Annotated in this window: 51 protein-coding genes and 1 tRNA gene (2 of these 52 cut by a window edge); 22 read left to right on the forward strand and 30 right to left on the reverse strand. The window is 59.5% G+C overall.

Going from position 1 to position 57,457, the window contains the following annotated elements; genetic code table 11:
• From pqqC to AC30D7_RS18835, 7 genes are all read right to left on the reverse strand, one after another.
• Positions 1-133, reverse strand: the start of a protein-coding gene (gene pqqC / locus AC30D7_RS18805; RefSeq protein WP_490135067.1) for a pyrroloquinoline-quinone synthase PqqC. It extends 620 nt beyond the left edge of the window; only the first 133 of its 753 coding nucleotides appear in the window; the start codon lies at positions 131-133; its stop codon lies beyond the left edge, outside the window.
• Positions 134-260: 127 nt separating this feature from the next.
• Positions 261-1,172, reverse strand: coding sequence for a pyrroloquinoline quinone biosynthesis protein PqqB (gene pqqB, locus AC30D7_RS18810; RefSeq protein WP_490135068.1), 912 nt, complete (start codon positions 1,170-1,172; stop codon positions 261-263).
• An 84-nt stretch (positions 1,173-1,256) separates the two neighbouring features.
• Positions 1,257-1,331 carry a pyrroloquinoline quinone precursor peptide PqqA gene (gene pqqA, locus AC30D7_RS18815; protein ID WP_009045898.1) on the reverse strand — a complete coding sequence of 25 codons (75 nt, stop codon included), beginning with the start codon at positions 1,329-1,331 and terminating at the stop codon, positions 1,257-1,259.
• 156 nt (positions 1,332-1,487) lie between these two features.
• A complete protein-coding gene (gene pqqF / locus AC30D7_RS18820; protein ID WP_490135069.1) occupies positions 1,488-3,926 on the reverse strand; it encodes a pyrroloquinoline quinone biosynthesis protein PqqF in 2,439 nt (812 codons plus the stop codon).
• 107 nt (positions 3,927-4,033) lie between these two features.
• Positions 4,034-4,828 carry a carbon-nitrogen hydrolase family protein gene (locus tag AC30D7_RS18825; protein ID WP_490135070.1) on the reverse strand — a complete coding sequence of 265 codons (795 nt, stop codon included), beginning with the start codon at positions 4,826-4,828 and terminating at the stop codon, positions 4,034-4,036.
• A 12-nt stretch (positions 4,829-4,840) separates the two neighbouring features.
• A complete protein-coding gene (locus tag AC30D7_RS18830) occupies positions 4,841-6,523 on the reverse strand; it encodes a flavin monoamine oxidase family protein (protein ID WP_490135071.1) in 1,683 nt (560 codons plus the stop codon).
• A 217-nt stretch (positions 6,524-6,740) separates the two neighbouring features.
• Complete coding sequence (locus AC30D7_RS18835; RefSeq protein ID WP_007980298.1) at positions 6,741-7,202, reverse strand: Lrp/AsnC family transcriptional regulator; 462 nt, start codon at positions 7,200-7,202, stop codon at positions 6,741-6,743.
• 137 nt (positions 7,203-7,339) lie between these two features.
• Between AC30D7_RS18835 and AC30D7_RS18840 the strand changes: the two genes are divergently transcribed.
• Positions 7,340-8,002: a peptidase M41 gene (locus AC30D7_RS18840; RefSeq protein ID WP_490135072.1), complete on the forward strand. Its 663-nt coding sequence runs from the start codon at positions 7,340-7,342 to the stop codon at positions 8,000-8,002.
• Between the two features lie 97 nt (positions 8,003-8,099).
• Here AC30D7_RS18840 and AC30D7_RS18845 read toward each other — a convergent pair whose 3' ends face one another.
• A complete protein-coding gene (locus AC30D7_RS18845) occupies positions 8,100-8,408 on the reverse strand; it encodes a DUF3077 domain-containing protein (RefSeq protein ID WP_019580722.1) in 309 nt (102 codons plus the stop codon).
• 450 nt (positions 8,409-8,858) lie between these two features.
• Here AC30D7_RS18845 and AC30D7_RS18850 point away from each other — a divergent pair, with 450 nt between their 5' ends.
• Together AC30D7_RS18850 and AC30D7_RS18855 are read left to right on the forward strand one after the other, a co-directional pair.
• The gene (locus tag AC30D7_RS18850) at positions 8,859-9,053 is read left to right on the forward strand and encodes a hypothetical protein (RefSeq protein ID WP_019580723.1); all 195 of its coding nucleotides are present in this window, start codon (positions 8,859-8,861) and stop codon (positions 9,051-9,053) included.
• 125 nt (positions 9,054-9,178) lie between these two features.
• Positions 9,179-9,364, forward strand: a complete 186-nt coding sequence (locus AC30D7_RS18855) for a hypothetical protein (protein WP_007936539.1) — start codon at positions 9,179-9,181, stop codon at positions 9,362-9,364.
• 388 nt (positions 9,365-9,752) lie between these two features.
• Here AC30D7_RS18855 and AC30D7_RS18860 read toward each other — a convergent pair whose 3' ends face one another.
• The 8 genes from AC30D7_RS18860 to rpsU form a co-directional block, all read right to left on the reverse strand.
• A complete protein-coding gene (locus AC30D7_RS18860; protein WP_054594326.1) occupies positions 9,753-9,995 on the reverse strand; it encodes a hypothetical protein in 243 nt (80 codons plus the stop codon).
• 10 nt (positions 9,996-10,005) lie between these two features.
• The gene (locus AC30D7_RS18865) at positions 10,006-10,146 is read right to left on the reverse strand and encodes a hypothetical protein (protein WP_310660899.1); all 141 of its coding nucleotides are present in this window, start codon (positions 10,144-10,146) and stop codon (positions 10,006-10,008) included.
• Entirely contained in the window at positions 10,143-10,505 is a 363-nt protein-coding gene (locus tag AC30D7_RS18870) for a hypothetical protein (protein ID WP_490135073.1), read from the reverse strand. Before AC30D7_RS18870 ends, AC30D7_RS18865 begins: the two co-directional genes overlap by 4 nt.
• Before the next feature lie 346 nt (positions 10,506-10,851).
• Positions 10,852-10,928 (reverse strand) — tRNA-Ile (locus AC30D7_RS18875).
• 15 nt (positions 10,929-10,943) lie between these two features.
• Positions 10,944-14,690 (reverse strand): bifunctional diguanylate cyclase/phosphodiesterase, encoded by a 3,747-nt coding sequence (locus AC30D7_RS18880; protein WP_490135074.1) that lies wholly within the window; start codon positions 14,688-14,690, stop codon positions 10,944-10,946.
• 123 nt (positions 14,691-14,813) lie between these two features.
• Entirely contained in the window at positions 14,814-16,661 is a 1,848-nt protein-coding gene (gene rpoD, locus AC30D7_RS18885) for an RNA polymerase sigma factor RpoD (protein ID WP_490135075.1), read from the reverse strand.
• A 67-nt stretch (positions 16,662-16,728) separates the two neighbouring features.
• Complete coding sequence (gene dnaG, locus AC30D7_RS18890; protein ID WP_018928839.1) at positions 16,729-18,696, reverse strand: DNA primase; 1,968 nt, start codon at positions 18,694-18,696, stop codon at positions 16,729-16,731.
• A gap of 482 nt (positions 18,697-19,178) precedes the next feature.
• Positions 19,179-19,394, reverse strand: a complete 216-nt coding sequence (rpsU, locus tag AC30D7_RS18895; protein WP_002551877.1) for a 30S ribosomal protein S21 — start codon at positions 19,392-19,394, stop codon at positions 19,179-19,181.
• 199 nt (positions 19,395-19,593) lie between these two features.
• Here rpsU and tsaD point away from each other — a divergent pair, with 199 nt between their 5' ends.
• Positions 19,594-20,619 (forward strand): tRNA (adenosine(37)-N6)-threonylcarbamoyltransferase complex transferase subunit TsaD, encoded by a 1,026-nt coding sequence (gene tsaD, locus AC30D7_RS18900; protein WP_490135076.1) that lies wholly within the window; start codon positions 19,594-19,596, stop codon positions 20,617-20,619.
• Positions 20,620-20,642: 23 nt separating this feature from the next.
• Here the strand turns inward: tsaD and plsY are convergent, their stop codons facing one another.
• The gene (plsY, locus tag AC30D7_RS18905) at positions 20,643-21,212 is read right to left on the reverse strand and encodes a glycerol-3-phosphate 1-O-acyltransferase PlsY (RefSeq protein WP_490135077.1); all 570 of its coding nucleotides are present in this window, start codon (positions 21,210-21,212) and stop codon (positions 20,643-20,645) included.
• A 74-nt stretch (positions 21,213-21,286) separates the two neighbouring features.
• On the opposite strand from plsY, the gene folB reads away from it, so the two are divergent.
• Both folB and folK read left to right on the forward strand, forming a co-directional pair.
• The gene (gene folB / locus AC30D7_RS18910) at positions 21,287-21,640 is read left to right on the forward strand and encodes a dihydroneopterin aldolase (RefSeq protein WP_490135078.1); all 354 of its coding nucleotides are present in this window, start codon (positions 21,287-21,289) and stop codon (positions 21,638-21,640) included.
• Entirely contained in the window at positions 21,631-22,149 is a 519-nt protein-coding gene (gene folK, locus AC30D7_RS18915) for a 2-amino-4-hydroxy-6-hydroxymethyldihydropteridine diphosphokinase (protein WP_490135079.1), read from the forward strand. The genes folB and folK overlap by 10 nt, the downstream gene beginning before the upstream one ends.
• A gap of 101 nt (positions 22,150-22,250) precedes the next feature.
• On the opposite strand, the gene AC30D7_RS18920 is transcribed toward folK, so the two are convergent.
• From AC30D7_RS18920 to AC30D7_RS18970, 11 genes are all read right to left on the reverse strand, one after another.
• Positions 22,251-23,480 carry a multifunctional CCA addition/repair protein gene (locus tag AC30D7_RS18920; RefSeq protein WP_490135080.1) on the reverse strand — a complete coding sequence of 410 codons (1,230 nt, stop codon included), beginning with the start codon at positions 23,478-23,480 and terminating at the stop codon, positions 22,251-22,253.
• Positions 23,481-23,543: 63 nt separating this feature from the next.
• Positions 23,544-25,106 carry a SpoVR family protein gene (locus tag AC30D7_RS18925; RefSeq protein ID WP_490135081.1) on the reverse strand — a complete coding sequence of 521 codons (1,563 nt, stop codon included), beginning with the start codon at positions 25,104-25,106 and terminating at the stop codon, positions 23,544-23,546.
• Positions 25,103-26,374, reverse strand: coding sequence for a YeaH/YhbH family protein (locus AC30D7_RS18930; protein WP_490135082.1), 1,272 nt, complete (start codon positions 26,372-26,374; stop codon positions 25,103-25,105). The genes AC30D7_RS18925 and AC30D7_RS18930 overlap by 4 nt, the downstream gene beginning before the upstream one ends.
• A 203-nt stretch (positions 26,375-26,577) precedes the next feature.
• On the reverse strand, positions 26,578-28,500 hold the full coding sequence (locus tag AC30D7_RS18935; RefSeq protein ID WP_105340959.1) for a PrkA family serine protein kinase: 1,923 nt from the start codon (positions 28,498-28,500) through the stop codon (positions 26,578-26,580).
• 296 nt (positions 28,501-28,796) lie between these two features.
• Positions 28,797-29,126 (reverse strand): thiosulfate sulfurtransferase GlpE, encoded by a 330-nt coding sequence (gene glpE, locus AC30D7_RS18940; RefSeq protein WP_490135083.1) that lies wholly within the window; start codon positions 29,124-29,126, stop codon positions 28,797-28,799.
• Between the two features lie 33 nt (positions 29,127-29,159).
• Complete coding sequence (locus AC30D7_RS18945) at positions 29,160-30,041, reverse strand: symmetrical bis(5'-nucleosyl)-tetraphosphatase (protein ID WP_490135084.1); 882 nt, start codon at positions 30,039-30,041, stop codon at positions 29,160-29,162.
• Entirely contained in the window at positions 30,041-30,421 is a 381-nt protein-coding gene (gene apaG, locus AC30D7_RS18950) for a Co2+/Mg2+ efflux protein ApaG (RefSeq protein WP_490135085.1), read from the reverse strand. The genes AC30D7_RS18945 and apaG overlap by 1 nt, the downstream gene beginning before the upstream one ends.
• 115 nt (positions 30,422-30,536) lie before the next feature.
• Positions 30,537-31,355, reverse strand: coding sequence for a 16S rRNA (adenine(1518)-N(6)/adenine(1519)-N(6))-dimethyltransferase RsmA (rsmA, locus tag AC30D7_RS18955; RefSeq protein WP_490135086.1), 819 nt, complete (start codon positions 31,353-31,355; stop codon positions 30,537-30,539).
• Positions 31,352-32,341, reverse strand: a complete 990-nt coding sequence (pdxA, locus tag AC30D7_RS18960) for a 4-hydroxythreonine-4-phosphate dehydrogenase PdxA (protein WP_490135087.1) — start codon at positions 32,339-32,341, stop codon at positions 31,352-31,354. The genes rsmA and pdxA overlap by 4 nt, the downstream gene beginning before the upstream one ends.
• Entirely contained in the window at positions 32,338-33,654 is a 1,317-nt protein-coding gene (gene surA, locus AC30D7_RS18965) for a peptidylprolyl isomerase SurA (RefSeq protein ID WP_490135088.1), read from the reverse strand. Before surA ends, pdxA begins: the two co-directional genes overlap by 4 nt.
• Positions 33,635-36,436 (reverse strand): LPS-assembly protein LptD, encoded by a 2,802-nt coding sequence (locus AC30D7_RS18970; RefSeq protein ID WP_490135089.1) that lies wholly within the window; start codon positions 36,434-36,436, stop codon positions 33,635-33,637. Before AC30D7_RS18970 ends, surA begins: the two co-directional genes overlap by 20 nt.
• A gap of 130 nt (positions 36,437-36,566) precedes the next feature.
• Here AC30D7_RS18970 and AC30D7_RS18975 point away from each other — a divergent pair, with 130 nt between their 5' ends.
• The 3 genes from AC30D7_RS18975 to AC30D7_RS18985 are packed head-to-tail and all read left to right on the forward strand — an operon-like array spanning position 36,567 to position 39,020.
• A complete protein-coding gene (locus tag AC30D7_RS18975) occupies positions 36,567-37,586 on the forward strand; it encodes an aminoglycoside phosphotransferase family protein (RefSeq protein ID WP_490135090.1) in 1,020 nt (339 codons plus the stop codon).
• Positions 37,583-38,254 carry an N-acetylmuramate alpha-1-phosphate uridylyltransferase MurU gene (gene murU, locus AC30D7_RS18980; protein ID WP_490135091.1) on the forward strand — a complete coding sequence of 224 codons (672 nt, stop codon included), beginning with the start codon at positions 37,583-37,585 and terminating at the stop codon, positions 38,252-38,254. Before AC30D7_RS18975 ends, murU begins: the two co-directional genes overlap by 4 nt.
• A gap of 1 nt (position 38,255) precedes the next feature.
• Positions 38,256-39,020: a TerB family tellurite resistance protein gene (locus AC30D7_RS18985; protein WP_490135092.1), complete on the forward strand. Its 765-nt coding sequence runs from the start codon at positions 38,256-38,258 to the stop codon at positions 39,018-39,020.
• Between the two features lie 122 nt (positions 39,021-39,142).
• Here AC30D7_RS18985 and AC30D7_RS18990 read toward each other — a convergent pair whose 3' ends face one another.
• Positions 39,143-40,135: an alpha/beta hydrolase family protein gene (locus AC30D7_RS18990; protein WP_490135093.1), complete on the reverse strand. Its 993-nt coding sequence runs from the start codon at positions 40,133-40,135 to the stop codon at positions 39,143-39,145.
• 73 nt (positions 40,136-40,208) lie between these two features.
• On the opposite strand from AC30D7_RS18990, the gene AC30D7_RS18995 reads away from it, so the two are divergent.
• The 10 genes from AC30D7_RS18995 to trpE all read left to right on the forward strand — a co-directional run bounded on the left by AC30D7_RS18995 (position 40,209) and on the right by trpE (position 52,578).
• Positions 40,209-42,605: a PAS domain-containing sensor histidine kinase gene (locus AC30D7_RS18995; RefSeq protein WP_490135094.1), complete on the forward strand. Its 2,397-nt coding sequence runs from the start codon at positions 40,209-40,211 to the stop codon at positions 42,603-42,605.
• Positions 42,606-42,677: 72 nt separating this feature from the next.
• On the forward strand, positions 42,678-43,319 hold the full coding sequence (locus tag AC30D7_RS19000; RefSeq protein WP_490135095.1) for a response regulator: 642 nt from the start codon (positions 42,678-42,680) through the stop codon (positions 43,317-43,319).
• A gap of 339 nt (positions 43,320-43,658) precedes the next feature.
• Complete coding sequence (locus tag AC30D7_RS19005) at positions 43,659-44,783, forward strand: ABC transporter ATP-binding protein (RefSeq protein ID WP_086944459.1); 1,125 nt, start codon at positions 43,659-43,661, stop codon at positions 44,781-44,783.
• A 49-nt stretch (positions 44,784-44,832) separates the two neighbouring features.
• The gene (locus tag AC30D7_RS19010; RefSeq protein WP_018928862.1) at positions 44,833-45,876 is read left to right on the forward strand and encodes an ABC transporter substrate-binding protein; all 1,044 of its coding nucleotides are present in this window, start codon (positions 44,833-44,835) and stop codon (positions 45,874-45,876) included.
• 208 nt (positions 45,877-46,084) lie between these two features.
• Entirely contained in the window at positions 46,085-47,332 is a 1,248-nt protein-coding gene (locus AC30D7_RS19015) for an ABC transporter permease (protein ID WP_490135096.1), read from the forward strand.
• 12 nt (positions 47,333-47,344) lie between these two features.
• The gene (locus AC30D7_RS19020; RefSeq protein ID WP_253418073.1) at positions 47,345-48,169 is read left to right on the forward strand and encodes an ABC transporter permease; all 825 of its coding nucleotides are present in this window, start codon (positions 47,345-47,347) and stop codon (positions 48,167-48,169) included.
• A 138-nt stretch (positions 48,170-48,307) separates the two neighbouring features.
• Positions 48,308-49,456: an iron-containing alcohol dehydrogenase gene (locus AC30D7_RS19025; RefSeq protein ID WP_490135097.1), complete on the forward strand. Its 1,149-nt coding sequence runs from the start codon at positions 48,308-48,310 to the stop codon at positions 49,454-49,456.
• Between the two features lie 79 nt (positions 49,457-49,535).
• Positions 49,536-50,210: a ribulose-phosphate 3-epimerase gene (rpe, locus tag AC30D7_RS19030; RefSeq protein WP_007941649.1), complete on the forward strand. Its 675-nt coding sequence runs from the start codon at positions 49,536-49,538 to the stop codon at positions 50,208-50,210.
• Positions 50,207-51,025, forward strand: coding sequence for a phosphoglycolate phosphatase (locus AC30D7_RS19035; RefSeq protein WP_490135098.1), 819 nt, complete (start codon positions 50,207-50,209; stop codon positions 51,023-51,025). The genes rpe and AC30D7_RS19035 overlap by 4 nt, the downstream gene beginning before the upstream one ends.
• 71 nt (positions 51,026-51,096) lie before the next feature.
• Positions 51,097-52,578 carry an anthranilate synthase component I gene (gene trpE / locus AC30D7_RS19040; protein ID WP_413696749.1) on the forward strand — a complete coding sequence of 494 codons (1,482 nt, stop codon included), beginning with the start codon at positions 51,097-51,099 and terminating at the stop codon, positions 52,576-52,578.
• A 78-nt stretch (positions 52,579-52,656) separates the two neighbouring features.
• Here trpE and estP read toward each other — a convergent pair whose 3' ends face one another.
• Entirely contained in the window at positions 52,657-54,567 is a 1,911-nt protein-coding gene (gene estP / locus AC30D7_RS19045) for an esterase EstP (protein WP_490135099.1), read from the reverse strand.
• A gap of 411 nt (positions 54,568-54,978) precedes the next feature.
• Here estP and AC30D7_RS19050 point away from each other — a divergent pair, with 411 nt between their 5' ends.
• The 3 genes in view from AC30D7_RS19050 to trpC are tightly spaced (at most 9 nt apart) and all read left to right on the forward strand, a layout consistent with a single transcriptional unit that may run on beyond the window.
• A complete protein-coding gene (locus AC30D7_RS19050) occupies positions 54,979-55,572 on the forward strand; it encodes an aminodeoxychorismate/anthranilate synthase component II (RefSeq protein ID WP_019650349.1) in 594 nt (197 codons plus the stop codon).
• A gap of 9 nt (positions 55,573-55,581) precedes the next feature.
• A complete protein-coding gene (gene trpD, locus AC30D7_RS19055; protein WP_490135100.1) occupies positions 55,582-56,631 on the forward strand; it encodes an anthranilate phosphoribosyltransferase in 1,050 nt (349 codons plus the stop codon).
• On the forward strand, positions 56,628-57,457 hold the 5' portion of the coding sequence (gene trpC / locus AC30D7_RS19060) for an indole-3-glycerol phosphate synthase TrpC (RefSeq protein ID WP_490135101.1). It continues 7 nt past the right edge of the window; only the first 830 of its 837 coding nucleotides appear in the window; its start codon is at positions 56,628-56,630; its stop codon lies off the right edge, out of view. Before trpD ends, trpC begins: the two co-directional genes overlap by 4 nt.

Raw genomic sequence — 57,457 nt, forward strand, 5'->3', positions numbered from 1 at the left:
AGCCCTGGATCTGCTCGCGCGTCGCCCGGCCTTCATACATCGCCACGTGATAGGGGTGATAGATGTGGTAGTAGGCGCCCTTGGCGCGCAGGGCCGCTTCGAATTCGGCGGGGGACATTGGAATGTCAGTCATTGCGGTTCTCCGGGAACAACCGGTGGATTCTTTGGTGTCTGGTCGGGCGCCTTCGCGGGCAAGCCCGCTCCCACAGGATTACGCGATCTATTGTGGGAGCGTGGCTTGCCCGCGATGGGGCCATCCGCTACAGCACAATACTCATGCCGTCATAAGCCACTTCAACTTCACGACGGGCCAGCTCCGCACGCTCTGGCGAATCCTCATCGAGAATCGGGTTGGTGTTGTTGATGTGGATAAGCACTTTGCGCTGCTTGGGCAGTTGTTCCAGCACTTCGAGCATGCCGCCGGGGCCGTTCTGCGCCAAGTGGCCCATTTCCCGCCCCGTGCGCGTGCCGACACCACGGCGCTGCATCTCGTCGTCGTCCCACATCGTACCGTCCACCAACAGGCAATCGCTGCTGGCCATGATTTTCAACAGCGGAGCATCGACCCTGCCCAGGCCCGGTGCATAGAACAATTTACCGCCGGTGCTCAGGTCTTCGACGATCAGGCCGATGTTGTCGCCCGGATGCGGGTCGAAGCGGTGCGGCGAGTAGGGTGGGGCGGCGCTGCGCAGGGGCAGTGGGGTGAAACGCAGGTTCGGGCAGGCCGGGACGGTGAAGCTCTGATCGAGCTCGATACGGTTCCAGTTCAACCCGCCATTCCAGTGGGTCAGCATGGTGAACAACGGGAACCCGGTGCTCAGGTCTTCGTGGACCATGTCAGTGCACCAGACCTGATGCGGGCAACCTTCGCGCAGGCTGAGCAGGCCGGTGGTGTGGTCGATCTGGCTGTCCATCAGGATGATTGCGCTGATGCCGGTATCACGCAGCGCGCGTCCCGGTTGCATCGGCGCGAAACTCTGGAGCTGGGCGCGGATGTCCGGCGAAGCATTGCACAGCACCCAGTTCACGCCGTCATCGGAAATCGCGATGGACGACTGGGTACGCGCCTCGGCCCGCAGGCTGCCGTCGCGAAAACCTGCGCAGTTCGCGCAGTTGCAGTTCCACTGGGGGAAACCGCCGCCGGCGGCGGAACCTAGAATCTGGACAAACATGGCCGCTCCATCATTGAAAACTGAAAATAAAAACGCCCCGGCAAGCCGAGGCGTAGCACTGCATTCTCTACCAAACGGCAGAGCTTAGCGGCTTGCGAAGTACATGGTGACTTCGAAGCCGATACGCAGGTCGGTGTAAGCAGGTTTGGACCAGGACATAAGAGCGCTCCTTCGGGTGGATGGGACAGTTGAGACCTATACATATAGTCCACCTCCAGTCGGAGATGTTCAGATAGTTAGGTGGCTATGTTACTCAAAATTACAGAGCGATTGGCTGCGAATCTTTGAGAAAGCTAATTGCAGCGCCGGTAATGATCATTTTGCCACTTGCCAACGCGTAGTCGGGCAAGGTCCGCTGGCCAGACAGCGCCAGCCGCCTTCGGCCCTATTCAGTCGCTGTGCCGCGGCCAGTAAGGCTTTGCGGTCGATCATCAGAATCGCTTGAGGTAAAAGGCCCAGATAATCCGACGAGTGGCCGGCCAGTTTCCCTTGCCAGAGCAGTTCGGCGGCCTGGGCGTTGGGCAGGGCGGTGCTGTCGAATTGGTTGGCCAGGGCTTGGCGTTGGGCGATGAAGGTCAGCTCATCGATGCTTTCGATCATCCCTTCCAGTTCGCCGAGGAATTGTTCGATGTGCTGCAACAAGTCCAGAGGCGCGACGCTCGGCGATTGCACGCCGAACAACAGCCCGGTCTGACCGTTGATCTGGCGCAGGCCGCTGAACACCGCGTAACCGAGCTGCAGCTCCACCCGCAAGCGTTGATAGAACGGTGTCTGGCACACATGTGCGAGCAAGCGCCAGGCAGCTTCGTCGGCGATGTTATGGGTTGCCGTCGGACAAAAGAGTAACAGCGCGTGTTCGCTGGAGCCGGTATCGATGGCGTTCCAGAGATGCTGTGAGCCGATCGACAAAGGCAACGTCGATTGATGGTCAGGCGTTCCCGGCACACGACTCAACGCCAACCCCATCGCCGCTTGCGTCTGGGCCGACAGTCCGGTCGCCAGGCCATCCCAGCGCGCACTCGACCAGAGTTGCTGCAAGTCATCCGAGGCTGCGGTGTGCTCAGTGCATAGATCGGGCAACGCCTTGAGCAGCTGTCGAATCGGCATCAATGGGGTGGCCGTCGGTGCTTCCTGTAAGAAACGGGCATCAGGTTTTGTCAGCGCTTTCAGCACATGTTCGAGGACTGTTGGCATCGGCTCCTGCAGGCCCGTCAGTTTCAGCAGCCACTCATTGCCCGATGCGCTGAAGGAAACGTCGACACCGGCCTGACGTGCATCCTCGCGCAACGGCCCCAGGTTGTTTTCCAGATTGGTCTGAAGACGGCCATGAGGCGCCGACTCCAGGCGCCAGCGCAGATAAACCGCGCCTTCATCCGTGTTATCCGGCAACGCCTGACTGAACTGCATCGGCGAACGTTCGCGGCGACTGCGCGAGCGATCCTGGGCAAAGGTCCGCAGGCCACGGTGGGCGCTGGTCTGGCCGCGAATCAAGCCGGCATTCGGGGCTGGAGTATCGGTACGCAAAAACGGGTTGGGGGTCGGCAGTTGCCACTGGCCGGTGAAGTTATCCACAGCGCCGATTTGTTGCAGGATTGCCTTGAGGGCGACAACGCCCTGTTCGGACAACCCCGGTTCAAGTTGCTCACTGTCCCGTTGGACCAGTTGCAAGGCGCTGCTGACTTGTTGTTGGCGCTGCTGCAGGGCTGCGTATTCTTCGCGCAATTGGGCCCAATCCTGACGGGAGGCAAAAAAGCCCAGCCAATCCAGAAGCCGTTCGCAGATCACGTTGCCCGATTGCGTGGCGTTTGCGGGCTGCGTGAATTCGATGTGCAGCAAGGCTTGCCCGGCGTAGCAGTAGAGCGGCGCGGCTTTCAGGTTGTCTGCCAGCCCGCTGTCTCGCAGCTGCGCGACCAGGCCGCCGGGTTTTGCGGCGGTCAGCCAATGGCACAGGAATGCCAGCGCTTCGGGCGATGAGTCGGGCAGCCCTTCGAAGGTGAACAGCAGATCCAGTCGACGTTCTCCAGCCTGTTGATAACTATTGGCCGATGAATCCATCAACAGGTTGGGCTTTGCCTGGGGGACTTTTTCTCCGGCGGGAATGGCAAGGGCAAACGCCTGCGCCGCCCCTTTCAATGCTTCGAGGCTCTGCGGGCCGGCCAGGCTCAGCGTCATCTGCCCGGTCTGATAAAACTGCTGATAAAAGTCCTTCAACGCTTGCTGAAACTCGGGCTGTGGAATCGGCAGGCTGTAACGGTTGCCAGCATGAAACGCCCGTAACGGGTGAGCCGCCGAGAGCCCATCGAACAGCGCGAATTGCTGCTGGGCTGTGGCATCCCGCGACCAGGCGACAAATTCAGCGTGTAGCACTTCCCGTTCGCGCCGCTGATCATCCGGATTCATACGCGGATGGGCGAGCATGTCTGACAGACGCTCCAGCCCAGCGCTGAACGCCTGGGGCGGCAGTTCGAAAAAGAAGTCCGTCGTCCGTTCGCTGGTGCGCGCATTCACCTGCCCGCCATGACCTTGTACGTAGGCCATCAGCCCTTGCTCTGCAGGAAAGCGCTCCGTACCCAGGAACAGCAAATGCTCAAGAAAGTGCGCCAGCCCCGGCCAGGCCGGTGGCACGTCGTGACTGCCGGCAGCGACCCGCAACGCCGCGGCGCAGCGCTTCAAACCGGGAGCATGACGCAGCGTCACCCGCAGACCGTTGGCCAGGGTTTCAGTGTGAAGGTGGGGGTGATTCAGCGCAGGCATGAGCACTTCCAGAACAGGGAAGCGCTAATGCTAGCGGATTAGGGGGCGTTCTCAATGAGTTTCCACACTGCGCCGGGGAAACTGATTGAGAACGCCCCCTAAGTGGATCAGCGCTTGTTCAGCGCGCCGTAAAGCTCGGGACGGCGATCGAGGAAGTAGCGATTGGCAGCGCGGGAATCGATCATCAGCTGGCGATCCAGCTCACCGACAATCAGTGCTTCATCAAGGCCGGCCTGGGCGATACGGCTTCCATCCGGCGCGGCGATGCTGCTCTGGCCGCAATACTGGATCTCGCCCTCGCTCCCGCAGTAGTTGGCGTAAGCCACATAACACTGGTTTTCGAAGGCCCGGGCGCGGACGGTGACGTCGGCGATGAAATCGTAGGGAATCATGTTCGCCGTCGGCACCAGGATCAACTCGGCTCCGGCCAACGCCAAACGCCGGGCGTTCTCCGGGAATTCCAGGTCGTAGCAGATCAAAAAGCCAAGCTTCCAGCCGTTGAGTTCAACCAACGGAAACTCATCCGGCCCGGGGCTGAACATCGAGTGATCGAGGTCACCGAACAGATGAGTCTTGCGGTAGTTGCACAGCCGCTCGCCATTGGCGTCGATCAACTGCACGGCGTTGTAGATCTGCCCGTCCTCGGTACGCTCGGGGTAGCCATACAAAATGGCGATCCCGGCTGCCTTGGCGATGCGCGCGATGTGCTGCGCCGATTCACCGTTGTGCACCTCCGCCAGCACGCTGACGGCGTCTATGCCGATGTTGTAGCCGGTCAGGAACATCTCCGGTACCACCAGCAAGTCCGCGCCCTTGGCCTCCAGCGCCAGTTGATGCAGGCGTTGCAGGTTGCCTGGGACATCCAGGGGCAGCGGTGGACATTGGTAAAGGGCTACGCGCATTTCGGATTCCTCTTACTCGGGCAGGGCGATCGGACCGATTTCGTTGAACACATCTCCTGGACCCGGGTTTTCGGCGTGAGTTTCACCGCCGAAGTGTTTCATGATGCCCCACACCGCGTTGAGCGAGGTCTGCACCGCGCCTTCAACCCACGCCGGCGTCCACGAAACGTCATCGCCGGCGATGAAAATCCCGCGTTGCTCGGGCGGCATGTCGTCCTGCATGAAGTGCGCGTACATGCGCTGGTTGTAGCGGTAGTGACCGGGCAGGGCGCCTTTGAAGGCTCCGAGGAAATGTGGGTCGGCTTCCCACGACACGGTGATCGGATCGCCGATGATCCGCGCGGCGATGTCGACTTTCGGGTAGATCTTCTTCAGCGCATCCAGCGCCAGCTTCACGCGCTTTTCCACTGGCTGTGGAAGCATTTTCAGGGCGTCGCTCATCCACGAGTACGACAGGCAAATCACCCCAGGCTTGTCGTCGCCGTTATCGAACAAGTACGTGCCACGGGTCAGGCGATCAGTGAGGGTCATGCTCATCAGGTCGCGGCCGGTTTCCGGGTCTTTGTCCTTCCAGAACGGGCGGTCGACCATCACAAAAGTTTTCGACGACTGCATGTAGCGAGTGCGGTCCAGGGCCATCCACATCTTTTGCGAGAACAGGCTCTCGTCGCATTCGATTTGGGTGGTCAGCAGCCAGCTCTGGCAAGTGGTCAGCACCGCTGCGTATTCGCGCGTATCGCCCCAGTTGTCGGTGACCGCAAAACGGCCGCCTGCCGCATGGGCAATTTTCTTCACGCCGGTACGTGGCGCGCCGTTGTGCAGCGAGCTAAGGCTGGTGCCTTCCGGCCAGTGCACGCAACGCTCCGGCACATGGCGCCAGATACCCTGCGGCACTTGTTCCACGCCGCCGACCACCAGGTGTTGGTGATCGTCGCAGTTGGTCATTACCACGCGGAAGATTTCCAGCATCGAGTTGGGGAAGTCCGAGTCCCAGCCACCGGTGCCGAAACCGACCTGGCCGAACACTTCGCGATGATGGAACGATAGCTTGGCGAAGGCTTTGGAGGTGGCGACGAAATCGTAGAACGTGCGGTCGTCCCACAACGGCACGAGGGTGTTCCACAATTCCTTGAGGCGCGGCACGTCGCGATCACGGATCGCTTGCTGGATCTCGCCGAAGCGCGAACCGTCTTCCAGGGCATCGGCCCAGGCGTCAGCGACTTCCTGGAACAGTGCAGGAAGATCCGCCAGTTTCTGTGCGTAATGGGTTTTGCCTTCCAGATCGATCACCGTGCTGCCAGACGCGGGTGTCAATGGGTTCGGGAAGGGCTTTGTCTCGAGGCCGAGCTTGTCGACGTAGTGGTAAAACGCAGTAGAAGACACCGGGAAACGCATGCCGCCGAGCTCGGCGATGATGCCTTCGGCACCGTTGAACGCCTGGGAGCGCAGACGACCGCCCATTTTCGAGGCTTCGTAGACGACCGGTTTGAGGCCCAGTTTCATCAGTTCATAGGCGGCCACCAGACCGGCAATGCCAGCCCCGACAATCGCCACTTCGGCGCCGTGATTGTGCGTTGGAATGCTCCCCAGGCCGGCCGGGTGCTCGATCCAGTCGTCGAAGGCGAAAGGAAAATCCGGGCCGAAAATAGTGACTGGTTTTTTACCGTCTGCAGGATGGCGATTGTTCTTGTTCATGGCTGACCTTGCTGGCGACCCGACGCAGGATGCGCGTCTGAGTATAGGAAAAGATGGCAGCCATTCTAGAGAGCGTAGAACACGTTAATAAGACGCAATGTGTCGTCGTTTTGCTAATTGTTTTATCAATATGACGATATATCACTACATATTGTAGGTGTGAGCAGTGCGGCGATCCGACTTGCCCGCGATGAGGCCCGACCAGACACCGAAGGCCTCAAACCGGCTGCCCTCGATCAATCTTGCTGCTCAGGATGATCGAAGTCGTCGTCTTCTCCACCCCATCTACACTTCCAATCTGATCCAGCAACTGATCCAGCTGCTCCGGCGAATCGGTGCGCAACCACGCCACATAATCAAACTCGCCACTCACCGCACACAGCTGCTGCACCTGAGCCATGGCGCTAAGTCGTCGCAGCACTTCCTTGCCAGACCTCGGTTGCACCGTAATCCCGACGTAAGCCTGCAATCCGCCATCCACCACACGCTGACCCAGTCGCACACCGTAACCGGTGATCACCTTGGCCTTTTCCAACCGTGCCAGGCGCGAAGTGACGGTGGTGCGGGCGATGCCCAGCTGCCGGGCGAGCATGGCCACACTTTCACGGGCATTGATCTGCAGGGCGGCGATCAATTGGCGGTCGATTTCGTCGAGAACGGGCGGGCGAGTGTCAGGCAAAGGGGTATCTCCAGCGGTACAGAGCAATGGGCAGGCATATTACAGGCAGTCCATGCCCTCAACGGGTTAATTGGATGGACACAAATTCTCACTCGTAGTCGAATGCGTAACCAGGAGCTGCGAAGCGAGGGGATGAAATGAAGGGTATGCCTGCGGCTCTGCGCGACTATGCATTGCAAATTGCCAATCACGAAATGGGGCATTACGTCGTAGCCCGAGCCCTGGGTTTTGAAACGGGTGATGTGACCCTGAAAGTGACCATGGGCCTGACGCATCATGGCGGGGCCTCCATTACCTTGACGCGGTCCATTTCGTCGCTCGAAGCCATGAAGGAACATTTGGAAGCCCGCATAATGGTCCTCTGCGCCGGCGCCATGGCGCAGACCTTGCCTGCAAAGCACTCGCCCGAGAAACGCGTCCATAAGTCGAAAGCGGCAGCCATCCTGAACGGAGAGTTTGGAGCGGAACAGGATCACGCAAAAATAAGAGAGTTGCGGTACTTGCTTCGAAACATCGCCTATCCCGATACGGATCCAGCGTCGTCTGATCGCATCATTGCTGAGCTGACAGAAATTAATGATCGCTTGTGGTTGCGCACTCAAGAAATCGTCGAAGAATTGGCCGAGACGATTACTGGATTGGCAGGACTTTTGGTGGAGCGCATGGTCATTGTTGAGCAGTGGGGGCGGCCGGCGGATACGTATGAGGTTGTGTTGACCGGTGAAGTGCTTGAGCGGCTGGGCCCCGTGCAGGCCATTCCAATGTTGAGTGTTTGGCCCGCCGCGCCGCACTCCCTGTAGCAGCAGGCTTCGCCAGCTGCTACAGATTGCATTAAGGCTTAACTGACGGGCATTACCCCTAGTTCCTACTCGGGGCTGATCCCACGGTTTTCGGCCGCTATTCTTCGGACTCCGTCGCGGTCCGGGCAGGTCGCGGTGTCAGCACTTTCACCACATCATCAATCACCGCTTTGCTCATCGCCGTCAGATAGTGCGCGGCCCAGGCGTGGCGGTCGGTGTCTTTTGCGTAGGCTGCGTCCTCGGCAAATGATTTGGCGAGGGATAGCAGGTCGGAGGTTTGAGTCAATGCGTCGAGGATGGGGACGCCAGCGCTGACGTGGAACAGTGGCTGATCCGAGCAATAGGTGAAGGGCGTGAGGCCGATGGTTTTCAGTTCGGAAGCTGCGGGCGGAATTGTTTTGGTCATGGTTCTACTCCTGGGTTCGAGGAGCTGCCCTTTTCGTTACCACACGAAAAGGTGGCAGCTGTACGCAGGGTGGTAAACCGGGAACCAAGGAAACCGGCACGCCCGAGGGCGTCCCACGCACAGCCGCCATATCAAGATCACAGGCATAAAAACTGCCTGTATTCGTAATGAGTGCACTGTTGTGCTGGTTTCACCGGGTTACCACACCCGATCGCTGCATTGGCAGCGACGTCTGGAGAGTATCCCGTCGAAGAAAAGCCCAACAAGGCGGCAAAGTGCCCAAATGCGCCCATTACGCAATTCTCGGAGTTTGCCTACAACGTTAGCGGACGTCATCCGATAACCCACCATCTGCGCAAAATATAACCTAGACGGCAGACAGGAAAAATGACGCACGACCCGCCTCGGAGCAGCGCACATGGTGCGACCCGAGCTCCGACAGGATGACTGATGCTACAGAATGACCGCGATAATCTGGAACTCGATAAGCTCCAAGTCGAAATCCGGAAATTCATGGCCGAGACCCGCAAGTTTATGGCCGAAGAAAGCAAGCTTAGACAGGAAGCTTTTTGGTATCCGTTTGCGGTGGGCGTCGGTCTGGTCACCGCCTTCGTCGCCGCTGTCGGGCTGTGGTCCAAGCTCTAATACCGAGCCCGTCAGAGCGCAGCCAATCATCGGCGGCACTTGAGTTTTGCCACGGAGCAGCTCACCGTATCCAACTAGGGTAAGCGCATTAGGCAGAGCCCGTGATCCACACAGGAAGAAGCAGTATGTCCACACCCCCCACGACTCAAGCCAGCATTGAGCAGTTGCACCGAGACGTGGCCGCCTTGGCTGAAGACATGCGTAGCCCGGCCCCCACCGCGACCCGAGCGATACTACTGCCGTTCGGGCTCGGCGCCGCTCTGGCCCTGGTGACCTTTGCTGTCGTCGCCTTGGTGGCTCGGCTGGTCTGAACCCTAAAATCAAACCTCAATCTCAGAAAGCCAAAAGCCGCGCATTAGCGCGGCTTTCTTGTTTGGTGGGCCCACACAGACTTGAACCGTGGACCAAAGGATTATGAGTTGCTGGGCGAGCTGGTATGCCTAGAGAAAGCGTTCGTAGGTGAACGTAGGTTGGCATAGCTGGAGGCCCCGTAATACGTGGCGTTAAGCGTAATTTTGAGAAGGCTGCTCAAGCTGAGTACTGTACCGTGGTTGTACTGATTTTGCGGCCTATGTTCAAAGTAACCCCCAATCCGCCGGCAAGGTCCAACGCTAAGATCATCGATCAACGCGCTGTTGATCGACTGTTGTCCCATATGATTTTGGGTCAGAGACGGCACCGAGAAATCGTGCCAGGGCTTCAGTCCCCCTCCGTGAACCGCCGCCGCGTCAGGAAAAGCACCACGCCCAGCGGCACGGCCAGCAGTGCTAGCAGCTCCAGGTCAAAGCCCAGCACCTGCTGCTCACCAACCTTGAAGATGCTGACCAAGCCCGTTGCCAGCAGCGCCAAACCCAGCCACTTGCGCAGCGGGTATGGTTTCAGAAACTGAACGAGGATCGCGCCCAGCACCAGAAGGACGACAGTTTGCATGATGTAGGGCATGTGCAGTTCCTCAGACCTTGATGACCAGCGTCACGACAGAGCGCTGTGGGCCAATCCCGCCATGGACCTCTCCCTCGATGCTGACCAGCACGTCACCTGCATGCAGGTTCGGCAGGGCCCCTTTGAGGTACCAGTTGACACCTGTCGTCACGACTGCACCTGAAGCCCAGCCAATGAGCGGCCCGCCAACGCACCTACCCTCCCGGCAACGCCACCTGAGACCGCAGCAATTCCCTTGGCGACGTTGCCGCGCATAGTGCTGATAGCATCGGCCTGCTGCCGGGTCAGGGGATTGGAAATGCAGACTGTCAGCAGGCATGGCAGGTTTCGAGTCTGCATTCGGTCGTACATATAGACGACCATGCTGTTGACTTGGTAATGGGCGCGTTTCGCTTCGCCAAAGTGCAGCTCGCGCAGGCGACCTCGGTCGCTTTCCATGAGGGTGATTTGAGACAGATTGAAGACGATCCCTTCCTCGGACCTGTACTGCGTGGTCTTCTCGAACTTCATGCGCGTATCCATTCGTGCAAAAAGACGATGATTTTCAACAAGCGGTGACTAAGATGCAAACGGTCTTTGATGTGAGGCCCCGGGGAATTTGACGTCTGCACGGGTCTCATCGCCAGCGAGCCAACTCCCCGGCAGATAGCACCTCAAACTGGTGTCATGTATCTGTGGAGATCGATGGTGAGGATGTTGAGGGGTGGGTATACCGTCCATTCACGCTCGGTATCTGATAGAGCCAGCGGTCTCTGTAGACGTTTTGTGGACACTGATAGTGAATTGAACGGAAATGATCCATCGAGAGTGAATGTCTCAGATGCACAAAAGCCGCGCAATGCGCGGCTTTTGAGTTTGGTGGGCCCACACGGACTTGAACCGTGGACCAAAGGATTATGAGTCCTCTGCTCTAACCAACTGAGCTATAGGCCCTCAGTAGGCCGCGGATTATAGCGATGGTTTCTCGGCTGTGCTATCCGAAAAATCCGATACGGCTATACGAAGAAACGTCGCGGCGAATTCGTCGGGGGAAAGTGGCAGGCTGACGATGTAGCCCTGGATCTGTTCGCAGCCTTCGGTGGTGAGGAATTGTTGCTGGGCATGGGTTTCGACGCCTTCGGCGATGACGGTGAATTGCATGCTGCGGCCCAGGGCGATGATTGCGCGGACAATCGCCGCGTCGTGCGGGTCGTCCGGCAAGCCGCGGACGAAGGACTGGTCGATTTTGAGGATGTCCAGCGGCAGGCGCTTGAGGTAGCTCAGGGACGAATAGCCGGTGCCGAAATCATCGATCGCCAGCTGCACACCCAGGCGTTTGAGTTGGTGCAGCACCGCCAGCGCTTCCTCAGCCTGGCTCATGATGAAGTTTTCGGTAATTTCCAGTTGCAGAAAATCAGGTTTGAGGCGGTTGTCCTTGAGCAGCTGCTCGATCCGACCGAGCAGGTTCGGCTGGCGTAACTGAGCACCTGCGAGGTTGACCGAGAGTGGGCCGAGGCACTCATAGACCTGACTCCACTCGTACATCTGCCGGCAGGCGGTCTCCAGTACCCAGTCACCGATTTGCAGGATCATGCCGTTTTCTTCGGCCAGGGGAATGAAGTGCTCGGGGGGCACATCGCCGAAGGTCGGGTGATGCCAGCGAATCAGCGCTTCGGCACCGACCAGCCGATGATCCTTGAGGCTGATTTTGGGCTGGTAGTACAAAAACAGCTCATTGCGCTCGATGGCGCGTCGCAATTCATGCTCCAGCGCCACGCGCTCGCTGGCCTGGGCGGTGAGGTCGCGGGTGTAGCTTTCGACCCGGTTACGGCCCTTGGCCTTGGAACGATACATCGCGGCATCGGCGTTCTTGACCAGCGTGGCAACGTCGCAGCCGTCCTTGGGATACAGGCTGGTGCCGATACTGGCGCTGATGAAAAACTCGTGCTCGCCGGCCTGGAAAGGGGCGCTGAAGCAATTGAGCAGCTTGGTGGCAATGTTGTCGGCATCGCTGGCCTGTTGCAGGCCGGGGAGCAGGATGATGAATTCGTCGCCACCCAGCCGCGCCACGGTGTCGATATCGCGCAACTGCTCCTTGAGGCGTACGGCGATGCCTTTGAGCAGCAGGTCACCGACCGGGTGACCGAGGCTGTCGTTGATGTGTTTGAAGCGGTCCAGGTCCAGGAATAGCACGGCGCCTTGGCCACCGTTTTCCTGCTGGTTGTTCAGCGCGGTCAGCAGGCGGCTTTCGAACAGTGTGCGATTCGGCAGGCCGGTCAGCGGATCGTGGTGCGCCTGGTAGTCGAGTTTGGCTTGCGCATGCTTGAGGCTGGAAATGTCCGCGAACACCGCGACAAAGTGGGTGATGAGTTTGTCCCGGTTGCGCACGGCGCTGATGGTCAGCCAGCTCGGGTAGAGCTCGCCGTTCTTGCGCCGGTTGGAAATCTCGCCTTGCCAATGACCTTCGGCGGTCAGTTGATGCCACATCGCCGCATAGAAGGCGCTGTCGTGCAGGCCTGAGGCGAGCAGGCGAGGGGTGTGGCCCAGTGCTTCGGTCTCGCTGTAGCCGGTGATTTCGGTGAAGGCCCGATTGACTGCGCTGATGTGCTGTTGGGTGTCGGTGATCAAGACACCCTCGGCGGTGCTTTCGAACACGGTGGCGGCCTGTTGCAGTTTTTCCTGCATCAGGTGCCGCTCGGTGATGTCCCGGGCGATGGTCAGCATGCAGTCTTCATCGCCGATAGGCAGCGGCCGGCTTGAAACTTCGCAGAGCCGGATCTGCCCGTCCTTGCGGCGGATGTGGCAACTGAAGTCGCGGACGAAACCATCCCGGTGCAGCAATTCGAGCATCTGTTTGCGCTCGTTGAGATTGACCCAGATCCCCAGATCCAGCGCCGACCGATCCACAGACATCGCGCTGTTGAATCCGGTAATGCGGCTGAAACCTTCATTGACTTCCAATAGCAGGCCGTCGCTCTGCCGGGACAGCAGCAAGCCGTCAGGGGAGGCGTGGAAAGCCTTGGCGAATTTCTCTTCGGAGGTTTGCAGTTGCTGCTGGGTTTCCTTGAGCTGACTGATATCTCGTACGACGACCACTAGGGCCGGGGTTGTATCGAGGTCGAAAGGCTCGGCGGAGATCAGGCCGGTGAACACCTGGCCATTGCTGCGGCGAAAGGGCATCTCCAGGTTGCGGATGCTGCCGGCCTGCAACCGCTGTAGCAAACCCGGTCCTACGCCAGGAACGCCCCAGATATTCAGGTCGGTGGCGGTCTGGCCGATGACGTCTTCGGCCTTGAGGCCGATCTGCTCCTCGAACGCTTCGTTGACTTCCAGCAGGCAGCCATCGGAAAGCCGTGCGATCACCAGAATATCCGGGCATTGCTGGAACACTGAGGCGAACTTCTGCTCCGACAGGCGCAGCGCCTCTTCGGTGCGCTTGGCTTCGCTGATGTCGATCATCAGCCCGCGCAGGACCGGTTCATGGCCGTGTTCGATCAGGCTGACGATATCGCGGACCCACAGACAGCGGCCGTCAGCGGTGATGACCCGGTAATCGACGCTGTGATCGCGCCCGGCCGCCACTTCGCGGTCGCAGAAGGCCTGAGCGCGGGTGAGGTCCGCGGGGTGGATGATGTTGCGCCAGAAGCCCGGAATCAGCCAATGGGACAGGGGGTAACCGAGGAGATCCTGGGCGTGGGGTGACACGTAGCTGTAGGTGTAATCGCTGATCTGCGCTTCCCAGGCGATGGCTGAAAGACTCTCCACCAGCCCGCGGTAATGGTATTCGCTGCTGCGCAGTTCCTGTTCCAGGTCGACCCTGCGGGCAATTTCCGAACTCAGTCGGCGATTGATCCGGATCACCACTGCCAGCACGGTCATCAGAGCCAATAGTCCTGGCAGGCCGTAAACCAGCACGTCGGACCAGAAGGTCCGATGGTCCAGGACGTTACCGACCCAATGCTCCTGGATGGCGCTGATTTCACTCGGACTCATGTCTGCCAGGACTTTGTCCAGGATGCTGACCAACAGCTTGTCGTTCGGGGGGACGGCCATCGCCAATTGGTAGCGGTAGGGCGTCTCACCGCTGACGTAGAGCCCGTCGAGCTTGAGCTGGCGCAGACTCCAGACGCTGGAGGCTAGGTCGCCCACGACGGCGTCCACGGCGTCGGTGGCAAGCGCCTGCAGCGCCGAGCTGACGTTGGGCATCGCCACCAGATTCAGATCGGGATGGTGGGTGCGCAACAGTTCATGGGGAGCGTAGTTTTCCACCACGGCGATCTTCAGCCCGTACAGGTCTTCGAGTTTGCGTGGTTGGGGGCCGCCGACGTGGGCCAGAATGACAATCGGAAAATCGAGGTAGGGGCGGGTGAAAGACAGATAGGTCTGGCGTTCCGGGGTCGACATGATGCCCGGCAAGATGTCTAGCTTGCCTTGTTTGGCCTGCTGCAGCACTTCAGTCCAACTGACCGGTTCGATGGGCGTGAGTTTGATCGCCAGCCGTTGCCGGATGACGTTGATATAGTCCGCTGCCAGGCCCTGATAACGCCCATGATCGTCGCGAAATTCAAACGGCGGCCAGGACGCATCCACGCCCAGGCGCAATTCCGGATGAGCCGCCAGCCAACTACGTTCTTCATCGGTCAGAGTCAGCGCGCCAGCCGTTGCGGTCCAGGTCATCAGCGACAGCAAAAAAAGCACGGTCGACCATCTGGGCATAACGCTCTCGTTATGGCTTGGGGGGAATGTTTCGAGTGTAGACGGGCTATTCGGAGGGGGGGACGTGCGGGGCATTTAATCTGCATAAAGCAAAACCCCCGGCCTGGGCCGGGGGTTTTGTGATCACTCGTCGAGGAAGGAGCGCAAATGCTCGCTTCTCGTCGGGTGGCGCAGCTTGCGCAGCGCCTTGGCTTCGATCTGACGAATCCGTTCACGGGTCACGTCGAACTGCTTACCAACCTCCTCAAGGGTGTGGTCGGTATTCATATCGATACCGAAGCGCATGCGCAGAACCTTGGCTTCACGGGCAGTGAGGCCGGACAGGACTTCGCGAGTCGCTTCTTTAAGGCTCTCAACGGTAGCGACATCGATTGGCGACTGCATGGTCGAGTCTTCGATGAAGTCACCCAGATGGGAGTCTTCGTCATCACCGATCGGGGTTTCCATGGAGATCGGCTCTTTAGCGATCTTCAATACCTTGCGGATCTTGTCCTCAGGCATTTCCATGCGTTCGCCCAGCTCTTCCGGGGTCGGTTCGCGACCCATTTCCTGCAACATCTGCCGGGAAATACGGTTGAGCTTGTTGATCGTCTCGATCATGTGCACCGGAATACGGATGGTGCGGGCCTGGTCGGCGATCGAGCGAGTGATCGCCTGACGGATCCACCAGGTGGCATAAGTCGAGAATTTGTAGCCACGGCGGTATTCGAACTTGTCTACCGCTTTCATCAAGCCAATGTTGCCTTCCTGGATCAGATCGAGGAACTGCAGGCCACGGTTGGTGTACTTCTTGGCGATGGAGATCACCAGACGCAAGTTCGCTTCGACCATCTCTTTCTTCGCGCGGCGGGCCTTGGCCTCACCGATCGACATGCGACGGTTGATGTCCTTGATCTCGGCGATCGTCAAACCGGTTTCGGTTTCCAGCGCGGTCAGCTTCTGCTGGCAACGAATGATGTCCGGTTGCAGGCGACCAATGGCTTCAGCGTATTTGCTTTTGCCTTTGGCCAGTGCATCGCTCCAGCTCTCGTCGACTTCGTTGCCCGGGAACTGGCGCAGGAAGTCGGCACGCGGCATGCGGGCGTCACGAACGCACAGTTGCATGATCGCGCGCTCTTGCTGACGCAGACGATCCAGGGCACTGCGAACACGCTCGACCAGGCCTTCGAATTGCTTCGGCACCAGTTTGATCGGCATGAACAGCTCGGCCAGGGCCAACAGCTCGGCAATCGCTGCCTTGTTGTGGCGACCGTGCTTTTTCAGCGCCTTGCGGGTGATTTCCATCTGATCAGCAACAGCGCCAAAGCGCTGTGCGGCGATGATCGGATCCGGACCGCTTTCGGCTTCTTCTTCGTCATCGCTCGCTTCGGCGTCATCGTCGTCGGTGTCGTCGTCCGCTTTAACGGCTTTCGAATCGACAGGCGGCGGCACTTCGGCTGCAGGCGGCGCAATGCCGTCGTCCGGGTCGATATAACCGCTCAGGACGTCGGACAGGCGGCCACCTTCGGTGGTGACGCGAGTGTACTCGGAGAGAATATGGTCAACCGTGCCAGGGAAGTGCGCGATTGCGCCCATCACTTCGCGGATGCCCTCTTCAATACGCTTGGCGATTTCGATTTCGCCTTCACGTGTGAGGAGCTCTACCGTACCCATTTCACGCATGTACATGCGCACTGGGTCGGTGGTGCGACCAATGTCGGTCTCGACCGCTGCCAACGCTGCTGCTGCCTCTTCGGCCGCGGCTTCGTCGGTATCGGCGTCGGCCAGCATAAGGGAATCCTTATCTGGCGCAACCTCGAATACGTTGATCCCCATGTCATTGATCATGCGGATGATGTCTTCCACCTGTTCCGGATCTGAAATATCCTCCGGCAGGTGGTCGTTGACCTCCGCGTAAGTCAGGTAGCCCTGCTCACGACCAAGTGTGATCAACTCTTTGATACGAGACTGCTGTTGCGCTTTTCCGGACATAACACCCTATCCACTGAAGGTCTTGGCGGGCAAAAAACAAGCCGAGGATTATACCTGAGCTATGACCTCACGCGCCAGTTGAGGTCGGGTTTGATGCGCAAACATTGCGGCTTAAAAGGTCGCGCAGTTGATTTTTCTCTTCGGCACTCAACTCACTTTGACGCGCTTTTCGAAGAAGTTGTTCCAGATTTCGCTCGCGTTGGCGGGCTGACAAGCTAGTAATGGTGTCGAAAAACTGTTGTTCAAGGTTATCTCCATCAATCAGCCATTCCTTTTCTGCCAGCGCTTTCAGCAGTCGGCCCTGTTCAGTGCCGTGCCAGCGCGCAATCAGTTGAAATGAGTTTAGCTTGGGATTCTTCTGTACGGCTTCGAGCAGGGCGACCAGCAGTTGCGTGTTAGTGTGGTCTTCGGCCGCAAAGTGCCCGGCATCCTCGACTTTTTCGGCCAATTGCGGGTGATGCAGCAACGTGCGCAAGGCGGCCAGGGTGGGTGGCTCTACAGCAGCCGGTACTCGTGGCGCGCGTGGTTGATCGCGATCGCCGCCACGTTTGCCGTTCTTGTCCCACGGCTTCTTGTCCCATTTTTTGCCGCCGGCTCCCGGTTTCTTCGGCGTCCACTCCTGCTGCGGCACATACATCTCCTGCGCCTGCGGCTGATGGTAGTCGCTGTAATCCGGCATGGCGTCGTAATCAATGCCCGGGTCGTACGCCGGTGGTGCTTCTTGAGGTGCGCTTTGCACCAGTTGGCTCACGGCTTCACCGCTGAGCCCGGTAATTTCGGTCAGGCGCTGGCGCATCAGAATGCGCAGGTTGGCGCCCGGGACTTTGTCGATCAGTGGCGCGGCGAGGGTGGCCATGTGGGCCTTGCCTTCCAGCGAGCGCGGGTCCGATTCCTCGGTCAGCTGTTGGAAAAAATAATCGGCCAATGGCTGTGCATGCTGATTGATCCGCGCGCGGAAGGCGTCAGTGCCTTCGGAGCGGACCAGCGTGTCCGGGTCTTCGCCTTCGGGCAGGAATAGAAAGCGTGCGCGCCGTCCGTCCTGCAGGCTCGGCAACGTCGCTTCCAGTGCACGCCAGGCAGCGTTGCGGCCGGCCTGGTCGCCGTCGAAGCAGAACAGTACGTTGGGTACGACGCGAAACAGTCGCTTCAAGTGCTCTTCGCTGGTGGCGGTGCCCAGGGTTGCCACAGCATTGCGCAGGCCTTGCTGGGCGAGGGCGATGACGTCCATGTAGCCTTCGACGACGATGATTTCGTCGAGGTTGCGGTTGTTCTTGCGCGCTTCGTAAAGGCCATAGAGTTCCTGGCCCTTATGGAAAACCGGGGTTTCCGGTGAGTTCAGGTATTTCGGCTTGTCGTCGCCCAGTACCCGGCCGCCGAAGGCGATGATGCGCCCGCGACTGTCGCGGATCGGGAACATCACGCGATCGCGGAAGCGGTCATAGCGCTTGCCGGTTTCGGCGTTCTCCACCAGCAGGCCGGCATCGATCATGGCCTTTTGCTGCAGGGTGTCGCTGCTCAGATGCTTGAACAGATTATCCCAGCCGGGCGGAGCGAATCCGAGGCCGAAATCCCGAGCAATTTCGCCGGTCAATCCACGACCTTTCAAGTAATCCACGGCCGCTTTGCGCGCCGGGTGGCTTTTCAGGGCCTGGCGGTAAAAATCGGCGGCAGCGGTGAGCAGCGGATACAGCGGCGAATCGGTGGGCTGCCGCGGTTTGTGCGGGCGGCCGCTTTCTTCGCGGGGAATTTCCATGCCGGCGGCTTTGGCCAGTTCTTCGACAGCCTGGGGGAAGTCCAGATTGTCGTGGTCCATGATGAAGCCGAGGGCGTTGCCGCCAGCGCCGCAGCCGAAGCAGTAATAGAACTGTTTGTCGGGGCTGACGCTGAAGGAGGGGGTTTTCTCTTTATGAAACGGGCAGCAGGCGGTGTAGTTCTTGCCGGCCTTTTTCATTTGCAGGCGCGAGCTGACCACGTCGACGATGTCGGTGCGGTTCAGAAGGTCGTCAATGAAGCTCTGGGGAATTAGCCCGGCCATGGCGTTCTCGTCATCTGCGCTGAAATGGACCCGAAACGAAGGGCGGCCGAACGCGGGTCATTGTTTGAGGCGCGCAGTGTGTGCGGCTCGACCGGTGTCGCGTGCGTAATCGCTGTCGGGAAGTGTATCTGCCGAAAATCCACTGACGTTAGTACCAATCAGCATTCGACTATATGAAAGTGTTTCGCTGAGTCCGGCGACGGCCAGTCAATGGCCTCGGATAGCTCATAAGCGGGCACGCAAGAAGGCGCCTTGGGCTGATCGTCGTGAGAGGAATCAGTGGGTGTGCTCGTCAGTAGCCTTGAAAGGCTCGTCAGAAAAGACGTGCACCGCTGGCAAAAGAGCCAGGTCTGACGCTGTGAAGCAGGTTTGTCTCGGTCGCGTCTGCGGCTTTGACGGTGAAGCATCAAGCGTTTTCCGCAAATGCCATTAGCCCGGCTGAGGGCCGGGCTTGGCAGAAGCTTGCTACGATCGTCTGTGTATTAGTACAGACGAACGGCGCGGCGCTGTTCGCGCTGTACTTTCTTGGCGTGACGCTTAACAGCGGCTGCTGCTTTGCGCTTACGCTCAGAAGTAGGCTTCTCGTAAAATTCGCGGCTACGAACTTCAGCCAGTACACCGGCTTTTTCGCAGGAGCGCTTGAAACGACGCAGAGCTACGTCGAAGGGTTCGTTCTCTTTAACTTTGACGGCTGGCATCCAGAGCTACCTTCATTCATTACCGGGGTCAACATCCTCGCGGCAAAAGAGCACTTGAAGACGTCGGTTTTTAAGGGTTGCGGATGTTAACCCCTCATCGCTCGGAATGCAAAGCCTCTGATCGAAAACCGCTGGTCGGGGCATCACGCGACGACTATTATGCGCGCCTTCGAATTCAGCCTCTACAAGGCGCAAACCCATGCTAGTACTGGGATTAGAAACCTCTTGCGACGAAACCGGCGTCGCGCTTTACGACAGTGAACGCGGGTTGTTGGCCGATGCGCTGTTCAGTCAGATCGACCTGCATCGCGCCTATGGCGGCGTGGTACCGGAGCTGGCTTCGCGCGATCACGTCAAACGCATGCTGCCCTTGATCCGTCAGGTGCTGGCGGAGGCCGACTGCGTGCCGACCGAGATCGACGCCATTGCTTATACCGCCGGCCCCGGCCTGGTCGGAGCCTTGCTGGTAGGGGCTTCCTGCGCGCAGGCGCTGGCATTTGCCTGGGGTATCCCGGCGTTGGGCGTGCACCACATGGAAGGTCACTTGCTGGCGCCGATGCTGGAGCCGCAACCACCGGAGTTCCCGTTCGTCGCTTTATTGGTCTCGGGAGGTCATACGCAGCTGGTTCAGGTCGACGGGATCGGTCAGTACACGCTCTTGGGTGAGACCCTCGACGATGCCGCCGGCGAAGCGTTCGACAAAACCGCAAAAATGATGGGCCTCAATTATCCGGGCGGTCCGGAGATCGCTCGTCTGGCGGCGCAAGGCGTTGACGGACGTTTCATCTTTCCGCGCCCGATGTGTGATCGTCCGGGCCTGGCGTTCAGCTTCAGCGGTTTGAAAACCTTCGCCTTGAACACCTGGCAGCAATGCATCAGCGCCGGGGACGACGGCGAGCAAGCCCGTTGCGACATCTCGCTGGCGTTCCAGCAGGCCGTGGTGGAGACTTTGACCATCAAGTGCAAGCGTGCCCTGAAACAGGCCGGCATGAAGCGTCTGGTGATCGCTGGCGGCGTCAGCGCCAACAAGGCGCTGCGCACTTCACTGGAAAAAATGCTCGGCGACATGAAGGGCGACGTGTTTTATGCCCGTCCGGAGTTCTGCACCGACAATGGCGCGATGATTGCGTTTGCCGGCTGCCAGCGCTTGCAGGCCGGTCAGCATGAAAGCCTGGCGATCAGCGTGCAGGCGCGTTGGCCAATGGAACAGTTGTCGGCGCTGTGATGAACGGCTCTCACATGTGGCATTTAAAAATGCCGTTCGCGTCCGGCAAACAGGTCGCGTAGATTGCCGCGATGACGCCAGACGATCAGCCCCGTGAGTGCGCTCATGGGCAGCAGTGCCGCCGGTTCTTGCCAGGCGAGCAACGGCAGGGTCAGTGGTGTGGCGATCAGGGCGGCGAGTGAGCTGGTGCGGGTCAGGTAGAACGTCAGCAGCCAGGCACAGATCGCCAGCAGCGCAGCGGGTGGATAGAGCCCCAGCAGCATGCCGGCCGCGGTGGCGACACCTTTGCCGCCGCGAAAGCGAAAGTACAGCGGAAACAGGTGGCCGATGACGGCGCAGACGCCGATCCAGGCTTGCTCCTGCAGTGAAAGGCCCATTGCACCTGCGACCAGCACGGGCAGCAGGCCTTTGCAGAGGTCGCCGAGCAAGGTCAGGGTGGCGAGTTTCTTGCCGGCGAGGCGAAACATATTGGTGGCACCGGCATTACCCGAGCCACTCATTCGCGGATCGGGGTTACCGGTCAGGCGGCTGAGCAAAATGGCGAAGGACAGAGAGCCGAGCAGGTAGGCGAAAATCGCCATTGACCAAAACATGCTAACTATTCCGGGCGAGGACGCCCTGATTCTAACGGCGCATTGCGCCCTTGTCGTGCAGCGGAGAGAAGTGCTTGGACAGAGTGTTTATCGAGGGCCTGGAAGTCGACACCGTGATTGGTGCCTACGACTGGGAACGAGGCATCCGACAGTGTCTGCGACTTGATCTGAGCTTCGCCTGGGACAATCGTCCGGCTGCTGCGGGTGATGACCTGACCCTGGCGCTCGACTACGCGAGCGTTTCGTCACGCATCCAGGCTTTTGCCGAGCAGGCGCAGTTCCAGCTGGTCGAGACGTTTGCCGAGCGTCTGACGCAAGTGCTGATGAGTGAGTTCAATATCACCTGGATGCACCTCAAACTGACCAAGCCAGGTGCCGTTCCGGCGGCCAAGGGCGTGGGTGTGGAGATCGAGCGCGGATGTCGCTGACTCAGGTGTATCTCGGGCTCGGTAGCAATATCGAGCGCGAATCCCATTTGCAGGCAGGCCTGGACGCCCTGGCGGGTTTCCTGGTGGATATGCGCTGCTCGGCGGTGTTCGAAAGCCAGCCGGTGGGGATCAAGAGCGGGCCGTTTTTTAACTTTGTGGTCTCGGCCTATACCGATCTGCCGCTGATGGAGCTGGATCGGCGGCTGAAATTCATCGAAGCGGATAACGGCCGTTACGCGCCGGACCGCAAGGGCTTGCCGCTGGATATCGACGTGTTGTTGTACGGCGATCTGGTGGGTAACTTCGATGGCTTGATCTTGCCCAGGGCAGAGATTCTGAAAAATGCCTTCGTGCTGTGGCCGTTGTCGCTGATTGCGCCGGACAGAGTGCATCCGGGCGTAGGCAAAAGCTTTGCGGCCTTGTGGAGTGAGGCGCAGATCGACCAGGTGTTGGCGCCAGTGGCGTTTGAGTGGCGTGGTCAGCAGTTGACCCCCTTGAATCTGCTGTGATCTTGCTGACGCCTTCGCGGGCAAGCCTCGCTCCTACAAGTTTGACGTCGATTGTATGAACGGCACCAACCTGTAGGAGCGAGGCTTGCCCGCGAAGTTTTTCAGGCTGACGCCGCGTCTTTGTAAGACTTCAACGCCTTGAGCCGCTCGCGCTTGATCGCTTCACCCAATTCCGGCCCCTTGAATCCCTTCTCCAGCAACGGCTGAACCGCCACGCTTCGCGCTGCAGTCGCCGCCCCGCGCAAATAATCCGCCTGTGGATAACTTCGCTGCTCCAGGCCTTTGCGCCCTCGAGCGTCCATCTCGCACGCCGCAATAAACTCCTCAAAGCGCTGAGGACGACGGTAGACGTCGAAACTCTGCAGCAACTCCAGCAAGGTCGACGGTTTCAGCTCCAGAGCCCGGTGGCCATGGGTGTGATACTCACCCACCAGCAATGCCAGTTCCTGACAATCCTTCGGTGCCTTGAAGCGCTCGTTGACCGCTTTGATCAGCTTCAGGCCTTTGTGCTCGTGGGCGATGTGGCGGGGCCATTCCTCCTCGGGCGTCAGTCCTTTGCCCAAGTCATGCAGCAGGCAGGCCCAGCGTACGGTCAGCGGTTGTTTGTGTTGTGCCGCTTGCTCCAGCACGCTCAGGGTATGCACGCCTGTGTCGATTTCCGGGTGATGGGCTTCGGGTTGCGGTACACCGAACAGTGCATCGACTTCCGGCATCAGCACCTTGAGCGCACCGCACTCGCGCAGCACCTGGATGAACACCTGGGGTTGGTCTTCCATCAGCGCGCGGGCGATTTCTTTCCAGCTGCGTTCCGCGGTCAGTGCCTCCAGTTCACCCGATTCGCTGAGTTGCCGCATCAGCGCCAGTGTCTCGGGGGCGACGGTGAAGCCCAGTCCCGCATAACGCGCGGCGAAGCGGGCAACGCGCAGAACACGGAGAGGATCTTCGGCGAACGCGGGGGAAACGTGACGAAGCAGGCGTGCTTCGAGATCTCGCTGGCCATGGTAGGGGTCGGTCAGGTTCTGCTGATCGTCTTCGGCCATGGCGTTGATCGTCAGGTCGCGACGAATCAGGTCTTCCTCGAGCGTAACTTCGGGGCTGGCGTGAAAGGTGAAGCCGCCGTAACCGCGACCGCTTTTGCGTTCAGTGCGGGCGAGGGCGTATTCCTCACCACTTTTTGGGTGAAGAAACACCGGAAAATCCGCACCCACCGGGCGAAAGCCTTTGGCGAGCATTTCTTCAGTGGTGGCGCCTACCACGACCCAGTCGATATCGGTGACAGGTTTGCCCAGCAGGCGATCGCGTACCGCACCACCGACTTTATAAATCTGCATAAAAAACCTCCGTTAGCTCGACAGAATAACCTTTGCGTCGAACTTCCGGAGGCCGAAACAGGATCAAAGATGAATGACAGCCAGGTCTAGCCGGCCGTAGTCCCCCTCACCGTGCTCGCTTCTGGGGGGAACGTGGTGGGTTTTCACCACCTGATCCCCTTGCAGGGTTTCCAGGTGAATGTCGAAGCCCCAGAGCCGGTGCAGGTGCTTGAGCACTTCCTCGGTGGAATCGCCCAGCGGCTTGCGGTCGTGCTGCTGGTGACGCAGGGTCAGCGAGCGGTCGCCGCGCCGGTCGATGCTGTAGATCTGGATGTTGGGTTCACGATTGCCCAGGTTGTATTGCGCCGCCAGGGTTTCGCGGATGGTTCGATAGCCCTCTTCGTCGTGGATCGCCGGAACCAGCAGATCATCCTTTTGGTCGTCATCGAGGATGCTGAACAGCTTCAGGTCGCGGATCACCTTGGGTGACAGGTACTGCAGGATGAAGCTCTCGTCCTTGAAGCTGCTCATGGCGAATTTGATGCTGGACAGCCAGTCGGTGCCGGCAATTTCCGGGAACCAGCGGTAGTCCTCTTCGGTAGGGTGTTCGCATATCCGCCGGATATCGCGATACATGGCAAAACCCAGGGTGTAGGGGTTGATTCCGCTGTAGTAGGGGCTGTCGAAGCCGGGCTGAAAGACCACGCTGGTGTGGGACGTCAGAAACTCCATCATGAAGCCATCGGTGACCAGGCCTTCGTCATAAAGGTCGTTCATCAAGGTGTAGTGCCAGAAGGTGGCCCAGCCTTCGTTCATCACCTGGGTCTGGCGCTGTGGATAAAAATACTGGGCGATCTTGCGCACGATCCGCACGATTTCGCGCTGCCAGGGTTCCAGCAGCGGGGCGTGTTTTTCGATGAAGTACAGGATGTTTTCCTGTGGCTCGGCGGGGAAGCGCGCGTTGTCCTTGTCGCTGAACTTGTCTGCGCCTTTGGGAATGGTCCGCCACAAATCATTGATCTGCTTCTGCAGATGCTCTTCCCGATCCTTCTGCCGGCGGCGTTCTTCTTCGGCGGAAATCGGATAAGGGCGTTTGTAACGGTCGACCCCGTAGTTCATCAGTGCGTGGCAGGAATCGAGCAAGTCCTCTACCGCGTCGATGCCGTGGCGTTCTTCGCACTGCATGATGTACTGCTTGGCGAACACCAGGTAATCGATGATCGAGCTGGCGTCGGTCCAGGTACGAAACAGGTAATTGCCCTTGAAGAAGCTGTTATGGCCATAGCAGGCGTGAGCCACCACCAGAGCCTGCATGCAGATGGTGTTTTCCTCCATCAGATAGGCGATGCAAGGGTCCGAGTTGATCACAATCTCATAGGCCAGCCCCATTTGGCCGCGGCTGTAGGATTTCTCGGTGCTGAGGAAGTGTTTGCCGTAGGACCAATGGTGATAACCCAGGGGCATGCCCACAGAGGCGTAGGCGTCCATCATTTGTTCGGCGGTGATCACTTCGATCTGGTTGGGGTAGGTATCGAGCGCGTAGCGGGCCGCGAGACGACTGATTTCGCGGTCGTAGGCCTGGATCAGCTCGAATGTCCATTCGGAGCCGGTGGAAATGGGTTGGCGCTTTTGCTCTTTGGCGGTCATGTCACTAACCTGCGCTGGAAGAGTTCACGGAAGACCGGATAGATATCCCCGGCCGAAACCAGTTGCTGTTGGGCAAAAGTGTCAGAGAAGGCTTCGGCGATGCGTTCGTATTCGAACCACAGAGCCTGGTGTTCGCGCGGGGTAATCTCAACATAAGTGTAGTACTGCACGAACGGCATGATCTGGTTGATCAGGATGTCACGGCAGATCGGCGAGTCGTCGTTCCAGTTATCGCCGTCGGACGCCTGGGCGGCATAGATATTCCACTCATTGCTCGGATAACGCTCGGCCATGATCTCCTGCATCAGTTTCAGGGCGCTGGAAACGATGGTGCCGCCGGTTTCCCGGGAGTAGAAAAACTCCTCCTCATCCACTTCGCGGGCACTGGTGTGGTGGCGGATGAACACGACGTCGATCTTGTCGTAGTTCCGCTTGAGGAACAGGTACAGCAGGATGAAGAAGCGCTTGGCGATGTCCTTGGTCGCCTGGGTCATGGAGCCGGACACGTCCATCAGGCAGAACATTACTGCTTTGGAGCTGGGGTTCGGCTGCTTGATCAGCAGGTTGTACTTGAGGTCAAAGGTGTCGAGGAATGGCACTCGGTGAATGCGCGCACTGAGTTTCTCGATTTCCGCTTCGAGTTCCTGGATGTCGCCGAAGTTGTCCGGCTCCTCTCGTCTAAGCCGTTCCAGCTCTTCTTTGACTTCGCGCAGTTTGGCCCGGCTGCTGCCAGACAGGGCGATTCGCCGGGCATGGGCCGAACGCAACGTGCGGATAATGTTGATCCGTGAAGGGTTGCCTTCGTTGCTGATGCCCGCGCGTACGGTCTTGAAGGTGTCGGTACCGGTCAGGTGACGCTTGACCAGGTTAGGCAGTTCAAGGTCTTCGAACATGAATTCGAGGAATTCTTCCTGGGTGATCTGGAAGACGAACTCATCCATCCCTTCGCCCGAGTTACCGGCCTTGCCGGGGCCTCTGCCGCCGCCACCTCCGGGCGGACGAGCAATGTGCTCGCCGCTGGTGAACTCCTTGTTGCCGGGGTGCACGATGGTCTGCTTGCCGCCCCGGCCGTGGTGAAGCACTGGCTCGTCGATGTCGCGGCCGGGAATGCTGATCTGCTCGCCGTGCTCCATATCGGTAATGGAACGCCGGCTGACCGCCTCTTCGACGGCCTTTTTGATGTGATCACGGTAGCGCCGCAGAAACCGCTGGCGGTTTACCGTGCTCTTGTTTTTGCCATTGAGACGTCGGTCGATCACATAGCTCATGACTGCTCCTTAGAAGCTGTCCTGAAAGGGGCGAGCGGTTATGCAGCATCGAACTGTGCCAAGGGATGTTCACGCTCCCCCAAGCGCTTGTGGATGCTGCCTGAACCTCGTTACCGACTTTCGAACACCTCCCAGAGGTCTGTGTAACAGAAAAATCGTACACAGACCTCTGGCTAACGACAACCGGTCTGACCGGCAGCGGGTTACTGTGATTTTCTGACCCGCAGGTACCACTCGGACAGCAGTCGTACCTGTTTGTCGGTGTAACCCCGCTCGACCATCCGTGTGACGAAGTCGTTGTGCTTCTGCTGGTCCTCTTTGCTGGCCTTGGCGTTGAAGCTGATGACCGGCAGCAGGTCCTCGGTGTTGGAGAACATTTTCTTCTCGATGACCACCCGCAGTTTTTCGTAGCTGAGCCAGGTTGGGTTCTTGCCGTTGTTGTTGGCACGGGCGCGCAGTACGAAGTTGACGATCTCGTTGCGGAAATCCTTCGGATTGCTGATGCCGGCCGGTTTCTCGATTTTCTCCAGTTCTTCGTTCAGTGCCACGCGGTTGAGAATCTCGCCGGTTTCCGGATCGCGGTATTCCTGATCCTGAATCCAGAAGTCGGCGTACAGCACGTAGCGATCGAAGATGTTCTGGCCGTACTCGCTGTAAGACTCGAGGTAGGCAGTCTGGATCTCCTTGCCGATGAATTCGATATAACGCGGCGCCAGGTACTCTTTCAGGAAGCGCAGATAGCGTTCGCGTGTCTCGGCCTGGAATTGTTCCTGTTCGATCTGCTGTTCCAGCACGTAGAGCAGATGCACCGGGTTGGCGGCGATTTCGTGCGGATCGAAGTTGAAGACCTTCGACAGGATCTTGAAGGCGAAGCGGGTCGACAGACCGTTCATGCCTTCGTCGACACCTGCTGCGTCGCGGTATTCCTGGATCGACTTGGCCTTCGGATCGGTGTCCTTGAGGTTTTCACCGTCATACACGCGCATCTTGGAGTAGATGTTGGAGTTTTCCGGCTCTTTAAGGCGCGAGAGCACGGTGAACTGAGCGAGCATTTTCAGCGTGTCGGGTGCGCAATGGGCCTTGGCCAGCGAACTGTTGAACAACAGCTTGTCGTAGATCTTCACCTCGTCGCTGACGCGCAGGCAATACGGCACTTTGACGATATAGATCCGGTCGATGAAGGCTTCGTTGTTCTTGTTGTTGCGGAAGGTGTGCCATTCCGATTCGTTGGAGTGGGCCAGCAGGATCCCGGTGAACGGAATCGCCCCCAGGCCTTCGGTACTGTTGTAGTTGCCTTCCTGGGTGGCCGTCAGCAATGGGTGCAGCACCTTGATCGGTGCCTTGAACATTTCGACGAACTCCATCAGGCCCTGGTTGGCCCGGCACAGTGCCCCCGAATAGCTGTAGGCATCGGCGTCGTTCTGCGGAAACTCTTCCAGTTTACGAATATCGACCTTGCCCACCAGTGCCGAGATGTCCTGGTTGTTTTCATCGCCCGGCTCGGTTTTCGCGACCGCAATCTGGTTGAGGATCGACGGATAGAGTTTCACCACGCGGAATTGGCTTATGTCGCCGCCGAATTCGGCCAGGCGCTTGGTCGCCCATGGCGACATGATGGTGTTGAGGTAGCGCCGGGGAATACCGAAGTCTTCCTCGAGGATCGCGCCATCTTCAGTGGCGTTGAACAGACCCAGGGGCGACTCGAATACCGGCGAGCCCTTGATTGCATAGAAGGGTACTTTCTCGATCAGCTGTTTAAGCTTTTCGGCCAAAGATGACTTACCGCCACCGACAGGGCCAAGCAGGTAGAGGATCTGTTTCTTTTCTTCCAGACCCTGAGCGGCATGGCGGAAATACGACACGATCTGGTCGATGCATTCTTCCATCCCGTGGAAGTCTTCAAAGGCCGGATAGCGACGGATCACCTTGTTGGAAAAGATGCGCGACAGCCTCGAATTGGTCGAGGTGTCGAGCAGCTCCGGCTCCCCGATGGCCAGCAGTAGACGCTCGGCGGCGGAGGCGTAGGCGCTGCGGTCCTTTTTGCACAGTTCCAGATACTCCTGCAGGGAGAATTCTTCCTGGCGTGTGGACTCGAAGCGTTGTTGGAAGTGGCTAAAGATACTCATGACGTCACCTCGCTCGATACGTGGAGCCGACGCCGGATCACTCAGTCGATGCTGGCAGCAACCGAACAGGCAGTTGCTGTTTACCCCCCAGAACTCTCCCGGAGCTGACTACTCCGAAAGCTACTCCCGATGACCCGTGCGCCGGTGTACCGGCTCTCCCCTGTTTTGGATGGCCTGCGCTTAAGGATAGTTGGGAATTCGGGAGGTAAAGGCAAGATCCGCAATAAGTTATGGCAGACCGTTCGTCTGTAATCGCGCGAGCCCACGGGGGCCGGGGCTTGCGCGTTACAAAAAAATTATTCGGACGTGCCTTGCGCCGTTTCCGAAGGATAGGTCGTACGCCACAGCTCAAAACCGCCGTCCATGCTGTAGACATCAGTGAAGCCCTGGCTGATCAGGTAAGCAGCGGCGCCCTGGCTGGAGTTTCCGTGATAACAGACCACTACCGTTGGCGCATCCAGATCGGCACCCTGAATGAAAGCATGCAGGGAATGGTTATCCAGATGCTTCGAGCCGGTGATGTGCAGTGCGGTAAAAGTAGCCGGGTCGCGGACATCGACCACCACTGCGCCTTGTTCGCGCAGGGTCTGGGCTTGTTCTGGGGGAATGCGTTTGAATTCGCTCATGGCGGGCTCCTGTGGCTCGGCTGAAAGCGCAGTCTAGCGCGGGGCGCTGGCTGACGTTTGTTCGGAAATAGAGGTGGCGACTGCCGGTTGAAGATGGCCATGGGCGTCGCATTTGCATTGCAGGCGCTCGAAGGTGTCGACGTTCATCAGGGTCATGGCGCCACCCCAGACGCAACCGCTGTCGAGTGCAAACAGTCCAGGCTCGTTGCACTGGCCCTCAAGCGCTGCCCAATGGCCGAAGATGATCTTCAGGCCTTTGGTCTTGCGTTCCTTGTGCGCGAACCACGGCGCATAACCCGGCGGTGCGGTGTCGATGCCTTCCTTGCCCTTGAGGTCGAGTTTGCCGTCGCTGGTGCAAAAGCGCATTCGGGTGAAATAGTTGGTGATGACTCGCAGGCGGGCGGCGCCTTTGAGGTCGCTGTTCCATTTCACCGGCTCGTTGCCGTACATGCCGTCAAGGTAAGGCGCGAAGCGGTTGTCATCGTGCAGGGCTTCTTCGACTTCGGCGGCGCACTTCAAGGCTTTGCGCAGCGACCATTGCGGCGGGATGCCGGCATGGACCAGGGCGATATCGCGCTGTTCGTCGTAGTGCATGAGCTTTTGCTGGCGAACCCACTCCAGCAGATCCGCGCGATCGGGTGCTTCGAGGATCTCACGCAAGGTATCGGCTTTCTTCAGGCGCTCGATGTTTTGCCCGACGGCCAGCAAGTGCAGGTCGTGGTTGCCGAGTACGCACACCAGCGCTTCGCGGATGCTATAGAGGAAGCGCAGGGTTTCCAGCGACTGTGGGCCACGGTTGACGAGATCGCCCACCAGCCACAGACGGTCTCGGGCAGGGTCGAAGGCGACTTGCTTGAGCAGGCATTGCAACGGCTCAAGGCAACCCTGCACGTCACCGACGGCATACGTCGCCATCAGTGCAACGCTCCGGGGACCGCCAGACGGAACGGCGCGATGATGGCGTCGAAGTGTTTGCCGTCTTCGGCGAGCATCTGGTAAGTGCCCTGCATCGTGCCGACCTTGGACGTCATGACGGTGCCGCTGCTGTAAGTGTGGCTCTTGCCCACCTCGATCAACGGCTGCTGGCCGACGACGCCCGCACCGCGAACCTCCTCGACATGCCCGTCACCGTCGGTGATGACCCAATGCCGTGAAAGCAGTTTGGCGGGTAGCAGGCCATTGTTTTGCACGGTGATGGTGTAGGCGAAGGCAAAGCGGTTGTGCTCGGGTTGCGATTGTTCTGCCAGATAGCGGGTGACGACGCTGACGTCGACCTGATAACGAGGATCGGACATGCAAAAGGCCTTAGAAACGAAGCGGAACGCGGGGCGTAGCTGATAGAGCTCAGTCTAGGCCAAGTATCGGGTAGTAAACCAGAGTGGCGTCCTACCCGATAGCGTTCATCGCCTGTCAGTCGGTGGCAGGCTTTTGCAAGGCTTGTTCGCTGAGCTTGTCGGCCAGGCGTACGAAGGCGGCCAGGTCGAGCTGCTCGGGGCGCAGGCTGCCATCGACGCCGGCGGCTTCGATTTCGGCATTGCTCAGCAATAGTTTCAGTGTGTTGCGCAGGGTCTTGCGACGCTGGTTGAAAGCTTCGCGAACGACGCGCTCCAGCAGGCGATGATCCTTGGCCGGGTGCGGCAGCATCGCGTGGGGCACCAGGCGCACAATTGCGGAGTCGACTTTCGGCGGCGGATTGAACGCGCCCGGACCGACGTTGAACAGATGCTCGACCCGGCAATGGTACTGAACCATGATCGACAGCCGACCCCAGTCACCGCCACCAGGACCCGCCGCCAGGCGCTCGACCACTTCTTTTTGCAACATGAAGTGCATGTCGCGAATCAGGTTGGCGTTGTTCAGCAGGTGAAAAATCAGCGGCGTAGAGATGTTGTACGGCAGGTTGCCGACCACTCGCAGGCTGCTTGGTGCGGCGTTCAGGCTGTTGAAGTCGAACTTGAGCGCGTCGCCCTGATGCAGATTGAAGTTGCTCTTGCCGGCGAACTGCTGGTTGAGGATCGGGATCAGGTCCTTGTCCAGCTCCACGACGTCCAGTTGGGCGCCGCTGTTGAGCAAGCCTGCGGTCAATGCACCCTGGCCCGGACCGATTTCCAGCAGACGGTCTTCAGGTTTGGCGTGAATGGAGCGCAGGATGCGGTCGATAACGCCGGCATCGTGCAGGAAGTTCTGGCCGAAGCGCTTGCGCGCCCGGTGTTGGTAATGCTCGGTCATAAACGGGTCTCGGCCATCTGGTAGGCGGTTTCCAGGGCGACTTGCAGGCTGCCGGTGTCGATGTTGCCGCTGCCAGCCAGGTCCAGGGCGGTGCCGTGGTCGACCGACGTGCGGATGATCGGCAAGCCGAGGGTCACGTTGACTGCCGCGCCGAAGCCTTTGTATTTCAGCACAGGCAAGCCCTGGTCGTGGTACATCGCCAGCACTGCGTCGCAGTGCTCCAGATATTTGGGGGTAAACAGAGTGTCGGCGGGCAGGGGGCCGCGAAGGTCCATGCCCTCGCCGCGCAGGCGCTCTAACGTGGGTTCGATGATGTCGATTTCTTCATGGCCCAGATGGCCGCCTTCACCGGCATGCGGGTTAAGCCCGCAAACCAGGATGCGTGGCTGGGCGATGCCGAATTTTTCTTTCAGGTCGGTGTGCAGGATCCGTGTGACCCGCTCCAGCCGCTCCGGTGTGATCGCGTCGGCAATTTCGCGAAGGGGCAGGTGAGTGGTGACCAGCGCCACGCGCAAGCCGCGGGTGGCGAGCATCATCACCACTTGCGCGGTGTGGGTCAGGTCAGCGAGAAACTCCGTGTGCCCGGAAAAGGCGATCCCTGATTCATTGATCACACCCTTATGCACCGGGGCGGTGATCATGCCGGCGAAATGCCCATCCAGACAGCCCTGGCCAGCACGGGTCAGGGTTTCCAGAACGAAAGCCGCATTGGCCTTGTCCAGTTGCCCGGCGGTGACCTTGGCGTTGAGAGGCGTATCCCACACATACAGGCTGTTGGCCGGTGCGGGATCGTTCGGCCAGTTGTCCGGCGTTACCGGCAGCAGGTCGACAGTCACGCCCAGTTGCGCGGCCCGCTCGGTGAGCAGGTCGCGGCTGGTAATGGCAATCAGGGGGTGTGGCTGGGCTTGCGAGGCGAGCAGCAGGCACAGGTCTGGACCTATGCCGGCTGGTTCGCCGGGAGTCAGCGCGAAACGCTTGGGTTTCACTGCGCTGCCTGGTCTGCACCAGGGAGTTTGATTTCTACGTACGCTTCGTCACGGATCTGACGCAGCCAGGTTTGCAGCTCTTCGTCGTATTTGCGGTTACGCAGTACGGTCATCGCTTGCTGCTCACGGGCCTGCGCGGTGCTGTCGGTGGCGCGGCGGCCAAGCACTTCCAGAACGTGCCAGCCATATTGGGTCTTGAACGGCTTGGACAGCTGACCTTGCGGGGTCTTGGCCATCACTTCGCGGAATTCAGGTACCAGCGCGTTCGGGTCGATCCAGTTCAGGTCGCCACCGTTGAGGGCCGAACCCGGGTCCTCCGAGAAGCTTTTCGCCAGTTCGCCAAAGTCTTCGCCCGCTTGAATACGGCTGTAGAGCGATTGAGCCAGGGCCTTGGTTTTTTCTTCGTCGCGGATCGGGCTCGGTTTGACCAGGATGTGCCGTACGTGCACTTCGTCACGCACCTGGGCTTCGCCGCCACGCTTGTCGAGGATCTTCAGGATAATGAAGCCGCCCGGCGTGCGCATTGGCTGGGTTACGTCGCCAACGGCCATGGTGCCCAGCAGGCGATCGAACGGAGGTGGCAGTTGAGCCGCTTTACGCCAGCCCATGTCGCCGCCTTCCAGTGCGGTTTCGCTGGCGGATTTGGCAATTGCCAACTGACCGAAGTCAGCGCCTTGCTTGAGTTGCTGGTAAACCGCGTCGGCTTGTTTGGCGGCATTCTGAATCGCTTCGGAGTTGGCGCTTTCCGGCGTAGGAATCAGGATGTTGGCCAAACGGAACTCTTCGGACAGCTGCATCTTGCCCAGGTCGGACGCCAGGAAGTTCTTCACTTCCTGCTCGGACACCTGAATGCGCTCGGCCACACGGCGCTGACGCACACGGCTGATGATCATTTCGCGGCGGATCTGGTCGCGGGCGTCGTCATAAGACAGGCCGTCGCGAGCCAAAGCGGCGCGGAATTGTTCGATCGACATGTTGTTGCGCTGGGCAATGGTGCCGACAGCCTGGTTCAGTTCTTCATCGGTAATGCGGATGCCGGAACGCTCGCCGATCTGCAATTGCAGGTTTTCGACGATCAGACGCTCGAGCACCTGCTGATCCAGTACGCCGGCAGGCGGTACGGCAGCACCGCGTTTGGCGATGGTTTGCTGAACTTCGTGAACGCGCCGGTCCAGTTGGCTCTGCATGACCACGTCGTTGTCGACGATGGCCACTACTTTGTCGATGGACTCTACCGCGGCGTTGGCCGCGGTACCCAGGAACAGCGCGCCCAGCATCAGCGGGCGCAGACAATCAGAAAGCTTGGTCTTCACGTTCACGATAACCTTGGATGCCTTTGTCGAGGAAGCTCTCTACTTTGGCGCCGGTGAGGCCGCCGAGTCCCTTCAGAACAATTTGGAGGAAGACGCCGTGGTCGCCTTTTTCGTTTTGTGGAGCTTCCTGACTGAATTCGTCATAGGAAACCCAGTAACGGTTGATCAGGCGTAGTTTCCAGCAGCAGTTGTCGTACTCGAAACCACCAAAGGCTTCCAGGGTACGGTTGCGGTTGTAGTCATACTGCCAGCGGCTGATGGCGTTCCATTGTGGCACGATCGGCCAGATCACCGAGAAGTCGTGCTGTTTGATCTTGTAGTAGTCCTTCACGTAGCCAGGTGTGCCCGGGGTGCCGTAATCGCCACCGCCCACCGACCATTTACCGGTGTTCTGGTCATAACGGACCTGGTCATTGCGATAGCGATAACCGGCGTTGATGACCTTGTTCGGGTTGTCTTCAGGCTGGTAGTGGAACATCGCGCTGCCCGAGCGGGGGCTGCGGCTGTCCGGGTCCCAGTTGTAGTCGGCGGTGGTGCGCCAGTCGCGGTTCCAGCGGTATTCGTATTCCAGCGCATACGGTGAAACATTGGCTTGAGCATCGGCGCGGGTTTTTGCGTCGATACCTGGCAACTGGACTTCGCGGTCCTTGAAGTACATGGCTTGGCCGACGCTGATACGTTGACGCTCGAAACCATTGTCTTCGATCCAGCGGCTGGTCACGCCCAGGGACAGTTTGTTCTCGTCGCCGACACGGTCGGAACCGGAGAAGCGGTTGTCACGGAACAGCGAGGCGTAGTTGAAGGTGTATTCGCTGGTGTCGAATACCGGAATATCCTTCTGGTCTTCCTCAGGTACATAGAGGTAGAACAGACGCGGTTCCAGGGTCTGACGGTAGTTTTTTCCGAACCAGGAAGTGTTGCGGTCAAAGTAAAGACCGCTGTCGATGCTGGCGATCGGTACCCCACGGTTCTGGTTGCTGCTGAACGTGCCGTTAAGCCTGTCCTGTTCCGCGCTTTGCGAAGCGATGTCGCTCTTGCCTCGGCCGTCCAGATCCAGTTGATACTGCGTGTACTGGTACTTGAGCGATGGCTTGAAGAAACCATAGGTCCAGTTCAGCGGCAGGCTGACACCTGGTTTGAGATTCAAACGGTCGCCGTTGGCGCGTGCCAGACCAAAGATGTTGTTATCCAGACGTGGCTCGGTGGTAATTCCGTCCTGCTGGACGAATGTTCCACTCTTCAGATCCCGGTCAAATCGAACGATCTCTGTCTCGTAATCGAAGTTCAAACCTTCCGGATGATACGGCAGCTGACCATTAAAGGTGATCTGCGGCAAACGGTCGTACGGCGTGATGTTCGAAACAGTCGCCAGCTGATAAGCCTGGGCGTTCAAGCGAGCGGTGTAGCTGTCGCCACGATAGGTAACAGAACCCTGCTGGTTCACATAGTCAGCGCTTTTCACGCCAATCTGGTCAGTCTGCAGATCCTGGAAGTAATAAGGATCGCTGATTTTGGTGTAGTCGACTTGCGTAAAGACGCGCGAGTCGAGGCCACCCTTGTGCTGCCAGTTGTACATGTAGCGGTTTTTTTCGTAGTCGGTCTGCTTGCTGCGATCGGTATCTTCGTCGTTGAGGTACGCGGCGCCGAACTGACCTTCACTGGACTTGGTCAGGTAACGGAATTCGCCTTCCATCAACAGGCCGTGCTTGGCCATGTAGCGTGGGTACAACGTGGCGTCGTAGTTCGGCGCCAGGTTGAAGTAGTACGGGGTCACCAGCATGAAGCCGGTATCGCTGCCGGTGCCAATGGTCGGCGGCAGGAAGCCGGACTGGCGACGGTCATCGATCGGGAAATAGATGTACGGCGTGTACAGAACCGGAATGTCCTTGACCCGCAGCGTCACGTTGGTCGCGGTACCGAAACCGGTGGCCGGGTTCAAGGTGATGTTGTTGCCCTTGAGCTGCCAGGCATTGCTGTTCGGTTCGCACGTGGTGTACGTGCCGTCCTTGAGGCGGATGATCGCGTTCTCGGCACGTTTGGCGTACAGCGCGTTACCGCGGATACGCGATTTGTGCATCACGTACTCGGCGTTGTCGACCTTGGCTTCACCGGTGTCGAGCTGCACATCGGCGTGGTCGCCGACGATCAGTGCGCCATTGTCGCGAATGCGCACGTTGCCGGCCAGTTCGCCACGGCTCTCGGCCTGGTACAGGTTCGCTTCGTCGGCTTCGACTTGCATGCTGCCCTGACGCATGACCACGTCACCGGCGAGGGTCGCGACCTGCTCTTCCTGCTTATAGCGGGAGGCCTTGGCGCCGATAAAGGTCGGAGCGTCACTTTTATTCGTCTTGTCATTCATGCCAGGACGAATCGGTTCGATATAGGAACCAGAGCAGTAAGGACCGGTTTCGGCCAATTGCGCAGCAGTGAGCTTCTCGCGCGGAACCCAGTCGAGGTGGCTGTAGTCTTCACTACGCGACTTCAGGCCGCGGCCCTTGGACTCGGTAACCAGCACAGGCTTGGCGCCGGTGTCTTCGCTGGAGGCGGTGCCTGCCGGGGCTTCGCCAGTGGCGGAGACTGCGCTGCCCTCATGCACGGGGCGCGGCGGCAATGCAGCGGCCGGTGATTTTGGCGCACAGTCCCAGGCACCCGAAGCAGAGACTGAGCAGTCATACTGTTCCGCGGCGACCACGAACGACGTGGCCAGGGGTTGCAGGGCCAGCAGACTGCCGGTAACCAACAACGGAAATTTTTTACGAAACGCGGGGGATTTCAATGCCATCTTATTAGTCCGGGCTTCCTGCGTGCCATCTGCCCGCGGTGTGGGCCGCACGCCTCTCGATGGTCTGAAAAAGATGTCGGATAATAAAGCATGACCCGCTTGACGGCTAGCGCCGTCGGAGACCCTTGTAATGCCTGACCAAGATGTACGCTTGCAACACCTGAAAGTTTGGCTCGATGAACAGTTGGCTATCCTCTTTGCAGAACAAGGCTGGGGCGCCGTACCCCCGGCCACGTTGACCGCGGCCAGTAGCGACGCGAGTTTTCGGCGCTATTTCCGCTGGGAAGGCGCAGGCAGAAGTTTCGTCGTGATGGATGCGCCACCGCCCCAGGAAAACTGCAAACCCTTCGTGGATATCGCTTTTCTGCTGGCGAAATCCGGCATAAACGTGCCGAAAATTTATGCTGAAGACCTTGAACGCGGTTTTCTTTTGCTCAATGACCTGGGCAACAAGACGTACCTGGACGTGATCAACAGCGAAAACGCCGATGATTTGTTCAAGGATGCCCTGCAAGCGTTGTTGGCTTTCCAGCAGTTGCCGATGGTGGCGCCGCTACCGAGTTATGACGTCGCGTTGCTGCGTCGCGAGCTCGAACTGTTCCCGGAGTGGTACGTGAAGCGCGAACTGGGCATCGAGTTCGATGCGGCGCAGCAAGTGCTCTGGCAGCAGGTCAGTGACCTGCTGATCGACAGTGCTCTGGCTCAGCCCAACGTCTTGGTGCATCGCGACTACATGCCGCGCAACCTGATGATCAGTGAGCCGAATCCCGGCGTGCTGGATTTCCAGGACGCGGTCTACGGGCCGGTGACCTATGACGTCACCTGCCTGTTCAAGGACGCCTTCCTCAGTTGGCCTGAAGAGCGCGTGCGCGGCTGGCTGCAAGATTACTGGCAGCAAGCCGCTGCGCTCGACATCCCGGTTCAGCCTGACTTTGAAGATTTTCTGCGCGCCAGCGACCTGATGGGGGTGCAGCGTCACTTGAAAGTGATCGGCATCTTCGCCCGCATCTGCCATCGCGACGGCAAGCCACGCTACCTGGGCGATGTGCCGCGTTTCTTTGCTTATATAGATGCAGTCATCGCCCGTCGCCCTGAACTGGCGGAGCTGGATGTGTTGCTGGCCAGTCTGCGTGCTGGAGTGAAGGCATGAAGGCAATGATTCTGGCGGCGGGTAAAGGCGAGCGCATGCGTCCGCTGACCCTGACCACGCCAAAACCGCTGGTTCGCGCCGGCGGAGCACCCTTGATCGAGTATCACCTGCACGCGCTGGCGGCGGCAGGGTTTACCGAGATCGTGATCAACCATGCCTGGCTCGGTCAGCAGATCGAAGATTATCTGGGCGATGGCTCGAAATATGGCGTGAGCATTCAGTATTCGCCGGAAGGTGAACCGCTGGAAACCGGTGGTGGTATTTTCCGCGCGTTGCCGTTGTTGGGTGATGAGGCTTTTGTGGTGGTCAATGGCGACATCTGGACCGACTACGACTTCAGCGTGTTGCACCAGCCCATCGTCGGGCTCGCCCATTTGATCCTGGCGGACAACCCGGCGCATCACCCGAACGGGGATTTCACCCTGGTCGATGGCCATGTGCAGGATGGTCAGCCGGATACCTCAACCCTGACCTACAGTGGCATCGCCGTGCTGCACCCGCAGCTGTTTGACGGTTGCTCGGCCGGGGCCTTCAAGCTTGCGCCATTGTTGCGCAAAGCCATGGCCGATGGACAAGTGACGGGCGAGCGCCTGAATGGGCATTGGGTGGATGTCGGCACCCACGAGCGCCTGGCAGAAGTAGAAACCTTGATAGAAGCGAGACGCTGACATGTTGTGGCCAGGGACTCTGATTGGAGCCGGAGCGGGCTTTGCCATAGCCAGCATTCCGGGGGCCATGCTCGGCGCTTTATTGGGGCAGGCGCTGGATCGGCGCTTGCACCTGCAGAGCTGGGCGCATTTATGGGAAAAATTCGGTGGCCGCTCGGTGCTGCGCAACGATGAACTGCTGTTCGTGCTGCTGGGCCGATTGGCCAAGAGTGATGGGCGGGTAGTGGATGGCCATATCCAGCAGGCACGCCAGGAAATGCGCGCGCTGGAAATGACCGAGTCCGCACAACGTCGGGCGATAGCAGCATTCAACCGAGGCAAGTCGGGGCATGATCGGTTGCGCGGTTATCTGCGACGCTTGAGTGCTCAACCCTATGCGGCGGAAGGCGTGTTGCGTGCCTGTTGGCGGATGGTCTGGGCCGATGGCCGCGCCGGTAGCAGTGAGCGCGAGCTGATTGCCCAGTGGGGCAAATGGTTGGGCTGGACGCCACAACAGGTGCAGGCACTGGCGAGTGACTATGAGCCGAAGCGCCCATTGGCCACAAGCGCGATTACGTATCAGGATGCCTTGCGGCTATTGGGCGTGTCGGCGACCAGCGAGCCGGCACAGATCAAACGCGCCTATCGGCGCCTGCTCAGTCGCCATCATCCGGACAAGATTGCCGGCAGCGGTGCGACGGCGTTGCAGGTTCGTGAGGCAACGGACAAGACTCGTGAACTGCACCATGCCTACACGTTGATTCGTGAGCGGCGGGATTTTCGATAGCAGGGCAGAGTTGTGTCGCCCCATTCGCGGGCAAGCCTCGCTCCTACAGGTTTTATGATCGCCGGGCGCGACACGTAATCTGTAGGAGCGAGGCTTGCCCGCGAATGGGGCGACGCGATCCATCAGTCCGCCGCAGGCTGCGGATTCAACCAACCCCGAACCCGGCGCACCAACTGCTCTTGCTCAGCCTTGGCATTCCCCGGCAACGCCTTGAGCGAAACCTGGCTGAACGCCGATGTCTTCAAGCGTTTATTGGCCTGCAAGCGTGCCAGCGCTGCGTTGCGGTCCAGCGGCTTGTCGATGTAGAAAATGTCGGCAACAGGTAGCTTGATCGTCGGCGTCAACTCGGCCAGCCCGGGCTTCGCTGTAACAGGCGTCTGGGCGGCGACCATCACGAACTTTTCGACTTGTGATGGCTGCTTCTCACTCAGATAACGCGCAGCCCAGTAAGCGCCGGTGCCATGCCCCAGCACGACTACCCTGCGAGCGCTTTGCTGTTCGGCGTAAGCGATGGCCGCGTCGATGCGGGCGAAAATTCGCTCAGCGTCGGCTTTGGCGTGCTCCTCGGTGGTTTCGGCGATGGCCTTGTCGGCCACCTCCGCTTCGCCGCCGGCCGCCTGTTCGATGGGCGCCGCGGTGGTCGAGTCTTTGCTGCCGGTATCAGGCGCTTTGGGCGCTGGCACCACTTCGACGACACGGGCTGCAATGGCTTCGCTTTGCAGGTCCGGCAAGGTGATACTCAGGCTGCTCCATTCGGCGTCCGGCAATTGGCGGCGTAATGGGCTGATTGCTTGCGGCCAGTCAACGGTTTCACCGGCACCCGGGATGATAATCACCGCGCCTTTGGGGTCGGCGGTATTGGCCGGTTTCCACAGGGCGAGAAAGCTGTCGGCGCCGGCTTGCAGTTGTTGCTGTTCCTGCGCAGGGATTTGTCGCTCAAGTGCCGTGGCTTCTTCCTGACTACGCTCAAGCAGTGGCTGGCGTTCGACCGGTTTTTCTTCGGTGGGTTTTTCCGCAGTGGCAGGTGCCGGGTCGGCCGCCTCGACGGAAAAGGCGCACGGCAGGATCAGCGACAGGCACAATGCTGGCAGTGCCAGGCGGTAGACAGGGGGCATCGGATATTCCAGGCCAGAAGTTATTCCGGCAGCCTAATGGGTTGGTCAGTATTTGTCAGTGTGTGAGACTTCGATGATGCATTTTCGCTGCCTGTGGGTTATCGGCTGGTTGTGGTTTCCCTTGATGGGCTGGGCGGCTCCCGCGCCACCGGCGCATGTCGTGTCATTGTCTTCGGCGCAACAGCAATGGCTGGCGCAGCATGAAGAGTTGCGGGTAGGGGTGGTGTTGCAAGCGCCCTATGCCCAATACGATCGCCGCTTGCAGCGCCTGTCCGGGGTGAACATCGAGTTGGTGAAGTGGCTGGCCAAGTCGCTCAAGGTCGAGCTGAGCTGGCGTAATTATCCTGATCTTGCGCAACTGGAAGCCGCCGCGCGCGAAGGCGATATCGATATCGCGCCGGGGCTGACGCAAACCCCGGCGGGTTTACGGCTCTGGCTATTTTCCGACCCATATATGCGGGTGCCGCAACTGGTGGTCAGCGACCAGAAGAGCACCGGTGTGGTGGAGCTGGAAAAACTCGACAGCCAGACCCGCGTCGCCGTGCGCATGCCCAGCGTCACCGCCGACTTTTTGCGTAGCACCTATCCGCATTTGAACCTGCAAGGCGTGCCTCTGGAACGCCAGGCGTTGCAACTGTTGTTGAGTCAGCAAGCCGGTTACGCCGTGGTTGATGAGGCGCAATTCGGGCGCCTGTCGGTCGAGCCTGAATTCTCGGGGCTGGCCGTGGTGGGTGATATCGGTTTCCCGCAACTGTTGCGAGTGGCCACGCGTCGGGACTGGCCGGAGTTGGCCGGGATCGTCGAAAACGCGCTGCGGGCGATCCCGGCCAAAGACTTGGAGCAATTGCACAATCAATGGCTGCAACCCAAGTATCCGCGGCTGTCCGATTCACCGGGTTTCTGGAAAAACCTCTGTCTGCTGTTGCTGGTGTTGCTGCTGAGCAGCATGGCCATTGTGTTCTGGCAGCGTCGTCAGCAACACAGTCTGGAGCAACGTTTGCTGGCGGCACACGAAGACATTGCCCTGCGCGAGGCCAGCGAAGAGGCCTTGCGCCTCACGCAGTTTTCCATCGATCAAAGCACCGTCGGCATCCTTTGGGTCAACTGGGACAGCCATGTGCGCTACGCCAACCGCGCCGCCGAAAGCATGCTCGGCTATCCGGCGGGCGGGATCATTGATCGACCATTGATCGATTTCGAGCCCGGTTTGCACATGGACCGCTGGCTGAGCCTGTGGAAGCGCGCCCGGGCCAGTGAGGAAGGGCCGCTAAGTTTCGAAACCAATTGTGTGCGGGCCGATGGCAGTATTCTGCCGGCGGATGTCTCGTTGAGCTTCTTGCGTTTTCGCGAGGGCGAATACCTGGTGGTTTACCTCAATGATGTCACCGAGCGTCGTCGCGCCCTGGCCGCCTTGCAGGAAAGCGAAGCGCGGCTGCAAGGCATCGCCGCCAACGTCCCCGGGCTGGTCTTTCGTCTGGAGCGCGCACCAGTAACTGGGCAGATCGATTTTGCCTACATCAGTGAGGGCAGCGAGAACCTGGTGGGGTACTCGCCGGCCACCCTGGCTCATCGGGACAAGGGCCTGCGCAGCCTGGTGCATCCGGATGACAAGGCCAGTTATCACCAGACTCAGGACCATGCACTGGACACCGACAGCGACTGGTCGTGGCAGGGACGGATTCTGACTCGTCAGGGCGAACAGCGCTGGGCCGAGATCAAGGCCATTACCCGCCGCCTCGAAGACGGTACTTATGTCTGGGACGGGATCGTCTGGGACATCACCGAGAGCAAGCGCATCGAGCTGGAATTGGCCAGCTCCCGTGAGCAGTTGCGTGAGTTGTCCGCGCACCTGGAGAGCGTGCGGGAAGAGGAAAAGGCGCGGATTGCCCGGGAAGTTCACGACGAGTTGGGGCAGATGTTGACTGTGTTGAAGCTGGAAACGTCCATGTGCGAACTGGCTTATGCGCAGCTCGACCCTGGCCTGCACGAGCGCTTGAACAGCATGAAGCGTTTGATCGCGCAGCTGTTTCAACTGGTGCGTGATGTGGCCACGGCGCTGCGGCCACCGATTCTCGATGCCGGGATTGCTTCGGCCATCGAATGGCAAGCCCGACGATTCGAGGCGCGCACGCAGATTCCGTGCCTGGTACAAGTGCCGGATAACTTGCCGGTGCTCAGCGATGCCAAGGCCATCGGGCTGTTCCGGATCCTTCAGGAAGCGCTGACCAATGTCATGCGCCATGCCCAGGCGCATACTGTTGAACTGACGCTGGCCCTTGAGGGCGATGAACTTTGTCTGACTGTCAGCGATGATGGCGTAGGATTTGTCGCCGCGCCTGGCAGGCCGACATCCTTTGGCGTGGTCGGCATGCGTGAGCGGGTGTTGATCATGGGCGGGCAATTGTCGCTTGAGAGTGAGCCGGGGGAGGGCACGACCCTGACGGTGCGAGTGCCGCTGGATGAAGCCTGATGGTTTTGTGTTGTTTGAGCTGGCGCCTTTGCAGGCAAGCCCGCGATAGATCTTGGTTCTGACATAAGAAGAATGGAGAAGAACGTGATCCGTGTACTGGTAGCCGAAGACCACACCATCGTTCGCGAAGGCATCAAGCAATTGATCGGCCTGGCCAAGGACTTGCTGGTGGTCGGGGAGGCGAGCAATGGTGAGCAGTTGCTCGAGACCTTGCGCCATATTCCCTGCGAAGTGGTGTTGCTGGACATCTCCATGCCCGGGGTCAACGGCCTGGAAGCGATTCCGCGGATTCGCGCCTTGAACAATCCGCCGGCGATTCTGGTGCTGTCGATGCACGACGAAGCTCAGATGGCCGCTCGGGCGTTGAAGGTCGGCGCTGCGGGTTACGCGACCAAGGACAGCGATCCGGCATTGTTGCTGACGGCGATTCGCAAGGTCGCGGCGGGCGGGCGCTACATCGATCCGGACCTGGCCGACCGCATGGTTTTCGAGGTTGGCCTGACCGATGCGCGGCCGTTGCACTCGTTGCTGTCGGAGCGTGAATTCTCGGTATTCGAACGCCTGGCCCAGGGCGCGAACGTCAACGACATCGCCCAGCAACTGGCCTTGAGCAGCAAAACCATCAGTACCCACAAGGCGCGGCTGATGCAGAAACTCAACATCACCTCCCTGGCCGAACTGGTGAAGTACGCGATGGAACACAAACTCCTGTGATCCAGGGTTCACTGTGGATTTTGTAGGAGCGAGGCTTGCCCGCGAAGCTTTTGGCGCCAGTGAGATCGCCTTCGCGGGCAAGCCTCGCTCCTACAGAAAGAAGAGGCATGTCCATTTACGACATGCATGCAAAGCCGCTTTTACCGGTTCCTGTGGCTTGCAGCTCACCGTCTGTCGCCATCAAGAATCGGCATATCCATCCCCGCCATCCTTGTAGGGCAATCCCTACCCCCAACCTTCCATCCGGCTGAGGCGATTCTCTCCTGCACCCCGATTTGCGCGGCTCCCAGCGTCCACTAGGCTTAGTCCACAGCAGTCATCAATAACAAAGGTGTGGGTATGAGCCAGGTTGATTCAAGCGCAGGGGCCAACGATATTCTGGTCAGCTTTCGTGGAGTGCAAAAGAGCTACGACGGCGAGAACCTGATCGTCAAAGACCTCAACCTGGAGATTCGCAAAGGCGAATTCCTGACCTTGCTCGGGCCGTCCGGTTCCGGCAAAACCACCAGTCTGATGATGCTCGCCGGCTTCGAAACGCCGACCGCCGGGGAGATTCAACTGGCCGGGCGTTCCATCAACAACGTGCCACCGCACAAGCGCGACATCGGCATGGTGTTCCAGAACTACGCGTTGTTTCCGCACATGACCGTGTCCGAGAACCTGGCGTTCCCGCTGACCGTGCGCGGCTTGAACAAGAGCGACGTCAGTGACCGGGTCAAGCGTGTGCTGAGCATGGTTCAGCTCGATACTTTCGCCCAGCGCTATCCGGCGCAACTGTCCGGCGGTCAGCAGCAGCGTGTGGCCCTGGCCCGTGCCCTGGTGTTCGAACCGCAACTGGTGCTGATGGACGAACCCCTCGGCGCACTGGACAAACAACTGCGTGAACACATGCAGATGGAAATCAAACACCTGCACCAGCGCCTCGGCGTGACCGTAGTCTACGTGACCCACGACCAGGGCGAAGCCCTGACCATGTCCGACCGCGTCGCCGTATTCCACCAGGGCGAGATCCAGCAGATCGCGCCACCGCGCACGCTCTACGAAGAGCCGAAAAATACTTTCGTCGCCAACTTCATCGGCGAGAACAACCGCCTCAACGGCCGCTTGCACAGCCACACCGGTGATCGCTGCGTGGTCGAGCTCGGTCGTGGTGAAAAGGTTGAAGCACTGGCGGTCAACGTCGGCAAGACCGGCGAACCCGTCACGCTGTCGATTCGTCCGGAGCGCGTGAGCCTCAATGGCTCGAGCGAGTCCTGTGTCAACCGCTTCTCGGGAAGGGTGGCGGAATTCATCTATCTGGGCGACCACGTCCGGGTTCGCCTGGAAGTCTGCGGCAAGACCGACTTCTTCGTGAAACAACCGATTGCCGAGCTCGATCCTGCGCTGGCTGTCGGCGACGTGGTACCGCTTGGCTGGCAGGTCGAACACGTTCGCGCGCTCGACCCACTTCTAGAGGCGCATTGATCGCCCCCTGCTTCACCAACACCAACCCTGCACGTGGAGAGAACAATAAATGTTGAGATCCCTGAAATTCACCGCCCTGGTCGTCGGCATGATCGGCGCGGCGCACGCGATGGCGGCTGGCCCGGACCTGACCGTGGTGTCCTTTGGCGGGGCGAACAAGGCGGCGCAGGTCAAAGCCTTCTACGCACCATGGGAAGCGGCGGGCCACGGCAAAATCGTCGCTGGCGAATACAACGGCGAAATGGCCAAGGTCAAAGCCATGGTCGACACCAAGAGCGTGTCCTGGGACCTGGTGGAAGTTGAATCGCCGGAACTGTCCCGTGGTTGCGACGAAGACATGTTCGAGCAGCTTGATCCGAAGCTGTTCGGCAAGTCTGAAGACTACGTCAAAGGCGCTATCCAGCCTTGCGGCGTGGGCTTCTTCGTGTGGTCGACCGTGCTGGCCTACAACGCCGACAAGCTGAAAACCGCTCCGACCAGTTGGGCTGATTTCTGGGACACCAAGAAATTCCCGGGCAAGCGCGGCCTGCGCAAAGGCGCCAAGTACACCCTGGAATTCGCACTGATGGCTGACGGCGTTGCGCCGAAAGACGTCTACAAAGTGCTGGCCGGCAAAGATGGCCAGGACCGCGCGTTCAAGAAACTCGATGAACTCAAGCCAAGCATCCAGTGGTGGGAAGCCGGCGCACAACCGCCGCAATACCTCGCCTCCGGTGACGTGGTCATGAGCTCGGCCTACAACGGCCGGATCGCCGCGGTACAAAAAGAAAGCAACCTGAAAGTGGTGTGGAACGGCGGCATCTACGACTTCGACGCGTGGGCGATTCCAAAAGGTCTGGACAAGACCCGTGCCGAAGCTGCGAAGAAATTCATCGCCTTCTCGGTACAGCCGCAACAGCAGAAGACCTACTCGGAAAACATCGCCTACGGCCCGGCCAACACCCAGGCAGTGCCATTGCTGTCCAAGGATGTCCTGAAAGACATGCCGACCACCCCGGAAAACATCGCCAATCAGGTGCAGATCGACGTCAGCTTCTGGGCTGACAACGGCGAGCAACTGGAGCAGCGCTTCAATTCCTGGGCTGCAAAATAAGGCCACCCCGTGGGCTTATCCACTCCTGTAGGAGCGAGGCTTGCCCGCGAAGGCGTCGGCACATTCAACATTAATGTTGACTGACACACCGTCTTCGCGGGCGAGCCTCGCTCCTACAGGGGCCGATGTGTAGCTAACAAGAACAGAGGTGGCCTCCCAGTTATGGAGTGCCACCCTCTGTAACGATCAAAGATTTCCGGAGTACGCCATGGCTATCGCCGTTCCCGTGAACGCGGGCACCGACCCCACCTTGAAGCAGCGGCTAAAGCACGCCGAGCGAATCAACCGCTGGAAAGCACAAGCCTTGATCGCGCCGTTGGTGCTGTTTCTGTTGCTGGTGTTCCTGGTGCCGATCGTGGCGCTGCTCTACAAAAGCGTCGGTAACCCGGAAGTGGTCGGCGTCATGCCACGCACCGTGGCAGCCATCGCCAGTTGGGATGGCCGAGGCCTTCCGGCAGAGCCTGTGTACAAGGCCGCCAGCGAAGACCTTGCCGAAGCCCGCAAGAATCAGACCTTGGGTGATTTGTCCAAGCGCTTGAACATGGAGTTGGCCGGCTACCGCAGCCTGCTGACCAAAACTGCACGCGCCTTGCCGTTCGCAACGGAACCTGCTTCTTATAAAGAAGCGCTGGAAGGACTCGACGAACGCTGGGGCGATCCGGCCTATTGGCAGGTGGTGCGTCGCAACACCAGTAGTGTCACGCCTTATTATCTGCTGGCCGCCGTCGATCACCGTATCGACGACCTCGGTGAACTGGCCCGGGCTACTCCCGATCAGGCGATCTACCTCGACATCTTTGCCCGGACTTTCTGGATGGGCCTGATCATTACCATGATCTGCCTGGTGCTGGCCTATCCGCTGGCCTACCTGCTGGCGAACCTGCCCTCGCGCCAAAGCAACTTGCTGATGATTCTGGTGCTGTTGCCGTTCTGGACCTCGATTCTGGTGCGGGTCGCGGCATGGATCGTGTTGCTGCAATCGGGCGGCTTGATCAACAGCGGCCTGATGGCCATGGGCGTCATCGATAAGCCGCTGGAACTGGTGTTCAACCGCACCGGGGTCTACATCTCGATGGTGCATATCCTGCTGCCGTTCATGATTCTGCCGATCTACAGCGTGATGAAAGGCATCTCGCCGACTTACATGCGTGCGGCGATTTCCCTCGGCTGCCATCCGTTCGCCAGTTTCTGGCGGGTGTACTTTCCGCAGACCTATGCCGGTGTCGGCGCCGGCTGCCTGTTGGTGTTCATCCTTGCCATCGGCTACTACATCACCCCGGCATTGCTGGGCAGCCCGAACGATCAGATGGTCAGTTACTTCGTCGCCTTCTACACCAACACCAGCATCAACTGGGGTATGGCGACCGCGCTCGGTGGGCTGTTGCTGCTGGCGACCGTGGTGCTTTATCTGATTTACAGCAAGCTGGTGGGCGCCAGTCGCCTGCGCCTGAGCTAAGGGGAGAATGAAATGCTGAGTCCTTACATGTCGCCCATCGAACGGGTGTGGTTCTACAGCTTGCGGATTCTCTGCGGCTTGATTCTGTTGTTCCTGATCCTGCCGGTGCTGGTGATCATTCCGCTGTCGTTCAACTCGGGGAGTTTTCTGGTCTACCCGCTGCAAGGCTTCTCGCTGCACTGGTACCAGGACTTCTTTGCCTCAGCGGAATGGATGCGTTCGTTGAAGAACAGCATGATCGTGGCCCCGGCAGCGACCGTGCTGGCGATGATTTTCGGTACGCTGGCGGCGATCGGCCTGACCCGGGGCGACTTCCCGGGCAAGCCTCTGGTGATGGCGCTGGTGATTTCGCCGATGGTGGTGCCGGTGGTGATCATTGGTGTGGCCAGTTACCTGACCTTCGCGCCATTGGGGTTTGGCAATAGCTATACCTCGTTGATCGTGGTGCACGCTGTGCTGGGCGTGCCGTTCGTGATCATCACTGTGTCGGCGACCTTGCAGGGGTTCAACCAGAACCTGGTGCGGGCTGCGGCCAGCCTGGGCGCTTCGCCGCTGACGACGTTCCGCCGGGTGACCTTGCCGTTGATTGCGCCGGGGGTGATTTCCGGTGCGCTGTTCGCCTTCGCTACCTCGTTCGATGAAGTGGTGGTGACGCTGTTCCTCGCCGGTCCCGAACAAGCGACCTTGCCTCGGCAGATGTTCAGCGGCATCCGCGAAAACCTCAGCCCGACGATCGCCGCTGCCGCAACGCTGCTGATCGCATTCTCGGTGATCCTGTTGCTGACCCTGGAATGGCTGCGTGGGCGCAGCGAAAAACTGCGCACCGCCCAAGCCTGACGCCAACTGTGATCGTTCCCGCGCGAGTGTGGGAACGATCACAGAAGCACCTCGATCATTCACCAACTTAATAGCAGACAAACCCCAATCCCCAGCTACTATTGTGCCCAGCTCCCCTATCTATAAGAGGCTGCGCACATGAGTCTTTCCTCTTTCAAAATTGCCCACAAACTGATTACCGGCGCAGGTGCCATCGAGCAACTGGCGGCCGAGCTCACACGTCTGGACATCGACAACCCGCTGATCGTCACCGATGCCGCGCTGGTCAAGTCCGGCACGGTGGAGCTGGCGCTGGCGCAGCTGGGCGAGCGCAGTTATGAGATTTTCGACCGGGTGTTGCCGGATCCGGAAATCGCCATCGTCGAAGATTGCATGCGGGTTTACCGTGAGGGTGGGCATGACGGGCTGATCGGCCTCGGTGGCGGCAGTGCCATCGACATCGCCAAGAGTGTTGCCGCCTATGCCGGTTATCACGGCGCGCTGGAGGATTTGTTCGGCATCGATCAGGTACCGCGTAAAGGCCCGCCGCTGATCGCCATTCCGACCACCGCCGGCACCGGTTCGGAAGTGACCAACGTGGCCATCCTCTCCGACAAGGTCGCGCAGCTGAAGATGGGCATCATCAGCGATTACCTGTTGCCGGACGTGGCGCTGGTCAGCCCGCAAATGACCCTGACCTGCCCGCGCAGTGTCACTGCCGCCAGTGGTGTCGACGCGCTGGCGCACGCCATCGAATCCTACCTGTCGCTCAATGCCTCGCCCATCACCGATGCCCTGGCCATTGGTGCGATCAAGCTGATTACCCAGGCGCTGCCCAAGGCCTACGCCAATCCTTCTCACCTGCAAGCCCGCGAAGACATGGCCACCGCCAGCCTGATGGCCGGCATGGCATTCGGCAATGCGGGGGTGGGCGCCGTGCATGCGTTGGCGTATCCGTTGGGTGGACGTTTCAACATTGCCCATGGTGTCAGCAATGCCTTGCTGCTGCCGTATGTCATGACCTGGAACAAGATGGCTTGTGTGGAGCGCATGCAGGATATTGCCGAGGCCATGGGGCTGAAGACCGCTCATCTGAGCGCCAGCGAAGCGGCGGACAAAGCCGTGGAGGCGATGACCGAGCTGTGCGCCGCCGTGGAAATCCCGCGAGGCCTGCGCAGTTTCGGAGTGCCGGAGGACTCGATTCCGGCCATGGCCGTGGAAGCCGCCGGCATTGAGCGCCTGATGCGCAATAATCCGCGCAAGCTGAGCACCGCCGATATCGAGAAGATCTACCGAGCGGCCTACTGATCATCGCAGCACGGTGCGCGCGTCAAAGCATGAGGTATACAATGCGCGCCATCGTGATTCTGCTCAGAAAAGGTGCGTCATGCAGCCCTTCGTTATTGCTCCGTCGATTCTCTCCGCCGACTTCGCCCGCCTGGGCGAGGAAGTGGACAACGTCCTGGCCGCCGGCGCCGACTTCGTGCACTTCGATGTCATGGACAACCACTACGTGCCGAACCTGACCATCGGCCCGATGGTGTGCTCTGCGCTGCGCAAGTACGGTGTGACCGCGCCGATCGACGCGCACCTGATGGTCAGCCCGGTGGACCGTATCGTCGGTGACTTCATCGAAGCCGGTGCGACCTACATCACCTTCCACCCGGAAGCCACGCTGCACGTCGACCGTTCCCTGCAACTGATCCGCGAAGGCGGCTGCAAGGCGGGCCTGGTGTTTAACCCGGCGACCCCGCTGGACGTGCTCAAGTACGTGATGGACAAGGTCGACATGATCCTGCTGATGAGCGTCAACCCGGGCTTCGGCGGGCAGAAGTTCATTCCAGCCACCCTCGACAAGCTGCGTGAGGCTCGGGCGCTGATCGATGCTTCCGGGCGTGACATTCGCCTGGAAATCGACGGCGGGGTGAACGTGAACAACATTCGCGAAATCGCCGCTGCGGGCGCCGACACTTTCGTGGCCGGCTCGGCGATCTTCAATGCGCCGAACTACCAGGAAGTGATTGAAAAAATGCGTTCCGAACTGGCGCTGGCTCGCCCATGAGCGGTTTTGAGCAGCTTTTCCCGGGGCGTCTGCCGCGGCTGGTGATGTTCGATCTGGATGGCACGCTGGTCGATTCGGTCCCTGACCTCGCAGCGGCTGTGGATAACATGCTGCTCAAACTCGGGCGTGACCCGGTCGGCATCGAACCGGTGCGCGAGTGGGTCGGCAACGGCGCGCCGGTGCTGGTGCGCCGTGCATTGGCCGGCGATATCGATCATTCGTCGGTCGATGACGGTGAGGCCGAAGGCGCGCTGCAGATCTTCATGGAAGCCTACGGTGAGGGCCATGAGCTGACCGTGGTCTATCCGGGCGTGCGCGACACCCTGAAGTGGCTGCACAAGCAGGGTGTGGCGATGGCGCTGATCACCAACAAGCCGGAGCGCTTCGTCGCGCCGTTGCTGGATCAGATGAAGATCGGCCGTTACTTCAAATGGATCATCGGTGGCGACACCCTGCCACAACAGAAACCTGATCCGGCCGCGCTGTTTTTTGTGATGAAAATGGCCAACATTCCGGCGTCGCAATCATTGTTCGTCGGCGACTCGCGTAGCGATGTGCTGGCGGCGAAAGCGGCGGGGGTCAAATGCGTGGGGCTCAGTTACGGCTATAACCATGGCCGGCCGATTGCCGAAGAGTCGCCGGCGCTGGTGATCGATGATCTGCGCAAACTAATTCCCGGTTGCCTGGATCCGGCCGCTGAGATAACGTTGCCCGACGCTGTTCAACCCCCTGCTGGAAACGCCATCGTGGTGGTCACTCGCAAACTCTGGATGAAAGTCATCAAGGCCCTGGCCCGCTGGCGTTGGCGCGCCTGACTTGTTCCTGGCCGGCTATCCGGCGCGTTTGCATACCTGACCGTTAGACCCTCAAGCCACGAGGCTACCCCATGATCCGCGAAGAATTCCTGCGTTTGGCCGCTGCCGGCTACAACCGCATCCCGCTTGCCTGCGAAACCCTGGCCGACTTCGACACGCCGCTGTCGATCTACCTGAAACTGGCCGACGAGCCGAACTCCTATTTGCTGGAGTCGGTGCAGGGCGGCGAGAAGTGGGGCCGTTATTCGATCATCGGCCTGCCGTGCCGCACCGTATTGCGGGTTCACGACCACCACGTCAGCGTGACCCACGATGGCGTCGAGATCGAAAGCCACGACGTTGAAGACCCATTGGCCTTCGTCGAAGCCTTCAAGGCGCGCTATAACGTGCCGACCATCGCCGGTCTGCCGCGTTTCAACGGCGGTCTGGTGGGTTACTTCGGTTACGACTGTGTGCGTTATGTGGAGAAGCGTCTGGGCAAATGCCCGAATCCGGATCCACTGGGCGTGCCGGACATTCTGCTGATGGTCTCCGATGCAGTGGTGGTGTTCGACAACCTCGCCGGCAAGATGCACGCGATTGTCCTGGCCGATCCGTCGCAGGAAGATGCTTTCGAACAAGGTCAGGCGCGCCTGCAAGCGCTGCTGGAACAACTCCGTCAGCCGATCACGCCACGCCGTGGCCTGGATTTCAGCAAGCAGCAATCGGCCGATCCGGTGTTCCGTTCGAGTTTCACCCAGGACGATTACGAGAAAGCCGTCGACACCATCAAGGAATACATCCTGGCCGGTGACTGCATGCAGGTCGTACCGTCCCAGCGCATGTCGATCGACTTCAAGGCTGCGCCTATCGACCTGTACCGGGCGCTGCGCTGCTTCAACCCGACGCCTTACATGTACTTCTTCAACTTCGGCGACTTCCACGTCGTCGGCAGTTCCCCGGAAGTGCTGGTGCGGGTCGAAGACAACCTGATCACCGTGCGCCCGATTGCTGGCACTCGCCCACGCGGGGCCAACGAAGAGGCGGACCTGGCGCTGGAAAAAGACCTGCTGTCGGACGACAAGGAAATCGCCGAACACTTGATGCTGATCGATCTGGGCCGCAACGACACTGGCCGCGTCTCGGAAATCGGTTCGGTGAAGCTCACCGAGAAGATGGTCATCGAGCGTTATTCCAACGTGATGCACATCGTGTCCAACGTTACTGGCCAATTGAAGGCCGGGCTGACAGCGATGGACGCACTGCGGGCGATCCTGCCGGCCGGCACCTTGTCTGGCGCACCGAAGATTCGCGCGATGGAAATCATCGACGAGCTGGAGCCGGTCAAGCGGGGCGTCTATGGCGGCGCGGTCGGTTACTTCGCCTGGAATGGCAACATGGACACCGCGATTGCGATTCGCACCGCCGTGATCAAGAACGGTGAACTGCACGTACAGGCCGGTGGCGGCATCGTCGCCGACTCGGTGCCGGCGCTGGAATGGGAAGAAACCCTGAACAAGCGTCGCGCGATGTTCCGCGCCGTGGCCCTGGCCGAGCAGACTCCGGACGCCTGAGGTCCCGCAGGTATCTCATCAGCATAAAAAAAGCGGCGCCTGTGGGGCGCCGCGTTTTTTTGCCTGACTTTTGCTGGATCAGAAGTCCAGTGCAACCCCAACATTAATGCCTTGCTGGGTGAAGTCATCATCCTTGCGAATGTCATAACTGGCCCGCAATGCCAGGTCCTTGGTGAGGTTATGACTCACGCCCAGGTTCAAGCGGTTCAGGTTGGTCTGCGGGGTGTAGCCGGCCAGGGTGTAGCGGTTGTTCGGCAGGCTGTTGAGGTTCATGGTCACATTCTGGGTGTCGTCGTTGTACTCGCGCTCGTGGGCCAGTTCGCCAAACACTTGGGTTTGCGAGGTGAACCGGTATTTACCCTGGATCCCGAGACCAAGACGCCGGGAAATGCGTGACTGGTCGTCAAATGTCAGCGCGGTGGAGTCGGCGCTGTTTTCCGAATAACCGTCGACTTCTACCTTGGCGAAATCAGCGCTCACGAATGGCGACAAGTGCCACGGGCTGCTCGCCTCTGGCGCGATGTCATAACCCAGGCGGCCGCTGATGGCGACCAGGTAACCGTCGGTGTCGCCTTTTTCCCCGCGTTCATTGACCCCCAATTGGAATTTGCGTTTAAGACTGTCGTAGTCCAGATGCCCGGCCGTCAGTGCCGCGTCACCCCAAAAGCGATTCTGCTGGTATTGGGCGAAAGCGGTGCCCATGTAGGTGTTGAGTTTGTAATCCGAATCGTTATCGCCAGCTTCGAGTTTCTGGTTATAGAAGCCCGCCGCCAAGCCAACGCGCCATGCGTCGTTGAGCCGATAGCTGCCACCGATGTTCAGGTTGGCGCCATTGCCGTCAGCACTGGCGCCGCTGCGCTGGCTGTCGAAGTCCTGATGCTGGCCACCACCGGCGACAATCGCCCGCCATTGGCCCACGCCTTGCCAGTTCTCCCAATCGGCCAACCACTGGTTGCGCAGCTCATCCTGATGAGAGCGCAAAGTGCCCTGGGCCATTTGTGGCAGCAGGGTTGCTTCCCATGGTGCGGACAGCAGCGAGTATGCGTAGTCGGCAATCAGGCGTTGTCCGGTTTCGGTTGGGTGTACCGAGTCGTTATAGACAAGCTTGGTCGGGTCGGGGGTGGCGCTGTTGATGCCGTATCGAGCGTTCTCGGTGCAGCTGTTGCCGCTGAAACAGGTGGCGCTCAGGTTCTGGTCGGTGGCGAGGCCGAACTGGCCAGGGTTGGCGAACGTTTCTTTGAGCAATACCGGAATGTTCAGCGGGATGATGTTGGCGTTAATGCTCTGCAGTTGGCTGACCAGTTCGCTGTTGAACTGAGAGCTGAGCTGGGACGTGAAGGTCTGCAATGGTGTGCCGTTGAAAGCCGGGGTAAAGCCGATGTCCGGCAGCAGCCAGACCATGATGTAGCGGGCACCGGCCTGTTGCAGGGTCTGCGCGCTACTGGCCAGGCGATCGGCGGCGGCGCTGGCCTCGGGAAGGCTGGTCACGCGCCCCTGAAGGAAGTCATTGCCGCCTCCCGAGAGGTAATACAGCGCATTCGGGTCGGCGCGGAAATTGTTCGAAGGCAGATAACCTGCACGGGTGCGTTCGCCTGTGGCGGAGGTATTGGTGATCGAATCGAGGATCTGGTCAGTACGATAACCGCCTACAGCCCAGTTGTTGCCATCGGGAAGGCCTTCGTTGGCGCGCACCGCCGAGGATGATGAGGCTGTCTGGTCCGGCGAGAACCCCAGTTTCCCGCCGAGTATCTGTGTGGAGTTGAGCGAACGGACTTCACCGCTGCCGTCCAGGTAGATCGGGCCGGTGCGGTTGGTATAACGCTGGGTCGCCCCGGCGGGGCCGCCCGCGTCGCTAAACGTCCCGGCATCGCTGAGGCTGTCGCCGAAAACAATAAAACTCGAATAAGGGTTGGGTGCGGCGATCGCCTGGGCGCAGGCCATGGTGAGCAGGCATCCGGCAAACGGTACAAACAATGTCTGTTTGATCATGAGCAAAGTCCATTTTATTTATTGTTGTAGTTAGCAGAACGACAGTACCAAAATCTTTCGGTCTTTTGCCATCCATCGCGAACCCTTCAATTGTTTCGCAAGCTGTCGCTCCGGCCATATTGCACGCTCTGCCCAGCTAAGTTACTGTGCCGAGACGTATGAATGAGACCTTCCCCGTGTTGATCGTCAGCAAACTCCTGGATCAAGTCATCAAGGCACACGCCCGTTGGCGTTGGCGCGCCTGAATCTTTTCTGCCGGCCTGGCCGGACCTGTACCGCTTTGCCTTCTTTACCTGTATGAAATGCCGCTTTGCTGGCGCCACTCCAGCACCTGTCAAAGCGCAGTGCACTGCGGGTAAATCATTCGAAGGCCGTATTAAAAGTCAGTGAATTCAAGAGGTTCTTAACGCCATGTTGCTGATGATCGATAACTACGACTCTTTTACTTACAACGTTGTGCAATACCTCGGCGAGCTGGGCTCCGAGGTCAAAGTGGTGCGCAACGATGAACTCACCATTGCCGAAATCGAAGCCCTCAAGCCTGAGCGCATCGTCGTGTCTCCCGGTCCTTGCACCCCGACCGAAGCCGGTATTTCCATAGAAGCGATCAAGCACTTCGCCGGCAAGCTGCCGATTCTCGGCGTTTGCCTCGGGCACCAATCCATCGGCCAGGCGTTTGGCGGCGATGTGGTCCGTGCCCGTCAGGTCATGCACGGAAAGACCAGCCCGGTATTTCACGAGGACAAGGGCGTATTCGAAGGTCTGAATCGCCCGTTGACGGTCACCCGCTACCATTCGCTGATCGTCAAGCGCGAAACCCTGCCCGATTGCCTGGAGCTGACTGCCTGGACCCAGCTCGAAGACGGCTCGGTGGATGAGATCATGGGCCTGCGTCACAAGACGCTGAACATCGAGGGTGTGCAATTCCACCCCGAGTCTATCCTCACCGAACAGGGGCACGAGCTGTTCGCCAACTTCCTCAAACAAACCGGCGGCACGCGCTAAGGACTTTCCATGGATATCAAGACAGCCCTGAGCCGTATCGTCGGGCACCTCGACCTCAGTACCGATGAAATGCGTGATGTCATGCGCGAAATCATGACCGGGCAATGCACGGATGCGCAGATCGGCGCGTTCATGATGGCCATGCGCATGAAGAGCGAAAGCATCGACGAGATCGTCGGCGCCGTGACGGCGATGCGCGAGTTGGCGGACAAGGTCGAACTCAACACCCTCGACGGCGTGGTCGATGTGGTCGGCACCGGCGGCGACGGGGCCAATATCTTCAACGTCTCGACTGCTTCCTCATTCGTGGTCGCAGCGGCCGGTTGCACCGTGGCCAAGCACGGTAACCGTGCAGTGTCGGGCAAAAGCGGCAGCGCCGATTTGCTGGAAGCAGCGGGTATCTACCTGAACCTGACCCCGGTTCAGGTTGCACGTTGCATCGACAACGTCGGCATCGGTTTCATGTTTGCCCAGACCCATCACAGTGCCATGAAGCACGCCGCCGGCCCGCGCCGCGAGCTGGGCTTGCGCACCTTGTTCAACATGCTCGGCCCGCTTACGAATCCGGCCGGCGTGAAACATCAGGTGGTGGGTGTGTTCAGTCAGGCATTGTGCCGGCCATTGGCCGAAGTCTTGCAGCGCCTGGGCAGTAAACACGTGCTGGTGGTGCACTCCAAGGATGGCCTGGACGAGTTCAGCCTGGCGGCACCCACCTATGTCGCGGAATTGAAGAACGACCAGATCACCGAGTATTGGGTCGAACCCGAGGATCTGGGGATGAAGAGTCAGAGCCTGCACGGTCTGGCAGTGGAAAGCCCGACGGCTTCCCTTGAGCTGATTCGCGATGCCTTGGGCAAGCGCAAGACCGAGAACGGTCAGAAAGCCGCCGAGATGATCGTGCTCAATGCCGGCGCCGCGCTGTACGCCGCCGACCATGCCAGCAGTTTGAAAGAAGGCGTTGCCCTGGCGCACGATGCGCTGCACACAGGCCTCGCTCGGGAAAAACTTGAGGAGTTGGGTGCATTTACCGCGGTATTCAAAGTGGAGAATGAGGGATGAGTGTACCGACGGTTCTGGAAAAAATTCTGGCCCGCAAAGTCCAGGAAGTCGCCGAGCGTAGCGCTCGTGTGAGCTTGGCAGAGCTGGAAAACCTGGCCAAGGCGGCCGATGCACCCCGTGGTTTCGCCAAGGCATTGATCGATCAGGCCAAGAAGAAACAGCCGGCGGTGATTGCTGAAATCAAGAAAGCTTCGCCAAGCAAGGGCGTGATCCGCGAGAACTTCGTGCCTGCGGACATTGCCAGGAGTTACGAGAAGGGCGGGGCTACTTGCCTGTCGGTGCTTACCGATATCGATTACTTCCAAGGCGCGGACGCTTATCTGCAACAGGCTCGGGCGGCATGCAAACTGCCGGTGATCCGCAAGGATTTCATGATCGATCCGTACCAGATCATCGAGTCCCGCGCCCTGGGTGCTGATTGCGTGCTGTTGATCGTCTCCGCACTGGATGACGTGAAAATGGCCGAGCTGGCAGCCGTGGCCAAAAGTGTCGGCCTCGATGTGCTGGTGGAAGTCCACGATGGCGACGAGCTGGAGCGGGCCTTGAAAACCCTCGACACGCCGTTGGTGGGCGTGAACAACCGCAATCTGCACACCTTCGAGGTCAGCCTGGAAACCACCCTCGATCTGTTGCCGCGTATTCCGCGCGATCGTCTGGTGGTCACCGAAAGCGGTATTCTTAACCGCGCCGATGTCGAACTGATGGAAATCAGCGACGTGTATGCGTTCCTGGTCGGTGAAGCATTCATGCGCGCCGAAAGCCCGGGTACCGAACTGCAGCGCCTGTTCTTTCCCGAGCGTGGTGTTTCAGTGAGCGGTTCGACGCT

This window comes from Pseudomonas sp. DF5 (assembly GCF_058148225.1).

Bases quoted from the DNA above. Each gene is read 5' to 3' on its own strand.
- pqqB (WP_490135068.1), bottom strand. From the start codon at position 1,172: ATGTTTGTCCAGATTCTAGGTTCCGCCGCCGGCGGCGGTTTCCCCCAG.
- pqqF (WP_490135069.1), bottom strand. From the start codon at position 3,926: ATGCCTGCGCTGAATCACCCCCACCTTCACACTGAAACCCTGGCCAAC.
- AC30D7_RS18825 (WP_490135070.1), bottom strand. From the start codon at position 4,828: ATGCGCGTAGCCCTTTACCAATGTCCACCGCTGCCCCTGGATGTCCCA.
- AC30D7_RS18830 (WP_490135071.1), bottom strand. From the start codon at position 6,523: ATGAACAAGAACAATCGCCATCCTGCAGACGGTAAAAAACCAGTCACT.
- AC30D7_RS18840 (WP_490135072.1), top strand. From the start codon at position 7,340: ATGAAGGGTATGCCTGCGGCTCTGCGCGACTATGCATTGCAAATTGCC.
- AC30D7_RS18845 (WP_019580722.1), bottom strand. From the start codon at position 8,408: ATGACCAAAACAATTCCGCCCGCAGCTTCCGAACTGAAAACCATCGGC.
- AC30D7_RS18850 (WP_019580723.1), top strand. From the start codon at position 8,859: ATGCTACAGAATGACCGCGATAATCTGGAACTCGATAAGCTCCAAGTC.
- AC30D7_RS18855 (WP_007936539.1), top strand. From the start codon at position 9,179: ATGTCCACACCCCCCACGACTCAAGCCAGCATTGAGCAGTTGCACCGA.
- AC30D7_RS18860 (WP_054594326.1), bottom strand. From the start codon at position 9,995: ATGCCCTACATCATGCAAACTGTCGTCCTTCTGGTGCTGGGCGCGATC.
- AC30D7_RS18870 (WP_490135073.1), bottom strand. From the start codon at position 10,505: ATGAAGTTCGAGAAGACCACGCAGTACAGGTCCGAGGAAGGGATCGTC.
- AC30D7_RS18880 (WP_490135074.1), bottom strand. From the start codon at position 14,690: ATGCCCAGATGGTCGACCGTGCTTTTTTTGCTGTCGCTGATGACCTGG.
- rpoD (WP_490135075.1), bottom strand. From the start codon at position 16,661: ATGTCCGGAAAAGCGCAACAGCAGTCTCGTATCAAAGAGTTGATCACA.
- dnaG (WP_018928839.1), bottom strand. From the start codon at position 18,696: ATGGCCGGGCTAATTCCCCAGAGCTTCATTGACGACCTTCTGAACCGC.
- rpsU (WP_002551877.1), bottom strand. From the start codon at position 19,394: ATGCCAGCCGTCAAAGTTAAAGAGAACGAACCCTTCGACGTAGCTCTG.
- tsaD (WP_490135076.1), top strand. From the start codon at position 19,594: ATGCTAGTACTGGGATTAGAAACCTCTTGCGACGAAACCGGCGTCGCG.
- plsY (WP_490135077.1), bottom strand. From the start codon at position 21,212: ATGTTTTGGTCAATGGCGATTTTCGCCTACCTGCTCGGCTCTCTGTCC.
- folK (WP_490135079.1), top strand. From the start codon at position 21,631: ATGTCGCTGACTCAGGTGTATCTCGGGCTCGGTAGCAATATCGAGCGC.
- AC30D7_RS18920 (WP_490135080.1), bottom strand. From the start codon at position 23,480: ATGCAGATTTATAAAGTCGGTGGTGCGGTACGCGATCGCCTGCTGGGC.
- AC30D7_RS18925 (WP_490135081.1), bottom strand. From the start codon at position 25,106: ATGACCGCCAAAGAGCAAAAGCGCCAACCCATTTCCACCGGCTCCGAA.
- AC30D7_RS18930 (WP_490135082.1), bottom strand. From the start codon at position 26,374: ATGAGCTATGTGATCGACCGACGTCTCAATGGCAAAAACAAGAGCACG.
- AC30D7_RS18935 (WP_105340959.1), bottom strand. From the start codon at position 28,500: ATGAGTATCTTTAGCCACTTCCAACAACGCTTCGAGTCCACACGCCAG.
- glpE (WP_490135083.1), bottom strand. From the start codon at position 29,126: ATGAGCGAATTCAAACGCATTCCCCCAGAACAAGCCCAGACCCTGCGC.
- AC30D7_RS18945 (WP_490135084.1), bottom strand. From the start codon at position 30,041: ATGGCGACGTATGCCGTCGGTGACGTGCAGGGTTGCCTTGAGCCGTTG.
- apaG (WP_490135085.1), bottom strand. From the start codon at position 30,421: ATGTCCGATCCTCGTTATCAGGTCGACGTCAGCGTCGTCACCCGCTAT.
- rsmA (WP_490135086.1), bottom strand. From the start codon at position 31,355: ATGACCGAGCATTACCAACACCGGGCGCGCAAGCGCTTCGGCCAGAAC.
- AC30D7_RS18970 (WP_490135089.1), bottom strand. From the start codon at position 36,436: ATGGCATTGAAATCCCCCGCGTTTCGTAAAAAATTTCCGTTGTTGGTT.
- AC30D7_RS18975 (WP_490135090.1), top strand. From the start codon at position 36,567: ATGCCTGACCAAGATGTACGCTTGCAACACCTGAAAGTTTGGCTCGAT.
- murU (WP_490135091.1), top strand. From the start codon at position 37,583: ATGAAGGCAATGATTCTGGCGGCGGGTAAAGGCGAGCGCATGCGTCCG.
- AC30D7_RS18985 (WP_490135092.1), top strand. From the start codon at position 38,256: ATGTTGTGGCCAGGGACTCTGATTGGAGCCGGAGCGGGCTTTGCCATA.
- AC30D7_RS18990 (WP_490135093.1), bottom strand. From the start codon at position 40,135: ATGCCCCCTGTCTACCGCCTGGCACTGCCAGCATTGTGCCTGTCGCTG.
- AC30D7_RS18995 (WP_490135094.1), top strand. From the start codon at position 40,209: ATGATGCATTTTCGCTGCCTGTGGGTTATCGGCTGGTTGTGGTTTCCC.
- AC30D7_RS19000 (WP_490135095.1), top strand. From the start codon at position 42,678: ATGGAGAAGAACGTGATCCGTGTACTGGTAGCCGAAGACCACACCATC.
- AC30D7_RS19005 (WP_086944459.1), top strand. From the start codon at position 43,659: ATGAGCCAGGTTGATTCAAGCGCAGGGGCCAACGATATTCTGGTCAGC.
- AC30D7_RS19010 (WP_018928862.1), top strand. From the start codon at position 44,833: ATGTTGAGATCCCTGAAATTCACCGCCCTGGTCGTCGGCATGATCGGC.
- AC30D7_RS19015 (WP_490135096.1), top strand. From the start codon at position 46,085: ATGGCTATCGCCGTTCCCGTGAACGCGGGCACCGACCCCACCTTGAAG.
- AC30D7_RS19020 (WP_253418073.1), top strand. From the start codon at position 47,345: ATGCTGAGTCCTTACATGTCGCCCATCGAACGGGTGTGGTTCTACAGC.
- AC30D7_RS19025 (WP_490135097.1), top strand. From the start codon at position 48,308: ATGAGTCTTTCCTCTTTCAAAATTGCCCACAAACTGATTACCGGCGCA.
- rpe (WP_007941649.1), top strand. From the start codon at position 49,536: ATGCAGCCCTTCGTTATTGCTCCGTCGATTCTCTCCGCCGACTTCGCC.
- AC30D7_RS19035 (WP_490135098.1), top strand. From the start codon at position 50,207: ATGAGCGGTTTTGAGCAGCTTTTCCCGGGGCGTCTGCCGCGGCTGGTG.
- trpE (WP_413696749.1), top strand. From the start codon at position 51,097: ATGATCCGCGAAGAATTCCTGCGTTTGGCCGCTGCCGGCTACAACCGC.
- estP (WP_490135099.1), bottom strand. From the start codon at position 54,567: ATGATCAAACAGACATTGTTTGTACCGTTTGCCGGATGCCTGCTCACC.
- AC30D7_RS19050 (WP_019650349.1), top strand. From the start codon at position 54,979: ATGTTGCTGATGATCGATAACTACGACTCTTTTACTTACAACGTTGTG.
- trpD (WP_490135100.1), top strand. From the start codon at position 55,582: ATGGATATCAAGACAGCCCTGAGCCGTATCGTCGGGCACCTCGACCTC.